Raw genomic sequence first — 57,671 nt, forward strand, 5'->3', positions numbered from 1 at the left:
CATAGCCTCCCCCATGGAAAAAAACGGCGAATACCGGGCCGGCGGCGCCTACCAGTACTACTACCGGGGCGCCCCCAACAGCTGGCTCGTCTACGCCCTCTACGCCCCCGACTACCTGACAAGCTACGCCGCCGCCGTCACCGGCGCCCAAAAACTCGGGCGGAGCGGCCTCGAAGACCTTGCCGCCCACTTCGGCGACCTGCGCCGCACCGCCCAAACCACGGCCGAGACCGGCCCGTGGCTCAGGTTCTACGGCGGCTACACCCGCCAGGACGGCGGCGACGGCGAATTCGGCCAAAAGGCCCGCGGCCTGCACGCCGGCTGGGAAAACCTCATCAAAGGCGGCGCACCCGGCGAGCGCGACCGCTGGCACATCGGGGCCTTCCTCGGCCAGGGCACGCTCAACCAGAGCGAAGTCGCCAGCGGCGTCAAAAACGACATCACCAACACCTACGCCGGCATCTACTCCCACTACCGGTCACAGCCCGACCGGCCCCGCTCGTGGTACGGCGCCGCCACCCTCATGTACGGCCGCATCAGAACCGCCAACCACGTTCCCGGCGAACTCGGCTACGGCCTCAACCAGAGCTACGGCGGCCACATCTTTGCCGCCGCCCTCGAAAACGGCCTCACCTTCCGGCGCGCAGACGGCTGGACCGTCGAACCGCAGCTCGCGCTCACCTACACCCGCATCATGCAAAACGACTTCGCCGACGACCTCGGCGCCACCGTTGCCGTCAGGCGCGGCCGGTCCGTCGTCGGCCGCCTGGGCGTGCTCGCCCGCCGGACAAGCGAAGACAAGGCCGGCCGAAAGAGCGGCTTCTGGGCCCAGGTGAGCTACCAGCGCGAATTCTGCGGCAAAAACCGCATCGACGCCGCCGGCGACATTGCCGTAAACGGCGGGGGCCGCAACACCGTCCTCCTCACCCTCGGCGGCGACCGGGAGATTGGCCGCCGCCTCAGCGTCCGCGGCGAAATCACCAAACTCCTCGGCGACGAGCACGGCTACCGCGGCAACCTCACCCTGCGCTGCCTCTTGTAAAAAATCCCCCCTCGCCGCCTGTCGAAACCTCTCGCCCGTATGCTACAACCTAAAATAGTGCATTAATATACATAAGCCGCTCGGAAAGCACCCCCGGTGCGGGGGCGTTTTCTTGGCGGCTTTAGTCATTAACTGTCATAAAAAGGGTGAAATCATGAACTTCGATGTCGAACTCATCGTCCGCTCCTTCCCGCTCCTCCTCGCCGGCGCCGCCGTCACCGTCCAGATCACCGCCCTCAGCGTCGGCTTCGGCCTCCTCATCGGCATGTTCGTCGGCATCGCCCGCATCTCCAGGCTCCTGCCCGTCCGGGCCGCCGCCGCCGTCTACGTCGACTTCATCCGCGGCACCCCGCTCCTCGTCCAGATATTCCTCATCTACTTCGCCCTGCCCATCCTCCTCGGCGCGCGCATCGACCCCTTCATCGCCGCCATCACCGCCTGCAGCATCAACAGCGGCGCCTATGTCGCCGAAATCTTCCGCGCCGGCATCCAATCCATCGACAAAGGCCAAATGGAAGCCGGCCGCTCCCTCGGCATGACCTGGTCCCAGACCATGCGCCACATCATATTGCCCCAGGCCTTCAAACGCATCATCCCGCCCCTCGGCAACGAATTCATCGCCATGCTCAAAGACTCCTCGCTCGTCTCCGTCATCGGCTTCGAAGAACTCACCCGGCGCGGCCAGCTCATCATCGCCCGCACCTACGGTTCCTTCGAAATCTGGCTTACCGTCGCCTTCATCTACCTCATCATGACCTTCGCCATCTCCCGCCTCGTCGCCTACCTCGAAAGGAGGTACAAAATCGATGATAAACATTGAGAACCTCCATAAACACTTCGGCAAACTCCACGTCCTCCGCGGCATCGACGCCCACGTCGCCGAGGGCGAAGTCGTCGTCATCATCGGCCCCAGCGGCTCGGGCAAAAGCACCCTCCTCCGCTGTATCAACTACCTCGAAGAACCAAGCTCCGGCCGCATCACCGTCGCCGGCATCCCCCTCAGCGGCCAGGCAAACATCAACAAAATCCGCGCCGAAGTCGGCATGGTCTTCCAGCGCTTCAACCTCTTCCCCCACATGACCGTCCTCGAAAACATCACCCTCGCCCCCGCCGTCGTCCGCAAAACCGCCCGCGCCCAAGCCGAAAAGACCGCCCTCGCCCTCCTCGCCAAAGTCGGCCTCGCCGACAAAGCCGCCGCCTACCCCGAACAGCTCTCCGGCGGCCAGCAGCAGCGCGTCGCCATCGCCCGGGCGCTCGCCATGCGCCCGAAAATAATGCTCTTCGACGAACCCACCTCCGCCCTCGACCCCGAAATGATCAAAGAAGTCCTCGACGTCATGAAAACCCTCGCCCGCGAAGGCATGACCATGGTCGTCGTCACCCACGAAATGGGCTTCGCCCGCGAAGTCGGCGACCGCGTCATCTTCATGGACGAAGGCCGCATAATCGAACAGGGCGCTCCCGAAGAATTCTTCGCCGGCGGCCGCGAACAACGCACCAAAGCCTTCCTCTCGAAAATTCTCTAGCGGCAATAACCACATATCGACAAGGCCATAAATGCACGTGATAAGCGGCCCCGCGGCTCGTTGACACATCTATCCAGGTGTGCTATAGTAGTGGCTGTGGCCATTATTTGGTCCGGTAACAACTGTTAGGAGGAATTCAGCAACATGATCGGCAAAGTCAAATGGTTCAGCGCGGAAAAAGGCTACGGCTTCCTTGAGAGGGAAGACGGCGGCGACGTATTCGTCCACTTCTCCGCCATCCAGACCGAAGGCTTCAAAACCCTCAACGAAGGCGAAAAAGTAGAGTTTGAAATCGTCGACGGCGCTCGCGGCCCGCAAGCCTCGAATGTTCTAAAACTGTAAATGCCTGTCCGACCCGGCCCTGGCGGCCGGGTTTTTGGTTTGTGGGCGTTATGTCGCATCCGGTAACCAAGGACAATTTCAGGCGCGGCAAATATTAGACAGGAATTTTTTGCTTTCTAGGGAATAATATTAGTAAGATTTCCGGAAGGGAGATGGGGTCTGTGGCAATAACTGTACGAGGCAAAAACATCGACATCACACCACCACTGAAGGACTACGTGGAAAAACGCGTAGGCAAGATCGCCAAATACTTCGAAACCCTTGGCGAGATTACCGTAGTCCTCACCGTCGCCAAAGGCCGTCACATCGTCGAAGTGACCGTGCCTTTGAACGGCATGCTGCTTCGGGGCGAAGAATCCACCACCGACATGTACACCTCGATCGACCTTGTCATTGAAAAGCTGGAAAGACAGATTGAAAAATACAAAACCAAGCTCGCCCGCAAACTCAAAACAGGCACCTTCAAGGGCGACCCCGGCACGGCCGTGCGCGACCTCGGCGACGACGAATTCCAGGTCGTCAGGACCAAGCGCTTCGCCGTCAAACCCATGACAACCGAAGAGGCCATCATGCAGATGAACCTCATCAACCACGACTTCTACGTCTTCACCAACGCCGACACCGAAGAGGTCAACGTCATCTACCGCCGCAAAGACGGCGGCTACGGGCTCATCGAGCCGGAATTCTAAACCAGGGGCGCCGACACCCAGGGTTCGCTCTGGGTGTCGGCTTTATCCACCGAAAAAAGGGAAGGGGAGGGGAGAGGAGAACCGTGACAGTCAATCGCAAATACTTCCGCATATTTCTCATATTCCTGATCCTCTTTGGCGGCTTCCAGATATACGAAATGCTTACAATCCAGCAGCCGGTCATCTCCAAAACCATGCTCACCGGCTTCGTCATGCTCATCGCCGTCATCATCGGCAGCGCCGTCTGGTTCCTTAGAAACACAAAAAAATAAGCTGTCTGCAACCAAAGCACCCGCCCCAGGGTGCTTTTCTCTTTGCCGCCCGAAAGTTGTACTAAACCAAAGCTTGGCCGAATAATCTGCTTGTAGGAAAACCTGCCGGCAAAGCTAAACCGGCAGGCGAAAAACAAGCGGGGAGAGTGACGAAATGCCCGATAAACCCATATTCACCGGAGTCCTCCAAGTCGCCGTCGTCGTCAGCGACTGCGACGCCGCCGTCAGAACCTACGCCGACAAATACGGCATCGGCCCCTGGAAAATCTACGACTTCAACCCCGACACCGTCCAGGACATGATCCTCCACGGCCAGCGCCAAGACTACGCTATGCGGCTCGCCCTCGCCGACATCGGCGGCGTCCAGTTCGAACTCATCGAACCCAAAGACGACAAAAGCATCTACGCCCAGTTCCTCCAAGAACACGGCGAAGGACTGCACCACGTCGCCTTCGGCGTCGAAAACTACGACAACGCCATGGCCTTCTTCCGCGGCCAGGGCCACGACATCCTCCAGGGCGGCACCTGGCACGGCTTCACCTACACCTACCTCACCACCCCACGGGACCTCGCCGTCATCGCCGAAATCTACGACGTGCCCAAGGACTTCATCTGGCCCGAACCACAAGCGGTTTATCCGTAACACCTGACGGTCGTTGATAAGCCCCCATCTGCGGCGTTGCTCCTCAGAGCGCTTGCTAGCGTACATCCGAGTACGCGTCGCGGCGCGCTCTTCCGGTGCGCCTTGCATCTGGGGGCTTCTGAACGACCGCGGCAATTCATCGCTTTCTAGGAACGTCACATGCGCGCTACACAGCCCCACATCAAAAGCCCGCGGCTCCCGCCGCGGGCTTTTTTGCCTACTTCGTCCTCACAACCTTCATCCGCCGGTTGGCCAGTATCTCCGCCAGGCTTGCCTGCTCCAGCTCCCGCGCCTTCAGCGCGAACTCCTCGCGCGTAAACACGCCCTTATCGATCAAAAGCTCCACAAGCACCGCCACCGCCAGCGTATTGCGATAATCGGTATCCTTAAGATCGGCGATATGGCCGGCGATCTCCAGCACACTCAGACTCATCGGCAACCCTCCCCGGGCACAAAACATCTCTCTCCACATTCATGCCCCAAACACGCACACTCTATACATATGCGCAAACCGGCGCCGCTTGCCGCATTTTTGCTCCTGCCGGCCATGTTGCGGCATGTGAAAAACTCATCGTATGAAACGGCGCCCGGAAGGCCTTCTTCCATTTCCAGGGAACAAATTAACCAGCGAACGCACCGGATTCCGGCGCCGACGCGCACTCTGTTCGCACGGAAAATAAAAATTGGAGGATTGTAATGAAAAAGAGTCTTCTTCTTACCCTGGCATGCCTGCTCATCATCGCCGGCTCCGCCTTCGCCGCCCCCGGTCCGGTCGCAGGCGACGCCAAACTCCTCGACACCTCCTTCGACAAAGGCATCGTTATAAATCTTGACACCTTCTTTGCCGAGCATCCCCTCAAAGCGGGCGAAGCCACCAGGGGCGACACCGTCTTCAAATCGCCGCGGGTCGAGATAGCCCTCGTCACCAACCGCGGCCCCCTCATCGACCTCCACTACCACGCCACCTGCGAAGAAACCGTCTTCGTCTACAAAGGCCAGGGCGAAATGTTCATCGACGGCCGATGGATACCCGTCAAAGCCGGCGACCTCCACATCAACCCGCGCGGCGTCATCCACGCCACCCGTGTAGTCGGCGACGAAGACATGAACGTCGTCTGCTTCTTCACCGCCCCGCAGGCTAGCGGCAACGACAAAGCCTTCGTTCCCAGCCCCGGCAAATATCAGGGCAGCGGCGTCGGCGCGCCCACCCTTCTCGACACCCAGTACAAAAAGAACTTCGTCATCAGCCTCGACCAATTCTACGCCGAGCATCCCCTCAAAAAAGGCGAAGCCACCCGCGGCGACACCGTCTTCAAATCGCCCCGCGCCGAAATCGTCCTCGTCACCAACCGCGGACCGCTCATCGGCAGGCACTACCACACCTCCGCCGAAGAAATCGTCTATGTCCATAAAGGCCAGGGCGAAATGTACATCGGCGGCCAATGGATCCCCGTCAAAGGCGGCGACCTCCACATCAACCCGCGCGGCGTCTACCACGCCACCCGCGTCACCGGCGAAGACCTCAACGTATACTGCATCTTCGCCCCCCCGCAGGCCGGCGGCAACGACAAAATCTTCCTCGACAAATAACCCCATCAGGCAGCGTGCGAACAGACAACAAGGCGGCCCGGCCGGGCCGCCTTGTTTCCTTATGCTTACTTGCCGGCCAAGCCGCATATACTAACAGCGATCACGATCGCCATCCTCGGTTGGCCCATCGCCGCATATTCGATTGCCGGACCAAACGGCGTTCCCCCCTGCCCGCAGAGTTTTGACTAAACATGGATATTCTGATAAAATTTTTAAGATAGGTAATAAAGGAGATGAGACCACTTGCTTAAATTCCTCAAGAGCCTTCTCGGCGACGACAACGAGCGGGAAATAAAGCGCTTGATGAAATACGTCGATCAGATCAACGCCTTCGAGCCCGAACTGCAAAAGCTCAGCGACACCTCGCTGACCGGCAGGACCGCCCAGTTCAAAAGCCGTCTCGCGGCCGGCGAAACCCTCGACGACCTCCTGCCCGAAGCCTTTGCCGTCGTGCGCGAAGCCTCGCGGCGGGCCACCGGCATGCGCCACTTCGACGAGCAACTCCTCGGCGGCATGGTCCTCCACGCCGGCAACATCGCCGAAATGCGCACCGGCGAAGGCAAAACCCTCGTCGCCACCCTCCCCGTCTACCTCAACGCCCTCGCCGGCCAGGGCGTCCACGTCGTCACCGTCAACGACTACCTCGCCAACCGCGACAGCGAATGGATGGGCAAAGTATACCGCTTCCTCGGGCTATCCGTCGGCCTCGTCGTCCACGGCCTCGACTTCGCCGAACGCCGCGCCGCCTACGCCGCCGACATCACCTACGGCACCAACAACGAATTCGGCTTCGACTACCTCCGCGACAACATGGTCGTCCACCACGACCAGATGGTCCAGCGGCCGCTCAACTACGCCATCGTCGACGAAGTAGACTCCATCCTCGTCGACGAAGCCCGCACCCCGCTCATCATCTCCGGGCCGGGCGAAAAATCCACCGACCTCTACTACGTCCTCGCCAAAGTCGTCCCCCGCCTCAAAGAAGGCGAAGACTACACCATCGACGAAAAAGCCCACGCCGTCGCCCCGGGCGAAAGTGGCATCGCCAAAGTCGAAAAAGCCCTCGGCGTCAAAAACCTCTACGAAAACGAAAACATGCAGCTCTCCCACCACTTCAACCAGGCCCTCAAAGCCCACGCCCTCATGAAACGCGACCGCGACTACGTCGTCAAAGACGGCGAAGTCATCATCGTCGACGAATTCACCGGCCGCCTCATGTTCGGCCGCCGCTACTCCGACGGCCTCCACCAGGCCATCGAAGCCAAAGAAGGCGTCAAAATCGAGCGCGAAAGCCAGACCCTCGCCTCCATCACCTTCCAGAACTACTTCCGCATGTACAAAAAACTCGCCGGCATGACCGGCACCGCCAAAACCGAAGAAGACGAATTCCGCAAAATCTACGGCCTCGACGTCATCGTCATCCCCACCCACCGGCCGATGATCCGCGAAGACATGCCCGACGTCATCTACAAAACCAAGCGCGCCAAATACAAAGCCGTAATAAACGACATCGTCAAATGCCACGGCCAGGGCCAGCCCGCCCTCGTCGGCACCACCTCCATCGCCCAGTCCGAAGAACTCAGCGCCCTCCTCAAACGCCAGGGCGTCGAGCACAACGTCCTCAACGCCAAATACCACGAAATGGAAGCCCAGATAATCGCCCAGGCCGGGCAGCGCGGCGCCGTCACCATCGCCACCAACATGGCCGGCCGCGGCACCGACATCGTCCTCGGCGAAGGCGTCCCCCAACTCGGCGGCCTCCACATCATCGGCACCGAACGGCACGAAAGCCGCCGCATCGACAACCAGCTCCGCGGCCGCAGCGGCCGTCAGGGCGACCCCGGCTCCTCGCGCTTCTACCTCTCCCTCGAAGACGACCTCATGCGTCTCTTCGGCTCGGAAAACATCTCCTCCATCATGGACAAACTCGGCATGGAAGAAGACGAACCCATCGAACACGCCCTCATCACCCGCTCCATCGAAACCGCCCAGAAAAAAGTCGAAGCCCGCAACTTCGAAATCCGCAAACACGTCCTCGAATACGACGACGTCATGAACCAGCAGCGCGAAATCATCTACGGCCAGCGCCGCCAGATCCTCATGGGCGAAAACCTCAAAGAAAACATCTTCCACATGATCGGAAAACTCGCCGACCGCGGCATGGAACTCTACGCCAACGAAAAGGTCTATCCCGAAGAATGGGACTTCGACGGCCTTATCGAATACTGCGACAACCTCTTCACCCCCGTCGGCCACCTCAAAAAAGACCAACTGGACAAACTCAGCCGCATCGAGCTCAAAGAAGCCCTCATGGACGCCGCCGGCGCCGGCTACGAAGCGCGCGAAGCCCTCTTCGGCGCCGACAACATGCGCGAACTCGAAAAAGTCGTCATGCTCAAAGTCGTCGACAACAAATGGATGGACCACCTCGACGCCATGGACATGCTCAGGGAAGGCATCGGCCTCAGAGCCTACGGCCAGAAAAACCCCCTCATCGAATACAAAATCGAAGCCTTTGACATGTTCCAGGCCATGATCGACGCCATCCAGGAAGACATCGTCCGCTACATGTACCGCGTCAGCATCGTCACCCAGCCCGAAGACCACCTCCAGAACGCCCACGCCGCCCACGGCGGCGAAGAAGCCGCCACCCGCCAGCCTGTCCACAACAAGGACCAGATCGGTCGCAATGACCAGTGCCCCTGTGGCTCAGGGAAAAAATATAAGAAATGCTGCGGAGTAGGAAAATAAACCGTGGACTATTCCGCCTAAAAGAACAATAAACATATTGGGAGAGATAAAATTGCTGCTAGAAGATCTGCGACGGGAACTGGACCAACTGGCCGTGAGGCTGGACGAAATGAGGGCTTCTCTTTGACGTTGCCGGCAAAGAGAGTCAGATAGCCGCCCTCGAATATAAAATCGCCGCCCCCGACTTCTGGGACGACCCGGCCGCCGCCCAGAAAACAATGCAAGAACTCACCCGCCTCAAGGACAGCGTCGGCCAGTACGCCGACCTGGCGAGCCGCTACAGCGACACCGCCACCTTGTGGCAGCTCGGCATGGACGAAAACGACGAAAGCGTCTACCCCGAAGTCGTCGAAGCCCTTGCCGCCATGCGCAAAGAACTCGATCACCTCGACCTCACCCTCATGCTCGCCGGCGAATACGACGCCGCGAACGCCATCCTCACCCTCCACGCCGGCGCTGGCGGCACCGAAGCCCAGGACTGGGTCCAGATGCTCCTCCGCATGTTCGTGCGCTGGGCCGAAAAAAACAACTACAAAATCGAAACCCTCGACTTCCTCGCCGGCGACGAAGCCGGCGTCAAAAGCGCCACCCTGCTCATATCCGGCCCCAACGCCTACGGCTACCTGCGGTCCGAAAAAGGCGTCCACCGCCTCGTCCGCATCTCGCCCTTCGACGCCTCCGGGCGGCGGCACACCTCCTTTGCCGCCGTCGACGTTATGCCCGAAGTCGACGACACCATCGAAATCAGCATCAACCCCGTCGACCTTAGAATCGACACCTTCCGGGCCGGCGGCGCCGGCGGCCAGCACATCAACAAAACCGACTCCGCCGTCCGCATGACTCACATCCCCACCGGCATCGTCGCCCAGTGCCAGAGCGAGCGCTCCCAGATCCAGAACCGCGAACAATGCATGCGCCTCCTGCGCGCCAAACTCTTCGAACTTGAGCGCCAAAAACGCGAAGAAAAGAAAGAAGAAATCGGCGGCGACTACCAGGCCATCGAATGGGGCAGCCAAATCCGCTCCTACGTATTCCACCCCTACAGCCTCGTCAAAGACCACCGCACCGGCGCCGAAACCGGCAACGTCCAGGCCGTTATGGACGGCGAAATAGACGCCTTTATCGAAGCCTACCTCAAGAGCGGCGGTAAAAGCGCCGCAGAATAGGAGGCGCCCCGCCGTGAACCGGATGAAAATAATCATCATCGCCATAATCGCCCTCATCGTCGTCGGCGAGCTCGCCATGCCCTCGCTCGTCGGCGTCCTCATCGCCCGCGGCATGGGCGGCGCCACCGGCAGCGACCTCGTCACCGCCGAAGTCGCCAAACGACCGGCCCTGCTCATGTTCGACGGCCGCTTCGACAGCGTCCGCATCCACGCCTACGACTCCAAAGTCGACAAAATCGTCTTCGCCGAACTCGACGCCACCCTCAAAGACGTCGCCCTCGACATGCCTATACTGATATCCCAGCGCAAAGTCGCCGTTAAAGGCGTGCGCGACATCGACCTCACCGCCGTCATCACCCAAGAAGAGCTCAGCCGCTTCCTCAACCAGAGCGTCAAAGGCGTCAAGAACGCCAAAGTCACCATCGAAAGCGGCAAAGTCAACGTCAGCGCCAGCTTCCTCCTCGGCCAGATCGCCAGCATCGCCATCGCCCTCGAAGGCAAAGTCGTCGGCGACGGCTACCGCATCAAATTCGTCACCGACCGCTTCCTCCTCAACAACAACGCCGTCGGCAACATCGGCGGCTCAGTCCTCACCGAAATCCCCCTCGTCGACCTCAGAAAACTGCCCTTCGGCGTCAAAGCCAGGAGCGTCGTCACGGACGCCGGCCGGATAACCATCGTCGCCGACAACAAAACCCCGTAAATGCCAGCCCGGCAACCCCGCCGGGTTTTCCATTATTTACGACTAGCATGATGCAGGACATTTTAAAATCATGGCAGAATAATGTAATGTTTCGCATCTTTGCCAACTTCTGCATAAACTCTGGTTAAATCAGGAAAAATATAGTGCCGCGATGCCTGCCGCAGCCGCACACCAATCACAAACAAGGTGGGAGAACTTTGACATATTTCAGATACAACCGGGTTCTGGTCGCCCTCATCATAGCCGGCCTGTTAGCCGCCCTGGCGATCGGCTGGCAGCGGCATACCGTAGAAGTCAACAACTCCCGGGTCGAAATGGTCATGGACTACGAGGAGGTCGTCGAACTCGCCCAAATGGAAGGCGTGCCTGTGCCCGAAATGATGCGCATGCTCAAAGAAACGGGCCTCACCTCCGTCGCCATCTATGAAATGACCCTCGAAAAACTCCAGAAAAGCGGCAAACTCACCGTCGTCCCCGGCGCCGAGCTGCTCGCCCATTACCGTTCCGGCGAAATCGACAAACCGCTCTTCAAGGAAAACGGCGGCCGCATCGACCCCGCCCAGGTATACATATTCGCCGACAGGCAAAACCCCGGCGACCAAAGCTTCTTCGAAGAACTCACCGCCGACCTTGCCCGCCGCCTCGGCGCGGGCCGCGTCCACCCCCTCACCCCCCTCGACCGCCGCATGGCCATCGCCGTCGACACCAGCTTCGACAAAACCCTCAAATGGAACCTCGGCCTGCCCAGCCACGAGATGAAAGACGCCGCCGACAACGGCTTCGCCATCGTCGCCCGGCCCAGCAACTACACCAAAGTCAAGCCCGACGACATCAACGCCGTCTTCGCCCGCCTCAGCCCCTTCGCCGCCCACATCAGCGGCCTCATGTTCGTCGGCGAAGAAGCCCTCGGCTTCCCCGACCTCCTGCCGCTAACCGCCCGCCTCATCGCCGACAGCGGCTACACCCTCTACATGATCGAACACCCCGTCCAGCTCCAGTTCATCAAGCAGGAAGGACTCACCGCCATCGCCGCGGCCTCCGGCTACCGGGCCGCCCGCGTCTACGTCATCCCCAAAGACGAACAGCCCAGGATCGCCGTCGACACCGCCATCAACCGCTGGGCGCTCTCCGACCGGGAACGCAACATCAGAGTCAACCTGTTGCGCAAATTCGAACGCACCGACCCCGGTCTCAACCTCACCGAAACAAACCTCCGCTACATCGGCGGCATCAAAAAAGCCGTCGAAGCCAAAGGCTTCACCCTCGGCCGGGCCGGCGTCTATCAGCCGTATTTTCCCGTTCCCTGGCTGCTCGCCCTCGTCATCCTCGGCGCCACCGCGGCCGGCGTCCTCTTCCTTACCCTCGTCTGGCCGTTCGCCCCCCGCTGGCAATACAGCCTCCTCATCCTCATAACCCTGGCCCTCATCATCCCCGTGCTCACCGGCGGCGGCGCCCTGGTCCGCCAGGCCACCGCCCTTGCCATAGCCATACTGTTCCCCACCCTCGCCATGACCTGGCAGCTCGACCGCTGGCGGAGCCGCCCCCCCCACGAAGGCTCCTCGCTCGGCCGCATCCTCGTCGACGGCGTCGGCGGCCTCATCGTCGCCACCGCCATGTCCCTCGCCGGCGGCCTCTTCCTCGGCGCCGTCCTCGGCGACATCCGCTTCCTGCTTGAAATCGAAATCTTCCGCGGCGTCAAACTCACCCTCCTCGCGCCGCTCATCCTCATCACCCTCATCTACATCGTGCGCTACAACCCATGGGAGGGCGAGCACATCGACAGCCCGCAGGCCGTCGTCGCCCAGATCAAACGCGTCCTCGACTACCCCGTATACGTTAAAACCCTGCTCCTCTTCGCCGCCGGCGCCGGGGTAGCCTGGGTATTCATCGGCCGCTCCGGCCACACCGCCGGTGTGCCCGTCCCCGCCTTCGAAATCAAGCTCCGGGCCTTCCTCGAACAGACCATGTACGCCCGGCCGCGCGAAAAAGAATTCCTCATCGGCCACCCCGCCTTCCTCCTCGCCGTCATGGCCCTCTACCGCCAGTGGCCGCGCCTCTTCCACTACGTCCTCATCGTCGCCGCCACCGTAGGGCAGGGCTCGATGGTCGAAACCTTCGCCCACCTGCGCACCCCCATCTTCATGTCCTTCGTCAGGGGCCTGGACGGCCTGTTGGTAGGAGCCCTTATCGGCATCCTCGCCGTCGTCGCCGTGCAGCTCCTGCACTATCTCTCGTTCTTGCTGGGAAGGAGACTAACCCCTCATGAGTGAGATCGTCATCTCCGGATACTACGGATTCGGCAACGCCGGCGACGAAGCAATGCTGACAGCCATGATCGAAGCCCTGACCGACGTCGACCCCGCGGTCAGGATCACCGTCATCTCCGGCTGCCCGGCCGACACCCGCCGCCGCCACGGCGTAGCCTCCGTATTCCGGCTCAACTACCCCGAAATCATCCGCATACTGAGGAAAAGCGACCTCCTCATCAGCGGCGGCGGCAGCCTCCTTCAGGACGTCACCAGCGACCGCAGCCTCTACTACTACCTCAGTATCATGATGCTCGCCAAAAAACTCGGCAAGCCCGTCATGCTTTACGCCCAGGGCATCGGCCCCGTGCGCGGCTCCTTAGCCAAAGGCGCCATGCGCCACATCGGCAACATGGTCGACCTCATCACCGTCCGTGACGAAGGCTCGCGCCTCGAGCTCAAATCCCTCGGCGTCGGCGCCCCCCCCATCCACGTCACCGCCGACCCCGTCCTCGCCCTCCACCAGGTCGACAAAGGCATCGGCCGGGCCGTCCTCAAACAGCGCGGCCTCGAAGGCAACGCCCCCCTCATCGGCATCTCCGTCCGCGAATGGAAAGACTGGACCTACTACAAAACCACCCTCGCCGAAGCATGCGACAGACTGGTCGCCGAATGCGGCGCCAGGCTCGTCTTCCTGCCCATGCAATGGCCCGACGACATGAACATCGCCCGCCGGATCGCCGGCCGGATGAAACAGCCGGCCGCCGTTCTTGAGGAAGAATATACCACCAGCGAACTGTTATCGCTGGTCGGCAACCTGGACATGCTTATCGGTATCAGGCTCCACGCCCTCATCTTCGCCGCCGTGATGCAAGTGCCGGTCATCGGCATCTCCTACGACCCGAAGATCGACCGCTTCCTCGAAACCGTCGGCGACACCCCGGTCGGCACCCTCCAGACCCTCAACGCCGACGCCCTGCTCGCCAAAGCCCGCGACCTTTTGCCGGAAATCAGGCGTCCCAGCAAAGAACGGGCCGAGCGGATCGGCGAACTCAGGCAAAAGGCGTTTCGTAACGCCGAACTGGCCGTGGCCCTGATCGAGAACCGGAAGCGGGGTTAGGCATGACGAAAGGATTCCGTATTTACGCCGGCATAACGCTCGGCGCGGTCCTCACCGCCGTCGCGCTCAATATGTTCCTCATCCCCAACAAGGTGGCCGCCGGCGGCGTAAGCGGCATGGCCACCGTTCTTCATTACCTCGTCGGCGCCCCCGTCGGCGTCACCATGCTCGCCCTCAACATCCCCCTCTTCCTCGCCAGCATCAAAATCCTCGGCGCCAAATTCGGCGTCAGGACCCTCTACGGCGCCGCCATCCTCTCCGCCGCCATCGACCTCTCCGCCCCCTTCATCCCCGTCCTCACCCACGACCTCCTTTTAAGCTCCCTCTACGGCGGCGTCCTCTCCGGCATCGGCATGGGCATCGTCTTCCGTTTCGGCGGCACCACCGCCGGCACCGACCTCGCCGCCGCCATCATCAACAAACTCACCCGCATCAGCGTCGGCCAGGCCCTCCTGGGCGTAGACTTCTTCGTCATCGCCTCCGCCGGCGTAGCCTTCGCCAGCGCCGAACTCTCCCTCTACGCCCTCATCTCCCTGTGGCTCACCAGCCACATCATCGACCTAGTCCAGGAAGGCCCCAGCACCGCCAAGGCCTTCCTCATCGTCAGCGCCGCCGCCGAAACCGTCGCCGACAAAATAATGGCCGAAATGGACCGCGGCGTCACCTTCCTCCAGGGCAAAGGCGGCTACACCCGCCAGGCGCGCGACGTCCTCTTCTGCGTCGTCACCGCCAGCGAAGTCGTCCGTCTCAAAGAACTAATCACCAGCGTCGATCCGGCCGCGTTTGTCATTGTAGCGGACGCCCACGAAGTAATGGGCGAAGGCTTTACTCGTCGCGAGTTATAGGGGGAGGCCGTTTAAACGCCCATCTGCGGCGTTGCTCCTCGGAGCGATTGCTTGCGTACATCCGAGTACGCGGCGCGGCTCGCTCCTCCGGTGCGCCTTGCATCTGGGCATTTTGAATAACTTCCGTCATTTCAAAGAAGAACGATAAACCCAGTCGACCGGCGGTTTCCGGCTGGGGGCGGACACGTTAGCGAGTAAGGCGGCCGCTACTTGGCGAGAGAGCCGGTAACGGCGACCGGCGCGAGCCAAGGACGGCGAGCGAGCCGCTATCTGTCAGGAGACAGTTAGCGGCGTACGGTCAGCCGTCGGCGACGAGCCTAGTAAGACCGCCGACGCAGCGTGTGGCCGCTCCCAGCCGGAAACATAGCCGGCTAGATAAAGCTAAAAACTACAAATGCATTTACATAGTTTAAGATGGTTTAAGTATCGTTCCAGAAGGAGGTACCTATGTCCACGCAGCTCACCACCGAAAAGACCGCCGAACTGGCCAGCCGGGCCACAGCAGTGCGCAAAAACATCCTCGAAATGGTCACCGCCGCCAAATCCGGCCACCCCGGCGGCTCGCTATCCGCGGCCGACATCCTCGTCACCCTCTACTTCGCCGTCATGCGCGTCGACCCTCACACCCCGGCCGACCCGGAGCGCGACCGCTTCGTCCTCAGCAAAGGCCACGCCGCCCCCGTCCTCTACGCGACGCTGGCCGAGCGCGGCTTCCTCCCCCACAGCGAACTCACCACCCTCCGGCAGGTCGACAGCCGCCTCCAGGGCCACCCCGACATGAAAGGCGTCCCCGGCGTCGACATGTCCACCGGCTCGCTCGGCCAGGGCCTCAGCGCCGCCAACGGCATGGCCCTCGCCGGCCGCGTCGACGGCAAAGACTGGCGCGTATACGCCCTCCTCGGCGACGGCGAACTCGAAGAAGGCCAGATCTGGGAAGCCGCCATGTTCGCCGCCCACTACAAACTCGACAACCTCACCGCCTTCGTCGACTACAACGGCCTCCAGATCGACGGCCCGGTCAGCGAAGTAATGTCGCCCCTGCCCATCCCCGAAAAATGGCGAGCCTTCGGCTGGCACGTCCTCGAAATCGACGGCCACGACTACAGCGCCATCTATAATGCCGTCGAAACCGCCAAAACCATCAAAGGCAAGCCCACCATGATCGTTGCCAAAACCGTCAAAGGCAAAGGCGTGTGCAGCATGGAAGGTGTCGCCGATTGGCATGGTAAAGCCCCCACGACTGACGAGTGTGCAAAGTTCTTGGCAGAACTTTGCCAATAGGGGTCAGGCCGTAAAACGCCCATCTGCGGCGTTGCTCCTCGGTTGCCATCCTCAGCGTACGTTCGTGTACGCTTCCGGTGTCAACCTCCGGTGCGCCTTGCATCTGAGCATTTTACGACCAGACCGGCAATTCAAATAAGAACGACAGTCCCGCTGAAAGAGGTGTCATACATATATGGGTAAAGCAACTAGAGAAGCCTACGGTGAAGCCCTCCGCGAGCTCGGCGGGCGCTACAAGGATATCATCGTCCTTGACGCCGACCTCTCCAAATCCACCAAAACCAACGTCTTCGCCAAAGCCTACCCCGACCGGTTCTTCAACGTCGGCATCGCCGAACAGAACCTCATCGGCACCGCCGCCGGCCTCGCCGCCGCCGGCAAAATCCCCTTCGTCTCCACCTTCGCCATGTTCGCCACCGGCCGGGCCTACGAGCAGGTCCGCAACTCCGTCGGCTACCCCCACCTCAACGTCAAAATCTGCGCCACCCACGCCGGCCTCACCGTCGGCGAAGACGGCGCCACTCACCAGGCCATCGAAGACATCGGCCTCATGCGGGCCATCCCCGGCATGACCGTCATCGTCCCCGCCGACGCCACCGAAACCCACCAGGCCGTCGCCTGGGCGGCCGAATACAAAGGCCCCGTCTACATTCGCCTCGGCCGCATGGCCGTCCCCGACGTCTTCGGCGAAAGCTATACCTTCGCCCCCGGCAAAGCCGCCCTCCTCGCCGAAGGCGCCGACCTCACCATCATCGCCTGCGGCGTCATGGTCGCCCCGGCGCGCCGGGCCGCCGACGAACTAACCCAGGCCGGCCTCAGCGCCCGCGTCCTCAACATGCCCACCATCAAACCCATCGACAGCGCCGCCATCATCAAAGCCGCCCGCGACACCGGCGCCGTCGTCACCTGCGAAGAGCACACCGTCATCGGCGGCCTCGGCAGCGCCGTCGCCGAAGTCCTCGGCGAAAACGCCCCCGTCCCCATGGAACGGGTCGGCATCCTCGACACCTTCGGCGAATCCGGCACCCCCGACGCCCTCCTCGCCAAATACAACCTCACCGCCGCCGACATTGTACGCGCCGCGAAGAGAGTCGTCGAACGCAAAAAATAATACAACTTATAAAAGGGTCCGCTTATTTCATATAAATAAGCGGACCCTTTTTTCATTGCTGTCGCCGCTAAACGCCCATCTGCGGCGTTGCTCCTCGTCTGCCATCCTCAGCGTACGTTCGTGTACGCTTCCGGTGTCAGCCTCCGGTGCGCCTTGCATCTGGGCATTTATCAGCGACAGCGGCTAATCAAAATAGCACGGGTTGCGAAACGACCGCGGGAGGTACCGCCATGGCCCTCTGGAAAGTCGTCCACCTCGGCAACAGCATCCTCCGCCGGATCGGCATCTGCCTCGTCATGGCCGCCGCCGCCCTTAACCTTGGCGAAGCCGCCGCCATGGCCGCCACCATGCTCATCTCCCTGGCCGTCTACGCCCTCGCCTTCGGCTGGAAATTCGCCGTCGGCTTCACCGTCCTCCTCCTCGCCCACGAACTCGGCCACCTTGCCGCCGCCCGCGTCGTCGGCCTGCGCTCGTCCACCCCCGTATTCGTCCCCTTCCTCGGCGCCGTCATCAGGCTGCGCCAGCCCCCCACCAACGCCAAAATGGAAGCAAACATCGCCGTCGGCGGCCCCGCCGCCGGCACCCTCAGCGCCCTCGTCTGTCTCGTCTTCTACCTCTGGACCGACAGCGCCCTAATGCTCGTCCTCGCCTACACCGCCTGCCTCCTCAACCTCTTCAACCTCATCCCCTGCGCCCCCCTCGACGGCGGCAAAATCGCCGCCGCCATCTCGCCCCGCATGTGGTGGCTCGGCAGCCTCGCCGCCGGGGCGCTGTTTTTTTACACCCACAACCTCTTCATCCTCTTCATCTTTGCCTTCTCCCTCGCCCAACTGTGGAGAGGGGAGGGGGCGGACCCCGGCACCCGTTACTACCACCTCGGCCTTGGCCAGCGGATCAAGGTCGCCCTCTGGTACTTCGGATTATTAGCCGTGCTGGGTGTAGCCACCGTATACCTCGTAGAATTGCTACGCTGATTATTTAGCGGCCGTTGATAAGCCCCCATCGGCGTTGCACCCGTGAAGGGCAGGCCGCCCCTCTAACTGCTAAAGCGCTAAGAGGGGCGCTCTTGTTCCTGCGGGCGCTTGCTAGCTTACGTCCGAGTACGCGGCCGGACGCTTACGTCATCCATGGCGCGTCCGGCACTAGGCCCGTCCGGGGCCGTCGTCGCTGTGCGTCCGCGGAGCCGCCTAGCATCCGGGGGCTTCTGAACGGCCGTGGCGCATTTCGGGGGAACGACTCTCCTCTCGCCCTCCCGACAAAAATCGACCAATCGGACAATTTTGCGCAAGAAAGAAGGTTTTTCGCTAAAAAAGTCGAAAAATAATAAGTTGGATGGACATGACTTAATAGTCCAAGCATTAGCTGCAGCACGACTCACGCAAAGGGGGAATGGTATCCGTGATTCATATGGCTGGAGTCTCGAAGATTTACAGCAACGGTTCTGTTGCCCTCTCCGACATCACTGTCGACATCGATAAAGGCGACTTCGTATTCATTGTCGGCCCCAGCGGCGCCGGCAAATCCACCTTCATAAAACTTCTCTTCCGCGAAGAGCTGCCCACCAGCGGCGAACTCTACGTCAACGGCCGCAACGTCGCCGAACTCGAGGCGGCCGAAGTCCCCTACCTCAGGCGCGGCCTCGGCATAGTCTTCCAGGACTTCCGGCTGCTCCCCAACAAAACCGTCTACGAAAACGTCGCCTTCGCCATGGAAGTCATCGAATCGCCGCGGCGCGAAATCCAAAAGCGGGTCTACCACGTTCTCGACCTCGTCGGCCTCCGCCACAAAGCCCGCAACTACCCCGGGCACCTCTCCGGCGGCGAACAGCAACGCGTCGCCATCGCCCGCGCCATCGTCAACAACCCCACCGTCGTCATCGCCGACGAGCCCACCGGCAACCTCGACCCCGACACCTCGTGGGAAATCATGAAAATCTTCGAACGCATCAACAAAGCCGGCACCACCATGGTCATGGCCACCCATGATAAAATGGTCGTCGACGGCATGAAAAGACGCGTCATCGCCATCGAGCAGGGCCGCATCGCCCGTGATCAGGAAGGTGGGCAATACGGCTATGAAAGTTAGGACCGTCGAATACTTCATCCGCGAAGCCTTCTCATCGCTTCGCCACAACGGCCTCATGAGCATCGCCTCCGTCAGCACCGTAGCCCTGTCCCTCCTCATCCTCGGCATGTTCCTCATCATGGTCCTCAACCTCAACCACATGGCCTCCACCCTCGAATCCCAGGTCCAGATCTCCGTCTACCTGCAGGACACCCTCAAAGACCAGGAAATCCGCGAAGTCGGCACCCGCATCACCAAACTCCCCGGCGTCGTCCAGGTCACCTTCGTCGACAAAGACCAGGCCCTGACCCGCTTCAAACAGCGCCTCGGCGAACAGCAGGGCCTCCTCGCCGTCCTCGGCGACACCAACCCCCTGCCCAACGCCTTCGAAGTCAAAGTGGACAAGCCCGAGAGAGTCAAACCCGTCGCCCAGGCCGTCGCCCAGCTCAAAGGCGTCGAAAACGCCCGCTTCGGCCAGGAAATCATCGAACAGCTCTTCACCCTCACCAAAATGGTCCGCATCATCGGCCTTGCCCTCATCGTCTTCCTGGCTTTGGCCGCCCTCTTCATAATCTCCAACACCATCCGCATCACCGTCTTCGCCCGCCGCAAGGAAATCGGCATCATGAAATACGTCGGCGCCACCGACTCCTTCATCCGCTGGCCCTTCCTCATCGAAGGCATGATCCTCGGCTTCAGCGGCGCCGTCATCGCCGTCTTCCTGCTCATCGAAGCCTACACCCTCCTCACCGGGCAGATCTACCAGAAACTCGTCTTCCTGCCCCTCGTCCCCAAATACCCCTTCCTCACCTACGTCAGCATCCTGCTGATCGTCGCCGGCACCGTCATCGGCGCCCTCGGCAGCACCATATCCCTCAAACGCTTCATGAAAGTATAAAAGGATAAAGGAGGTATTCGATGGAAAAAAGGCGCATCACAGCAATGGCACTGGCCCTGCTGCTAACAGCGGCCGCCGCGTTGCCCGCCCTTGCCAACGAAATCGAAGACCACCAGCGACAACTGCAGGACATCCAGCAGCAGATGCAGCAGCATCAGCAAAAAGCCGCCCAGGCCCAGCAAAAGGTCACCAGTGTCTCCGAACAGCTCCGGCTCATCCAGACCGACCTTGACGGCGCCCTCGGCGACTACAACGCCATCCAGTCACGGCGGGCCTACACCGAGCAGCAGATCGCCCTCAATAAAGATATCCTCGCCAAGGCCGAAAAAAGCCTTGCCGAGCGCACCAGAATACTCAACAAACGCATCCGCGACATCTACGAGAACGGCCAGGTAAGCTACCTCGACGTCCTCCTCGGCGCCACCGACTTCGGCGACTTCACCACCCGCGCCGACCTCCTCAAGCGCGTCCTCGCCCAGGACGCCACCCTCATCACCAAAGTGAAACTCGAGCGCGAACTCGTCACCCAGAAAAAAGCCGAACTCGAACGCGACCGCCTCGCCATCCTCGAGCTCGAAAAAGTGGCCGCAGCCAAGAAAAACGTCATCGAAAGCCGCCGCAACGAACGCGAGCAAGTCTTGAACTCTGCCGTCTACGAGCGCGACACCGCCGAGCGGGCCTACCAGGAGCTTCAGGACACCTCGCGCCGCATCGAGCAAATGATCCGCAACATCCAGTCCGGCAACCGCGACGCCACCGGCGCCACCGGCGTCCTCATCTGGCCGGCGTCCGGCCCCATCACCTCCCCCTACGGCTGGCGCACCCATCCCATCTTCGGCACCCAGCGCTACCACAGCGGCATCGACATCGGCGCCGACTACGGCGAACCAATCCGCGCGGCCGACGGCGGCGTCGTCATCTACGCCGACTGGATGGGCGGCTACGGCAAAGCCGTCATCGTCGACCACGGCGCCGGCATCTCCACCCTCTACGCCCACTCCTCCGAACTCTTGGTCGGCGAAGGCCAGCGCGTCTACAAAGGCCAGGTCGTAGCCCGCATCGGCTCCACCGGCTACTCCACCGGCCCCCATCTCCACTTCGAAGTCCGCCAGAACGGCTCGCCCGTCAACCCGCTCGGATATTTGCCCTAAGGGTGAATAGACGGGAGAGATTCTACATATAGTTAACGGGAGATTGCTTTAAAAAGTCCATCTGCGGCGCACACGTCACGCGGGCGCTTGCCGCCGTACCCCTCAGGGTGCGCGGCCGAGCGCTTGCGTCGTAAATGGCGCACCGCCCCAGAGCCCGGCAAAACCCGAATCGAGGTGTAAATATTGTTCAACCGGCGCTTGCTCATGGGAGCCGTCGTCCTCGTCGCGGCCACCTTCACGCTGACCGCGGGGGGCTTCTACTACCTGCTCCAGTCCTGGACCGGCGACGCCCTCGGCGCCGTCAAACTCTTCCGGGTCATCCAGCAGGTCAAAGCCCGCTACGTCGAAGACGTTTCCGTCGAGACGCTCATGAACGGCGCCATCAAAGGCGCTGTCGGCGCCCTCGGCGACCCCCACTCCGTCTACCTCGACAAACGCATGTACCGCGAATTCCTCATCGAAACCGAAGGCTCCTTCAGCGGCGTCGGCATCGTCATCGGCGTCAAGGACAAGATCCTCACCGTCGTATCCCCCATCGAAGGCACCCCCGGCGAGAAAGCCGGCATCAAAAGCGGCGACCAGATAATCAAAATCGACGGCAACGACACCAAAGACCTCGCCCTCGACGAAGCGGTCGGCAAAATCCGCGGACCCGAAGGCACCAAAGTCACCCTCACCATCCGCCGCGGACAGGACACAAAAGACTACGCCCTTACCCGTTCCAACATCCAGCTCAAAACCGTCACCGGCAAAATGCTTGAAGGCAAAATAGCCTACATACGCCTGTCGATGTTCAACGAACAGACCGGCGCCGACTTCGCCCGCAAATACCAGGAACTAGAGCAGGAAGGCATGAAAGCCATCGTCCTCGACCTCAGAGACAACCCCGGCGGCCTCCTCGGCGAAAGCGTCAAAGTCGCCGGCAAACTCGTCCCCAAAGGCCCCGTCGTCTCCGTCGTCGAGCGCAGCGGCAAGCGTGACACCCACTCCTCCCAGCTTCCCGCCGTCAAATACCCGCTCGTCGTCCTCGTCAACGGCGGCAGCGCCAGCGCCTCCGAAATCGTCGCCGGCGCCGTCCAGGACACCGGCTCAGGCACCCTCGTCGGCGTCAAAACCTTCGGCAAAGGCTCCGTCCAGACCGTCATGGGCCTCGGCGACAGCACCGCCGTCAAACTCACCATCGCCAAATACTACACCCCCAAAGACCGCTCCATCAACGGCATCGGCATCGAGCCCGACGTCAGGATCGAGCCCCCGTCCGACAAAGACACCAGCGGCAAAGACCCGCAGCTCGACAAAGCCGTCGAAATCCTCAAAACCAAGATCAAATAACGCAAAAACCCCCGCCGTTTGGCGGGGGTTTCATAATCTCCAGCGTTATCCTTCCACCCGGTGGCAGGCCACCCAGCGGTCGCCTATCTGCCGGAAAACCGGCTCCTCAACGCTGCACACCGGCAGCCTCTCCGGGCAGCGCGTGTGGAAGCGGCAGCCGGACGGCGGATTCGCCGGGCTCGGCACATCGCCCTCCAGGATAATGCGCGCCTTCTTGGCGTTCGGCTTCGGCACCGGAATGGCCGACAGCAGCGTCTTCGTATAAGGGTGGAGCGGCCGCTCTATCAGCTCGTTGCCGTCCGCCATCTCCACGATCTTGCCCAGATACATCACCCCGACGCGGTCGGAAATGTGCTTGATAACGTTCAGGCCGTGGGCGATGAACAGATACGTCAGCCCCAGCTCCCGCTGCAGCTCGACCAACAGATTGAGAATCTGCGACTGGATCGACACATCCAGCGCCGACACCGGCTCGTCGCACACCACCAGCTTCGGCTCCACCGCCAGGGCGCGGGCGATACCGATGCGCTGGCGCTGCCCCCCCGAAAACTCGTGCGGGTAGCGCCGCGCGTGCTGGGGACCCAGCCCCACCACCCGCAGCAGCTTCTCCACCCGCTTCGTCCGCTCGGCGCCGCTCGCGATATCGTGCAGCATCATCGGCTCGGCGATGATATCGCCCACCGACATGCGCGGGTTCAGCGAAGCGTACGGATCCTGGAAAACGATCTGCGCGTGGCGGCGGAACTGCCGCAGCTCCTGCTTCGAGAACGCCGTCACGTCCCGCCCCTCAAACAGCACCTCGCCGGCCGTCGGCTCGATCAGCCGCAGCACCGCCAGGCCGGTCGTCGACTTGCCGCAGCCCGACTCGCCCACCAGGCCGAGCGTCTCGCCGCGGCGCACATCGAAAGACACCCCGTCCACCGCCCGCACCTGGCCCACCGGCCGGCCGAGCAGCCCGCCCCTTATCGGGAAATACTTGCACAGACCGCGCACCGACAACAGCGTGCCGTTATCCCGGTCGCTCATAGCGGCATCCCTCCCAACGGATAATGGCAGGCCGCCAGCCGTCCGCCCGGCAGCGCGGTCAGCGGCGGGCGCTCGGCCCGGCACAGATCCCGCGCGTGCTCGCAGCGGCCGGCGAACGTGCAGCCCGGCGGCAATTGGGCAAGATCGGGCACCACGCCCTCGATCGCGTGCAGCTGCTGTTTGCGCTGTCCGTCCAGGCTGGGGATGGAATCCATCAGCCCCTGCGTATAGGGATGGCGCGGCGCTGCGAACACTTCCTCCACTGTGCCCAGTTCCACGATCCGCCCGGCGTACATCACCGCCATGCGCTGCGCCATCTCGGCCACAACCCCCAGATCGTGGGTTATCAGAATCAGCGACGTATTCAGCTCCCGCACCAGCTTGCGGATAAGATCGAGAATCTGCGCCTGGATGGTCACATCCAGCGCCGTCGTCGGCTCGTCGGCCAGCAGCAGCTTCGGGTTGCAGGCCAGCGCCATCGCGATCATCACCCGCTGGCGCATCCCGCCGCTCATCTGGTGGGGGTACTCGGTCGCGCGCTGCGCAGGCGACGGAATCCCCACCAGCCCCAGCATCTCCACCGCCCGGGCCCAGGCTTGCTTCTTCGCCACCTTGCCGTGCGCCTGCACCGCCTCGGCGATCTGGTCGCCCACCGTATACGCGGGGTTCAGCGACGTCATCGGCTCCTGGAAAATCATCGAAACTTCCTTGCCGCGCACAGCGCGCATCTCGGCCGGCGTCATCGCCAAGAGGTCGCGGCCGTCGAACACAATGCGGCCGCGGATGCGGGCGGGAGGCTCGGGCACCAGCCGCAGGATCGACATCGCCGTCACACTCTTGCCGCAGCCCGACTCGCCCACCAGCGCCAGCGTCTCCCCGGCCTTCACCGCGAAGCTCACGCCGTCGACCGCCTTAACCACCCGTTTGCCCACATGGAAATGGGTCTCGAGATTCTCTATCGTCAGCAATACGTTATCGTTCAAAATAATTCGCCCCCTACTTCAGCCGCGGGTCGAGCACGTCCCGGAGCCCGTCGCCCAAAAGATTGAAGGCCATAACCGTAATCGTGATCGCCACCCCCGGAAAAGTGACGATATGGGGCGCGTTGAAAATCGTCTGCCGGCCCGAGCCCAGCATCGTGCCCCACTCCGCGGTCGGCGGTTCCACCCCCAGGCCGAGGAAGCCGAGCGCCGCCGCCTCCAGGATCGCCACCGACACCCCGATCGTCGCCCGGACGATTATCGGCGCCAGCACATTCGGCAGAATATGGACGAAAATCAGGCGGCCGTCGCCGTTGCCGATCGAGCGGGCGGCCATCACATACACATTCTCCTTCACCGACAGCACGCTGCCGCGCACGATCCGCGCGTAATGGGGGATCGAAACAATACCGATCGCGATTACCGCCTTATCCAGGCCGCGGCCCAGCACCGTCATAAAAGCGATCGCCAGCAGGATGCTGGGGAACGACAGCATAATATCCATCACACTCATGATCGCCGTATCGATCTTGCGGCCGTAGAAACCGGCCACCGAGCCGAGAATGACGCCGCACACCAGCGCCAGCGCCACCGCCTCCACGCCCACCAGCAGCGAGATGCGCGCCCCGTATAACAGGCGCGACAGGATATCCCGCCCCAGCTCGTCCGTCCCCAGCAAATGCCCGGCGCCGGGCGGTTTCAGCGCGTTCGGCAGATTGCTGCTGTTCGGGTCGTACGGCGCCAGCGTCGGCGCGAACACCGCGCACAGCACCAGGACCACCAGCATGCACAGGCCGATCATCGCCGAGCTCGAACCGTAAAAGCGGGTCACAAACTCCCGCAGGGGGCTGTGGGCCGTCGTCGTCTCTGCCGCTAAAGCTGCGCTATTGTCTGTCATATCTCCTCACCCCCCTAAGAATGCTGGATCCGCGGGTCGAGATAGCAATACAGCACATCGACCGCGAGATTGACCAGCACGAAAATCGTTCCCACCAGCAGCACCGCCCCCTGCACACGGGGGTAATCGGACACCATGATCCCCTCGATCACATACGAACCGATCCCCGGCCAGGAAAACACCGTCTCCGTCAGCACCGCGCCGCCCAGCAGCGCCCCCATCTGGAGGCCGATGACCGTCACAATCGGGATGAGCGCGTTCCTGAGGGCATGCTTCACGATCACCACGCCCTCCCGCAGGCCCTTCGCGCGGGCGGTGCGGATATAATCCTGGCGGATGGTCTCCAGCATCGTCGCCCGCGTCATCCTGGCGATGATCGCCGTCGAATACGAGCCGAGGGCAATCGCCGGCATAATAAGATGGCGGAAAGCGTCCCAGAAAGACTCCATATTGCCGGTCAAAAGCGAATCAAGCAGATACAGGCCGGTCACATCGTCGGGCGTCAGGCCGATCGAAATCCGGCCGGACGCCGGCAGCCAGCCCAGCGTCACCGAGAAAAGGATAATCATCATCAGCCCCAGCCAGAAAATCGGCATACTCACCCCCAGCAGCGCGACCGTCATCGCCCCGTAGTCCCACGCCGAATTCTGCCTCACAGCCGAAATGACCCCCAGCACAAGGCCCAGCACCGCGGCGATGCACACCGCCGACACCGCCAGCTCCACCGTCGCCGGGAAGCGCTTCATCAGCTCGGCCGAAATCGACGTCTTCGTAATCACCGACTTGCCCAGGTCGCCGCGGACCGTATTCTTCATATAATCGTAAAACTGCACGTAAATCGGCTTGTTCAGCCCCAGCTCCTCGCGGAGCGCCTCCACGCGCTCCGTCGTGGCGTGCTCGCCGAGAATGATCGTCGCGGGATCGGTTGTGAAAGAATGCATTACCACGAACGTCGCCAGCGATACGCCGAACAGCACCGGAATCAGCAGCAGCAGCCGCCGAAAGATATATTTGCCCATATCCGACTCCCTCCGCAAGATTATCGTCCAATAACCAACCAAAAGATAATTAGCCAGTGAAGCGGCAAATCCTGCCCGCGAAACAACCGGCGTAAACAATATTTCACGCGAAGACAAAAAACCGCAAAAACAATTTCCCGGCTGAGCAGGGATTTACTGTTAGTCCGGATAATTGTACCTTATTACTCAACGGGAGGGAAAAACACTAATGGCGAAAAAACCATGGGCACTGCTCCTCATCCTCGTCTTCGCAAGCAGCATCCTGCTCGGCGGCTGCGGCGGCGGGGCCAAAAAAGAAGACGCGGCGAAAAACACGCTGATCTTCGCACAGGGCTCCGACCCGCGCGCCCTTGACCCCGCTTACACCGACGACAGCGAATCCTCCAAGATCACCTTCCAGATCTACGAAGGCCTCGTACGTTACAAGCCCGGCAAAACCGAGGTCGAACCCGCCCTGGCCACCGAATGGAGCGTCAGCGCGGACGGCAAGGAATGGACCTTCAAACTCCGCAAAGGCGTAAAATTCCACGACGGCACCCCCTTCAACGCCGAAGCCGTCAAATTCAGCGTCGACCGTCAGCTCGAACCCAACCGCAAAAACGACATGCCCTACGCCAAATTCGTCTACGAAGGCGTGAAATCCATCCAGGTAGTCGACGAATACACCGTCAAATTCATCCTCGACAAACCGCTGGCCGCCTTCCTGGCCAACCAGGCCATGAGCCACGCCGCCTTCATCGTCAGCCCGACCGCCGTCAAAAAGTACAACGGCATCCTCAACGAAAACCCGGTCGGCACCGGCCCGTACAAATTCGTCAAATGGGAGAAAGGCCAGTTCGTAGAACTGGCGGCCTTTGACGACTACTGGGGCGACAAAGCCAAAGTCAAAAAAGCCGTCTACAAATTCACCAAAGAAAACTCCGTCCGCGCCTCCGACCTGATCAGCGGCGCCACCGACATCATGGACGGCGTCGACACCAACGACGTCAAAAAACTCGAAAGCGCCGGCCTCAACGTCATCAAACAACCCGGCATGAACATCAACTACATGGGCTTCTACTGCGACAAAGGCCCCTTCAAAGATCCCGAAGTCCGCAAAGCCATCAGCATGGCCATCAACCGCCAGAACCTCGTAGACTACCTCTACCTCGGTCTGGCCAAGCTCCCCAACACCATGCTGCCCGACTTCATCCCCGGCTACTCCAAGGACGCCAAGCCCTACGGCTACAACCCCGAAGAAGCCAAGAAAATCCTCGCCGCCAAAGGCATGGCCAACTTCGAATTCAACGCCATCACCTACTCCAACCCCCGTCCCTACAACCCGGTGAACGGTGAAAAACTCGCCGCCGCCATCCAGGCCGAACTCGCCAAAATCGGCGTCAAAATGAACATCAAATCCTACGCCTGGACCGAATACCGCCAGGTTCTCAAGCAGGGCGAAGGCGACGCCTTCTTCTACGGCTGGACCGGCGACAACGGCGACGCCGACAACTTCCTCATGCTCCTCGACAGCGGCCAGATCAAATCCAGCCTCAACGCCGCCCGCTACGCCAACCCCGAATACGACAAACTCCTCGCCGAAGGCCGCGCCACCATGGACGTCGCCAAGCGGGCCGAAATCTACGCCAAAGCCCAGAACATCATCATGGCCGACGCCCCCTGGGTCTACATCAGCCACGGCGTAGTCCTCGGCGCCACCCGCGCCAACATCAAAGGCTTCGCCATCCACCCCGTCGGCAAGCACTGGCTCAACAGAGTCAGCAAAGAATAGTCTCCCGGTCACACTGTCGATAAAGGCCCATCTGCGGCGTTGCTCCTCAGAGCGTTTGCTTGCGTACGCCCCCAAGTACGCGGCGCGGCGCGCTCTTCCGGTGCGCCTTGCATCTGGACCTTTCTCGCCAGTCTGACGTTGTCTACAAGCTGACCGGCCTGGTACCGCTAGGTACCAGGCCGGTTTTATGTGCCTTATTCGCTCGCGAAATTATCGAAATACCCCTGGATCAGCACCACCGGCGTCCCCTTGTCGCCGCTGCCGCTCGTCAGATCGCACAGACTGCCCAAAAGGTCGGTCAGCTGTCGCGGCGTCGTCCCCAGCGAAGCGTCCTTGCCCAGCAGATCCGAATCCTTGGCCTTGATCTTCTCCTTCATCGCCGCCGTCGCCTCGTCCGTTCCCAGGCCGCGCAGCTCGGTGTCGGCGATGAACTTGATCTTCAGCTCGTTCGGCATCCCGCTCAAGCCGGCGGTATAGCCGGGCGACACCACCGGATCGGCCAGCTCCCAGATCTTGCCCTGCGGGTCCTTGAACGCGCCGTCCCCGTACACCATCACCTCGATATGGCGGCCGGTCGCCTGGCGCAGTTTCGCCTGGATAGCGGCGACCACCGCCTGGCAGTCGCGCGGGAACAGCTTCACCGTATCATCCGAAGCCTTATTCGAGCCCAGCAGCCCGAAATCGGGGTGATAGCCGCTGCCGGCCATCGACTTGTTCAGGATATCGTCCAGGCCGTACACCGTCTCGGCCCCGGCCTTCCTCAAGATGCCCTTGATGCGGTGCCGGTCGTGGATGCTCGCCACCAGCACCTCCTTCGTATATTCGAGCGCCGCCTTGGGCTGATTGGTCAGATGGACCGCGATCCGCCCCTCGGGCGCCAGGCTCTTATAAAGACTGACATAATCGATGCCGGTGAAAGGGTGGGGGACATGGGTGCCGAACAACTGCCGGTACTTCGCCTCGGAAAGCGTATCCAAATACGGATCGATCCCCAGCTCATCCATCCTGTCCACGTCGATAAGGTGGTTGCCCACCTCGTCGCCCGGGTAGCTCAGATAAAGGTGGATCTTCTTGCCGCTCATCGCCACCCCCTTGAGAATCAGCGAAAAACGGTTGCGGCTCAGGATCGGGAAAAGAACGGCGATATCGCCCTTGAACTTCAAATTGATATCGGCGGCGATATCGGCCACCGAAGCATAGTTGCCCTGAGAGCGCGCCACCAGCGACTCGGTCACGCCGATCACATCGTTGTCCCTGAGCTTGAAATTATCCTGCCCGGCCGCCTTCAGCACGGAATCAACAACCAGGCCGACGACATCGTCGCCCTTCTTCACGATCGGGGTCCGTATTCCCCGCACAGTGGTCCCCACCGTTCTAGACATCACGTTCCTCCTTCTGCTCAGCGCCGGCGGGGATTGCCCCGAAGCGCCAGGGAAAATCAATCAACGCTCTTAATATATCAGAAAAATTTACAAATATAAACATATATCAATATAATTTTCCCGAAAATCAGGCCAAAGTAGCAAACAATATACAGCGCAAAAAGTACAAACATCTGCCGGGCCGGGATAATCCGCGCGCGTGAGGCGATAACCGCCCCGGCCCGCTTTGCAGATCGCCGCCAATCGTATATAATTTTAGCAGCGCGGCCTTCGCGTCGCCGGCGCAAATCCTCGACCAACGGAGTATAACGACATGGGCTCTCTATACGCAGACCAGCTGAGCAAATCGTTCGGCATCGACACCATCTTCGACAACATCGGCTTCGAAATACAAAGCGGCGAAAAAGTCGGCCTCATCGGCGCCAACGGCGCCGGCAAAACCACCCTCATGCGCTGCCTCCTCGGCCTGGAGCCCCTCGACAAGGGCCAGGTCCGCCTCAGCCCCGGCGCCACAATCGGCTATGTCCGGCAGCAGACCGTCGCCAGCCGCGAAACCGTCTACGCCTACCTCGAAGACGCCTACGCCGACGTCCTCGAATGCCAGCGGCGCTTCCAGGACGTGGAGCGGCGGATGGCGGCCGAAAAAGACGAAAACGAACTCGCCCGCCTCATGAAAGCCTACGCCGCCGACATCGAATACTTCGAGCGCGCCGGCGGCTACCACTACGCCAGCGACATCCGCCGCGTCGCCTTCGGCCTCGGCTTCGCCGACGAAGACATGGCCCGCCCGGTCGCCACCCTCTCCGGCGGCCAGCAGACCCGCCTCAACCTCGCCAAAGCCCTGTGCCGCAAACCCGACTTCCTCTTTCTCGACGAACCCACCAACCACCTCGACATCGCCATGGTCGAATGGCTCGAGGAATTCCTCCAGGGCTACGCCGGCAGCGTCTTCATCATCTCCCACGACCGCTACTTCCTCGACAACACCGTCAGCCGCATCTTCGACCTCCAGAGCGAGCGGCTCGTCGCCTACAGCGGCAACTACAGCCGCTACCTCGAACAAAAAGCCATGAACGACGCCGCCCTCCTCAGCGCCTACGAAAAACAGCAGCGCCAGATCGCCAAAACCGAGGAATACATCCGCCGCTACAAAGCAGGCATAAAATCCAAGCAGGCCCGCGGCCGCCAGTCGCAGCTCAGCCGCCTGGAGCGCATCGAACTCATGCGCCAGGACAAAGTGCTCGCCTTCGACCTGCCCGCCCCGGCCGAATGCGCCGACCGCGTCGCCGAACTCATCGACGTCACCGCCGGCTACGGCGACAGGACAGTCTTCGCGCGTCAGTCGCTGCTCGTCAGAAGGGGAGAGGCCGTCGCCCTCGTCGGCCCCAACGGCGCCGGCAAAACCACCCTCCTCAAACTGCTCACCGGCGAACTCGACCCCCGCGAAGGCCGGGTCAAGAAAGGCAGCCGCGTCCACATCGGCTACTTCGCCCAGCAGCACGAAACTTTAAGCGGCCACAGCACCCTCCTCGACGAAATCGTCCACGGCTTCGGCATGGGGGAGGAGAGGGCCCGCGGTCTGCTCGGCCACTTCCTCTTCTGCGGCGACGACGTCTTCAAACAGGTCGGCGACCTCAGCGGCGGCGAAAAAGCCCGCCTCGCCCTCCTCAAGCTCATGCTCTCCGGAGCCAACGTCCTCCTCCTCGACGAACCCACCAACCACCTCGACATCGCCGCCAAAGAAGCCGTCGAAACCGCCCTCGCCGTCTTCCCCGGCACAATTGTCGCCGTCTCCCACGACCGCTACTTCCTCGACCGGGTCGCCGACCGCGTCGTCGAGCTCGACGACGGCCGCCTCACCGAATACCTCGGCAACTACAGCTTCTACCGCCAACAGAAACTGCTCGCCGCCCGCCAGGCCGCCGGCGAAAAACAGCGTGCGGCCGCCACCAAACCCGCCGCCTCCTCGCCTGCGCCGAAAAAGCGTCCCTCCGACGCCGCCAAAGCGGCCCGCAGGCTCGAAGAAGAAATCGCCGGCCTCGAAGTCGAGCTCGCCGCCTGCGAAGCAGCGCTCAACGACCCCGCCACCCATGGCGACCCCGCAACCTCCCGCCGGGCCGCCGAACGCTACGCCGCCTGCAAGGAAGCCCTCGACGCCAAATACGGCGAATGGCTCGTACTAACCGAACAACCGTAATGAGATTGGTCCAAAACGGCCGGCGGCCATCGCCCCGGCCGTTTTTCATCCCCTCATCTCCGCTTCGGCAGGAAAAGAATACGAAACACAGAAAATGGTATTAATAGCGATTATGCGCCACATAAAAGGAGAACCGCCATGCACAAGACAATCGCCGCCCTCGCCGCCAAGCACCACCCCGCCGTCGTCGCCCTGCGCCGTCACTTCCGGGCCCACCCCGAGCTGGGCGGCCAGGAATTCGCCACCCAGGCGAAAATCATCGAGACCCTCGCCGCTCTCGGCCTCGCGCCCGTCCCGATCGCCGGCACCGGCGTCATCGCCGACATAAAAGGCGCGACCGGCGGCAAAACCGTCGCCCTCCGCGCCGACATCGACGCCCTGCCGCTTAAAGACGAATGCGGCCAGCCGTACGCCTCCGCCGTCGCCGGCGTCGCCCACGCCTGCGGCCACGACGGCCACACCGCCGCCCTCCTCGGGGCGGCCATGGTCCTCGCCGCCCTCAGGGACGAATTCAGCGGCGCCGTCCGCCTGCTCTTCCAGCCCAGCGAGGAAGTGCTGCCCGGCGGCTCGCTCGCCATGATCGCGGGCGGAGCGCTTGACGGTGTCGACCACATCCTCGGCGCCCACCTGTGGCCGACCGCGCCCCTGGGCAAAATGCTCACCGCCCGCGGCCGGATGATGGCCTCGGCCGACGCCTTCCGCATCGCCATCCACGGCAAGGGCGGCCACGGCTCGATGCCCCACCGCGCCGTCAGCCCCATCCTCGTCGGCGCCGAAATCGTCGCCGCCCTAAGCGCCATCGTCGGCAGCGCCATCGACCCGGCGGAAACCGTCGTCCTTTCCGTCGGCTCCTTCCAGAGCGGCGAAGCGGAAAACATCATCCCCGACAAAGCCGCGATCAAAGGCACGCTCCGATGCTTCGACGGGCAGCTGCGGTACGACGTTCTGGGCCGCATCGAAAATATCTGCCGGTGCAGCGGCGAAGCCCACGGCGCCGCCGTCACGGTCGAAAAAGTCATCGGCTACCCGCCCCTCGTCAACGACCCTGCCGTCGCCGGGCAGGTCCTGGCGGCCGGCGGCGAAGTCCTCGGCGCGAACGGGGTGGAGGAGACGCCCCCCGTGCTGGCCAGCGAAGACTTTTCCCACTACCTCGCAAAAGTGCCGGGCGCGTTCATGTTCATCGGCGCCGCCCCGGCCGGTCGGGACGTCTATCCCCTTCACCACCCCAAATTCGACTTCGACGAAAAAGCCCTCGCCTACATGACCGAAATAATGGCCGGGGCCGCCCTCAGACTGCTCCGCCCGTAAACTGCACACGCCCGGAAGGGAGCTGGAATCATGCGCTACGCCAGATTGAAAAACGAATGGCTGTTGCGAGGCTGGGCGGACGAGCCCCATGCCCTGCTTAATTCCAAGAACGGTGACTGCCGCCACCTGTCGGCGCAGATGTTTCTCCTCGCCCAGGCCTGCGACGGGCGGACCGACCTCGACGCTGCCGGCGGCTTCATAGAGAGGGAAGTTTTCCTGGACAAGCTGATCGCGGCCGGCATGGCCGAAGAATGCGGCCAGGGGGAGGAAATACTGCCTCATCAGAAATTCCGCAAAGCGGACAATCCTTATCTGCGCACCGTCCACTGGCTGATAACCGGGTTGTGCAACCTCAAATGCCGGCATTGCTATTTGGAATCCCCCGCCGGAACCTATGGCGAACTCCCCTTGCCTGACATGCTCCGCATCATCGGCAAACTGGCCGAAGCCAACGTCCACCAAGTGCATCTGACGGGCGGCGAGCCCTTACTGCGCCCGGACCTGCCGGACATCCTGGCCGCATTGGCCGACAGGCAGATTACCGTAACCCATCTTTCCACCAACGGCGTGCTCGTCACCGACAAAGCGCTGCAAGGCATAAAAAAACTGGGCTTCCTGCCCAATGTGCAGATCAGCTTTGACGGCTGCGGCGCTCACGACGCCATGCGCGGCGTCCCTGGCGCCGAACGGGCCGCCGTACGGGCCATCCGGCGCCTGCGGCAGCACGGTTTCGCCGTCGCCGTCGCCACCGTCGTCGACCTGACCAACGCCGGATCGCTGCCGGAAACCTACGCCTTGATGACCCAGCTGGACATTCAGGCCTGGCGGGTCGGCCTGCCGGAAAGAATCGGCAACTGGCGGGACAGTGCGACGAACATCGGCTGGGAAGAAGTATCGGCAGCCTACGCGGCGGTCGCGGAGCGCTGGTCGGCCGACGGACGGCCTTTCGAACTGAAAATCGGCGGGTACGACTGCACCGGGGAACGCGAGGATTTCGCAGCCTACGAGCCGGAGAGCTACGACTGCATGTCCTGCCGGCTGACGCCGACGCTGCTGCCGGACGGTACGATGATACCCTGTCCGGGGTACATTGACATTATCGACAAAAAAAAGATGCCGAACATTCTGCGCCAATCATTCGCGGCGGCATTGTCGTCACCGGCTCTGCGGGCGATCACCGATATCAAGAAAAAGGATGTTCTTGCCCATAACGGCGAATGCGCCGCCTGCGCCGAATTCGCCCGCTGCGGCGGCGGCTGCCGCGCCAGCGCGGCCACGGCGACCGGCGATCTCATGGCCGTCAATCCGCAATTATGCCGGCAGTACAAAGCCGGCAAATAAAAACAAGACTGGCGCCGCTTCAAACGGCGCCAGTTCAGACTGCCGATAAAGGCCCATCTGCGGCGTTGCTCCTCAGAGCGCTTGCTTGCGTACGTCCAATGTACGCGGCGCGGCGCGCTCGCACCCTTCCGGGTATAAGCGACCACATCAACGCTAAAGCGTTGTGTGTCTACTTATCCGGTGCGCCTTGCATCTGGACCTTTCTCACCAGTCTGACTCTGCAAATAAACAAGACTGGCGCCGCTTCAAACGGCGCCAGTTGGCGTAACCTCACCGCAGCCCGCGGTTTACCAATTGGCGAACCACCAGCCGGAATGGCAGCAACGGATCGAATTGGCCCCGCCGGTCACCTTATCGAGGTCACCTTCCGCCAGATCGCCGCAGGCTGCTTTGAATTCCTCCTTAGTGAAACTAAACCCTGCGGCCTTGGCTGCTTCCGCCAGCTTGTCGAACTCTTTGTGCAGGAGAACCTCTTGGGCGAACTTTTCGTCGGTTTTCATTTTCGCCAGAAACGCTTTGGCTGATTCCGCGCTCATTTTTCTCCCTCCAATGACAATTAATTACAAAATAACCTATGTTTTTATCTTAATATTACCCAAGAGCAAAGTCAATGGGCAAAAATGAAAATAATATTAACCATGCGCAAAACACGGCAAACAGACCCTGTGCCCGAAACACAAAAGGCCCCGACCTCTGCATAAACGCAGAGGTCGGGGCCTTTTCACGGCAAAAAAATGCTTTTACAGCGCGCTGCCCAAGAACGCTCTCGTCCGTTCCAGCCGGGGGCGGCCGAAGACCTCCTCCGGCGTGCCCTCCTCGACGATCTCGCCCTCGTCCATAAAGATCACCCGGTGGGCCACCTCGCGGGCGAACGCCATCTCGTGGGTCACGACCACCATCGTCATATGCTCCTCCGCCAACTGGCGCATCGCCTTCAGCACCTCGCCGGTCAGCTCCGGGTCGAGGGCCGACGTCGGCTCGTCGAACAGCATGATATCAGGCTTCATCGCCAGAGCGCGGGCGATCGCCACCCGCTGCTTCTGGCCGCCCGACAGGCGGGAAGGGTAAGTGTCGCGCTTGTCCCACAGCCCCACCTTGCGGAGCAGCGCCTCCGCCTCGGGGAGGATAGCGGCCCGCGCCAGGCCCTTCACCGTCAGCGGCGCCTCCAGCAGGTTATCCAGCACCGTCAGATGCGGGAAAAGGTTGAAATGCTGGAACACCATCCCCATCTTGCGGCAGATGCGCCGCGCCTCTGCGTCGGCCGCATAGCGGCTGCGGCCGTCCGGCTCCTCGGTCGCCAGCGTCTCGCCCTCCACCGCGATGCTCCCGCGGTCGATCGCCTCCAGCCGGCACAGGCAGCGCAGCAGCGTGCTCTTCCCCGACCCCGACGGGCCGATGATAGCCACCACCTCGCCCCTCGCCACCGCCAGCGACACGCCCCTGAGCACCGCCAGCGCCCCGAAGCTCTTATGGATGCCGGTCATCTCGATCATATGCCCATCGTTACTCGTCATACACTGCATACCGCTTTTCCATTTTTTCGAACATCCAGGTCAGCGCGAACGTCATCGCCAGGTAGAAAACCGCCGCCACCGCGAACGGCGTCAGGTCGAAATCCCGCTGCACGATCGAGCGCGTCACCCGCAGCAGATCGTTCATCGCCAGCACATAAATAAGCGACGTATCCTTCACCAGCGTTATCGTCTCGTTGCTCACCGGCGGCAGCACCCTTTTGATCACCTGCGGCAGGATCACGCGCCGCATCGTCTGGGGGTACGTCATCCCCAGCACCTTCGCGCCCTCGTACTGCCCGCGCTCGATCGACTGGATGCCCGCCCGGAAAATCTCCGCGAAATACGCGGCGTAATTCAGCACGAAAGCGCAGGCCGCCGCCGGGAACTCGGGCAGCGTCACCCCGATATACGGGATAAACGGCAGGCCGTAGTACACGAACAGCAGCTGCAGCATCAGCGGCGTGCCGCGCATCAGCCAGATATACACGCCCACAGCGCCGGACAGCGCCGCAAAGCGCGAGATGCGCGCCATCGCCAGCCCCAGCCCTAGCGGCAGCGACAGCACGATCGTGACGAAAAACATCTGCAGCGTCACCGCCGTGCCGTCTACCATCGGCCCGATGAGGGAAAGGATATAATCCATGCCTTGCTCCTCACAAAGATGAGACTGCCGGCCGGCAATCTCATCCGTTTTTCGTCTATCAGAAAGTATAAACTTTCTGATAGACATAAGTGCAACTATGGCTCCGCCTGCGCCGGAGGCGTGGCGAAGCCAAGTTTTCTAATTGCATTTTGGTTACTTAACGATATTGGCCCCGAACCACTGCTGGGAGATCTTGGCCGAAGTGCCGTCCTTCTTCATATCGTCGAGAGCCTTCTGCAGCTTCGCCTGCAGGTCCTTGTCGTCCTTGCGCAGCCCCACGCCGTATTCCTCCGAGCCGAAGTTCTCGCTCAGCACGGCGTAATCGCCCGCCTTCTTGGCGATGTAGTAGCGGCCGACGATCTCGTCAACCACCAGGGCGTCGATGCGGCCCGCCTTAAGATCCATCAGCGCCGCCACATTGTCGGGATACTTCTTCAGCTCCTTGAAGGACTTGGCCACCGCCGCCTCCTTCTCCACCGCCTCGATGCTGCTGCTGCCGTCCTGCACGCCGACCACCTTGCCGGCCAGGCTGGCCTTCGTCTTCAGCGGCGAATTCGCGGCCACCACGATAATCTGCTTGTTCTCCATATAAGCGTTCGAGAACAGGATATTCTCCTTGCGCTTCTCGGTGATCGTCAGACCGTTCCACAGCATATCGATCCGTTTGCCGTTAAGCTCGGCCTCCTTGCTGTTCCAGTCGATCGGCTTGAACTCGACCTCCATGCCCAGCCGTTTGGCGGCTTCCTTGGCCATATCGACGTCGAAGCCCACGATATTGTTCTTGTCGTCGCGGAACCCCATCGGCGGGAAATGGTCGTCAAGGCCGACCACGATCTTCTTCTTCGCAGGCGCGCCGCAGCCGGCGAGCAGCGTTATCATCAGTACGGCGACGATTGCCAGGGCTATCCATTTTTTCATCTTTCATCACTCCTGTATGTATTGCTTCCTTGCCTATTTTACTTTACCGTAATAAAGCAATGAACCGCTGAAAAGAACGAATATCACGATTGTTCATTCTGCGTGGACCGCATGCTAACGCAATCGCCGCCAATCGCAGTATTTCGTTTTTTATTTTTCGCGTGCCGCCGCGGCGTTCGGCGAACCCGGCGGCCACATTTACCATACTCTCCGCAGCATCAGCGAAGCCGTCAGATTATCGCTTTTCCTGCCTATTTCGTCGGTTATCTGCCCATCGATGGTCACATTCTTCGATAATTTTCCCTGGATATTAAGACCGACCACCAAATACTCGCGATCTTGCTCGCTGCCGCTTATCTTAATTTTATCCGTCGGCGTGAGAGTGTAGGCGACAGTCATCTCGGGATTGCTGCCGCTCAGCACCCTTTTGTACCCGACGTTTATCGCATAATGCGCCTGCGGAAACTTGCGGGCGACTTTAATGCCGAATTCCCCGGTACTATAAGTATTGGTCAGCTTATCGGCTATCTGGTTGTAGCTGTCGCCTGCACCCGTCTCCGAATATCCGTCCTGGATATATCGGGTTATATGGATATCGACATACGGGCTTACCTGCCAAAGCTGCTCTTTATCATGGTGCAGGTTATAGCTCGCGCCGAGGCCGAAAGACAGGGTTTTGCTGCGATAATTGCTGTCGGCCTGCAGCCCCAGTTGCCGGATAAAGCGGGTCGCATGGTTGTTCTGGCGACCATAATCGATGTAAGTATGCAAATCCAAGGCGCCTTTGTCCGAACCGCCGTACAATCCCAGATAGTGGCCTTGATTCTTTGTATTGGCCATAGTTGACGACACCTGATTCCGGCCATAACCGAAGAGAATACCTGTGCGCCAATTATCGCCGGTCTTCCTGTCCACTCCCATCACAATACCGTAGCCTTGGTTATTGATCGCAGGCAAGTCCTGCTGGGCGTCGATCGAGCCCCAGTTTTTGCTTGCCTTCATCCACCAACTGCCCACGGCATCCAACTCCAGCGGGATAATGGCGTTATAGATATAATTGCCGGGCGCAAAACCGGCGAGCTGAAAAGAGACTTGCTGACCGGCCGGTTGCTTCAAATAATCCATCCTGGCGGCTATGGCGTTGCCGATAGTCGGATCGCTCTGGATGAAGGCCGCCTGGTTTAGCTGCGCCCCGCCGTAGATTTCCGTTAAGGCCTGAGTGGCCTGGTCGTCTTTCAGGTTGAGCAGCGGATACATGGCCTGCCGCTCCGGCGATCCGACCGGCAGCCTATTATAAATGGCCATCATTTTCTGATAGGTTTCCGACTGTCTGGTCGTAGGGTCGCTAAGATTATTTTCCTGCCGGTACTGCAGTGTGGCCGTTGTTCCGTCGTGGCTGCCCACGGCGGTCAGAAATCCCGTTACAGGCATATCTAAAAAGTTTCCGGTGATGCCCTGGCCGGCGGTCAGTATCCCGACATACCGCTCATCCGGCTTGTAGGCATCGGTGTAGGGGATTAAGAGGGAGTTTCCGATATTGGCGGTACCCGTTACCGCGATCTTGCCGAAATTATTCGGGCTATCTATCATAACGGAAATGAATCTATTGCTGACGAGATTGCCGTTCACTCTTAGTGTGCCGGGCGTGTTGCCGCCGCCGGCCCTGACATTGTAGCGGTTATACAAATTGCCGCCAATTGTGCCTGTGCCGGCAATCGTCCCTGCTTCTACGCTCCAGGCGTCACCAGCTACCGAGCCGTTGATCTCCAGGACGCCGCCGGCCGCGACCGTGCTGCCCTGATACGTGTTTGCTCCTGAAAGCGTCAGAGTGCCAAGGCCCGACTTGATCAATCCTACAGGCAGGTCTTTTAGGCCGTTCGCGGTCACCTTAGCGTTGTATTCCGAAATATACGTCCTGCCTTGCGCAAGGCTGTACGCATCGCCGCCTTGCGTATTGTAATAATTATAGATTTCCCGCAAATCCTGGTAAGGGCTGCCCGTTTCGAGCAAACCGGCCCGCCTTTCCCCGATATTGTTGCTCCAGGTGCTGTCGTAGCCGCCCGTATTCACCGCGTAAAGGGCCTGTGTCCTTCCGTAATCGCTATTTAGGCTGCTCCTGGCCAACCTTCTGGCATCCAATAGCCCGGGCCCTTTAACGGCCGCCCCGGCATCCAGCAGACCTTGGCCAAAGACAAGTTCCTGCGGGACGTTGTAAAAAACGGACCGGGTCGCCAGTAAAAAACTGTTCAGCGTATCATAACCATAATTCAGCAGAGCAGTCCGGTTGGCATTATAATAATTGGTCAGATCGGTTTGTACCGTGTTGGGGGAAGTCCGGAAATAGTGGAGGTTCACTTTGAATGTATAATTATTTTCGGTTATCTCGTCCATCTGGACCGTAACCGTGTAGTCTGGCAAGGTAAAATTACTGTTGGCCGTCGACAACACAGTATCGACAATCTGCTTGCCGCTCATATACGGAAAAGCCTGCTGCACCAAGCCTGCCACCCCGCTGACATGCGGCGCGGCCATCGACGTACCCGAATCGGGTTTATACAAATTATTTGCGGACAAGCCGGAAATGGACGAATAGATATTCGACCCCGGCGCGGCGATACTGTTCTCTTCCACATACTTCGTAAGATCGCTGAATTCGCTGACAAAGGCCGTGCCTGCGGTGTTGGTCGCCATATTGAAATTGGCCGCGTTAACCGAAATGACGTTAATAAAGTTGCTTGCCGTTTGGGGCCGCAGATAAGCAAGCGTGCTTTCCCCGCCCGGAGTGGGATGACCGTTGTTTCCGGCGGCAAAGACAAGAACCTTATCGCGGTTTGTGGCATTTTGCAGCACATCGAGCGACAGCTGAAAATCCGTATCCCGGAAAGCCGCCTTCCCGGCCACATCATAATACGTCGACGCACCCCAGCTGTTATTGATTATTTTTATATTATTATTGGCGATAAAAGCATTATAGGCTGTACGTAAATTATCGTACTGATTCGCGGAAAGCACGTCGCCGGAAAGCAGATTCGCCTCGAAAGCTACGCCGTGCATTCCCAGGTTATTCTTGGCCGCCGCCATAATGCCGCCCACATGGGTACCGTGAGCATTCGCCGCCCAGTCGTAATTCTGCGGAACCGTAATTGTTCCCGAATTGGCCTTGCTTGCGAACTCGATATGCGTCATCTGCGCGAAGTTATCCGCTATGCCCAGAGTGATGCCTCTGCCGGTATAACCGAGCGCATACGCTTCGGAAGCGTAGATCAGGCGTAAGCCTTGATTGGCCTTGTATTCCGGTGTTTCGAAATCTTCCGCATTAGCGCCATAGGCTGTACTGCTAACGAACGCCAGCAGAAGCAAGCCCAGAGGGATTCCCAATAGTCGATGCCGCTTTGTTATCATTCTTCACATGCCTTTGCCGCAAACTTAGAAAATTGCTGCCTGCCTATCAACTTGCCATCGAACCCCGGTTATAATGGTTTCGGTATTCTTTACAATTATAACTGATAGCAATAAAATAGCGAAAACATTATTTGTATTTTTTGGCTATTTTTTGGAATTTCGCCGGCAAAAAAAGGCCGTGTTTTCACACAGCCCCTTTTGGCGTTATCGCGATAGCGATCCTGTGGGAAAGGCATTGGCGGTCAAGGCCAAGCCCCCATAACACAACTTATGCCGAAAGCTTCTTATCGATATACTCGGCTACATCGCCCAGAGTCTTCATCTTGTACGCATCCGCGTCGAAGATTTTCAGATTGAAGGCATCCTCGGCCAGCACCAGCAGCTCGGTGCGGTCGATAGAATCGAGATCGAGATCGGAAACCAGGTTAGCTGTCGCTGTCAGAGCCTCCGGAGCGACCTTGTCCTTTTTGAATTTGAGGATAATCTGGCCTAACTTTTCCAATGTTGTCATGATGCTTTTCCTCCTTTAAATAATGATCATTAAATAAATTATCATTAAATAAATTATCATTCCGCCTTTTGACCACCGGCTTGTCCTTCTCCCGCATCAGTGCCATTTCAGCACACAGGAGGCCCAGGCCAGACCCGCGCCGAAGCCGACGAGGACCACGCGGTCGCCGCGCCGTATCCGGCCGGCGGCGGCAGCTTCACTGAGGGCGATCGGGACGGAGGCTGACGAAGTATTGCCATAACGATCGATATTGACGGCCGTTTTTTCAAGCGGCAAATCCACTCGCCTGGCCGCCGCCTCGATAATTCGGAGGTTGGCCTGATGCGGCACCATAAGGTCGATATCGCCCGGCCCCAATCCGGCCGCGGCCAGCGAACGTTTTACCGAGTCGCCCAGCACCCGCATAGCGAACATGGTCACGCTGGCGCCATCCATCTTCGTATAATGAAGCCTTTGGGCGATCGTTTCCGCCGACGTCGGCAGCCTGCTGCCCCCGGCCGGGACTTTGATTGTATCGAAGCCCGAACCGTCTGCGCCGAGATCGGTGCCCAAAAGGCCGTAGCCCGCCGGCGCTTCCCCCAGCACCGCCGCGCCGGCGCCATCCCCGAACAGGATTGCCGTATCGGGGTCCTGCGGGTCGGTTATCCTCGACAGCACCTCGCTGCCGACTACAAGCACCTTCCGGTATAGCCCCGCCCTGATCAGATTGCAGCCCACCACCAGGCCATAGATAAAACCGGAACAGGCCGCCGCCAAATCGAAGGCCGCCGCCCGCCGCGCCCCGAGCCGCTCTTGGACCGCCGCGGCGGTCGAGGGGCCGTAGCAGTCAGGCGAGCAAGTAGCGACAATTATCAGATCTATTTCATCCGGCTCGGCCTTGGCGTTTGCCAGGGCCAGCCTGGCGGCCACGGCGGCCAAGTCCGAGGCAGCTTCCTCGGGAGCGGCGACATGGCGCTCGTTGATGCCGGAAAGCCGCAAAATAGTCTCGGCCGGCAACCCCAAGGTTTTTTCCAGATCGGCGTTTGTTAGCGTTTTTTCCGGGGCGTAGTGGCCCAAGCCGATAATACCGGCACTCTTCATTTCGCGGCACCTCGTTTCCCGTCTTTTCAGCTGTTGGCATTCGGTATCCGACTCTTTGGTATAATTGGCTATACCTGTCTTGGCGAAATTCAATGCAATTTTACCATTTTACATGCTTTCCTGCCAGGAAAAATTACAATATTGGCGCAATATAAGGCGTAGCGACCTTGCGCCTCATGCCCCCTTTGCGGTGCCGCGAAACTCCGGCCTAAGCAGACACACGTCGCTTTAGCGACGCTGTGGCCGCTTAGGCCGGCAAGGCGAAACGCGCTACGGCGCGCGGTCTCGCACCGCTTACGTCCAGGCTGGGGAGGGCTTTGCTATTTTCTTTTTAAATACATTCAACAATTTGCAGGAAAAATATTGACATTTTGAGACGACCGGTCTATTATATAAATATGAAGACTAATACACGCGAAAAACTTATAAAAATAGGGGCCAGAGCTATGCTGGCGAAAAGCTATAATGCTGTCGGCATACAGGAAATTTTGGCTGAGGCCGATGTTCCCAAAGGCTCCTTCTATCATTACTTTGATTCAAAAGAAGCCTTCGGCGTAGCCATCATCGAATACTACGGCGAACAACTGGCAAACTCTATCAAAGGCAAGTTGTCTAAAGAGGACGTATCACCCAGACAAAGAATGCTGGATTATTTCTTGTCTATTCGTTCCTACTATGAGCAGAACGGATGCGGTCAAGGCTGTCTGGTTGCCAAATTGGCCACAGAGATAGCGGAGGCAAGCCCTCGCGTGAGGGTAGGCTTGAAAACGGAATTTGACAGATGGTCTAAGTTGTTTGCCGAGTGCATTGCTGAGGCGCAAGCGGAAGGAGAAATTCTAACTGATCATGATCCCGGAGCGTTGGCCGAATTTATCTATACGTCGTGGGAAGGCGCCCTTATCAGAATGCAGGTGAACCACAACCTTAATTCCCTTGACAATTTCCTGAAGTATATATTTGAGCGGGTTATTCCCCCGATTAAATAGCAGAGACGAATGGCGGACATTTACTGGTTCGCCATTCAAAAACAGCAATAGTAGTTGACTGGTCTATTCTTGCTGGATTAGTAACGCAACGCTCGAAGGGAGGTGACAATGATGAGTGTGAACTTTAATAATACTGCCTACTTCAAGGCTTGGTTTAGAATCGAAGTATCAAGTAACGATGCCGACGGGATTATGCGCATTTTTTACTCCTATGCCTGTTAGTTAACCAACGGGAAATACGATGATTCTGTTCTGACTGCCCGCGGGAACCAGGAAACCGCCGCCTGACGACGAACATAATAAGGAAAAACTCTCGGGAGGAATACAGACATGATCATCGTTATGGCCGCCCAGACGGTCAAAGAAGGCAAAAAGGCCGAAGTTCTCGCGCTCGCCCAGCCCCTGATGGCCGCCACCAGGCAGGAGGAGGGCTGCGTCAGCTACACGCTGTTCGACGACCCCGGCAACCCCCAGCGGATGGTGTTCGTCGAGGAATGGACAAGCAAAGAGGCCCTCAAGCGCCACATCGCCACCCCGCACATCGCCGAATGGCGGGCCAAGGTCAAAGACCTCCTCGCCGCGCCCACCGCCATCAAGCTCTACGAAGGCGAAGAAACACCCCTGTAACTCAAAGCCCGCAGCACCGGCCCGGTCCGTCGTCCCCGACGGCCCGGGCCATTTTTTTCCCCGTTGCCCGGCCGCGCGCCGCCGTGGTATCATAATCGTTGCATCTATTAACGCAGCACTAATCGCAAGCTATTCGCAGAAAGGAAAGCGGCATGAAAACAAGAGACACATTTTCCTCCGGCCTCGCCGTCTTCTTCGCCACCCTCGGCTCGGCCGTCGGCCTCGGCAACATCTGGAAATTCCCCTACCTCACCGGCCAGTACGGCGGCGGCGCCTTCCTGCTCGTATACCTCGCCTGCATCGTCTTCATCGGCCTGCCCGTCATGCTCGGCGAATTCTACATCGGCCGCCGCACCCGGCGCAACGCCGTCGGCGCCCTCGCCAAACTCGCCCCCGGCGCCCCCTGGAAACACATCGGCACAATGGGCGTCGGCGCGGCCTTCCTCATCATGTTCTTCTACAGCTCGGTCGCCGGCTGGGTGTACTTCTACCTCTTCAAAGCTATACGCGGCGACTTCGCCGTCGTCACCCTCGAAGGCGCCAAAGCCCAGTTTGGCGCCCTCGTCGTCAGCCCCGTCACGCCCGTCGTCTGGCAGGCCGTCGTCCTCGCCGTCGTCGCCGGCATCCTCATCATGGGCGTGAAAAAAGGCATTGAGCGTATCACCAAAACGCTCATGCCGCTGCTCTTCGTCCTCATCGTCGCCTGCGACCTCCGCGCCCTCACCCTGCCCGGCGCGGCCGACGGCGTCAGCTTCCTGTTCGCCGCCGACTTCGGCAAACTCTCCGCCGCCGCCGTCCTCACCGCCATGGGGCTGGCGTTCTTCAAACTGTCGCTCGGCATGGGCACCATGATAACCTACGGCAGCTACTTCACCGCCGACAACAACCTCTTCGGCACCGGCGCCAAGGTCGCCCTGTCCGACACCCTCGTCTCCCTGCTCGCCGGCCTCGCCATCTTCCCGACCGTCTTCTCCTTCGGCCTCGAGCCGGGGGCCGGCCCCGGCCTGCTGTTCATGACCATCCCGCTCGTCTTCTCCCAGATGCCCTTCGGCACGATCCTCCTCGTCGCCTTCTTCTTCCTCGCGGCCATCGCCGCCACCACCGCCATGCTCTCCCTCGTCGAAGTGCCGGTCGCCTACCTCGCCGAAGAGAAAGGCCTGCCGCGCTCCCGTGCCGTCCTGCTCACCAGCGCCGTCATCTTCGCCGTCGGCATCCTCGCCACCCTGTCGGTCGACAAAGGCAGCCTGCTCGGCGGCTACACCCTCATGGGCCGCGGCTTCTTCGACTGGTTCGACTACCTCTCCTCCAACATCCTGCTCCCCCTCGGCGGCCTGCTCATCGCCCTCTTCGTCGGCCGCTTCGCCGACAAAGCCGACGTCGCCCGCGAACTCGCCACCGGCGCCCCGCCGGCCGTCGCCCGTCTGCTGCCCGTCTACTTCTTCATCCTCCGCTACGTCACCCCAGCCCTCCTCGCCGTCATCTTCCTCAGCTCCGTCGGCGTCATCAAGCTCTAACCCAGGCGCGGGGCAGCGGCTCCGCGCCTCCTCTTTCCCCGGCCGGCCAAATCATGTATCATAAAGACAAACATACTACTTCCTCCGGGAGGCGCTTACCTTGGACAACGGCACCATCCTCCGCGCCATGACAATCGACGACTATCCGCAGGTATACGCCCTGTGGGCCGCCACCGCCGGCCTCAGCCTCAACGCCGCCGACTCGCGCGACAACATCGGCAGAGTCCTCGCCCGCAACCAAGGCTTCAGCTTTGTCGCCGAGCAGGCAGGGGGGGAACTCGTCGGCGCCCTTCTCTGCGGCCACGACGGCCGCCGCGGCTGCCTCTACCACCTCGCCGTAGCCTCCGCCTGCCGGCGGGCCGGCCTCGGCCGCGCCCTCGTCGCCGCCAGCTTCGCCATGCTCAAACAGGCCGGCATCGAGCGCTGCCACCTGTTCGTCAACCCCGACAACCCCGACGGAGCGGCGTTCTGGCAGGGACTGGGCTTCATCAGGCAAGACGAGGTGGATTTTTATGCCAAGTACACCTAGAAAGCCTTATCGCCAAAAACACCTTGTATAAAAATACCGTAGAATCTATAATAAGGACAGACTGACAACGGAGGGGTACATATGAAAAACCTGGTTAAGAAAATTGCGGCTGTCGTGGCCGTCGGCGTCCTGGCGCTGGCCGTGGCCGGCTGCGGCGGCGGCGAAAAGAAAGACCCGGCGGCCGACGCCATCAAGAAGAAAGGCAAACTGGTCGTCGGCACCGCCACCGGTTACTATCCGTTCGAAATGGCCGACAAAAACGGCCAGCTCGTCGGCTTCGATATCGATGTCGCCAAAGCGCTCGGCAAAGAACTCGGCGTGGAAATCGAATTCCAGAATTACGCCTTCAGCGGCCTCATCCCGGCCCTCCAGGCCAACAAAGTCGACCTCGTCATCGCCGGCATGACCATCACCGACAAACGCAAAGAAGTCGTCGACTTCTCCGAAACCTACTTCAAATCCGGGCAGGCCATGCTTGTCAGCAAAAAGTACCCCAATGTCAAGAAATGGGAAGACCTCGATAAAAAAGGCAACGTGATCGCCGTCTCGATGGGCACCACCGCCGACCAGACGGCCTCCAAAATGTTCAAAAACGCCGAAGTCAAGAAATTCGAAGGCTCGGCCCTCGCCGGCCTCGAAGTCCTGAACGGCAAGGCGGTCGCCGTCATCCACGAAGTTCCCTGGGTAGCCATCTACAACAAGATGAACAGCGAAACCACCTACGCCGTCCTTGAGCCCTTCACCACCGAGGAACTCGGCATCGCCGTCCCCAAAGGCAACGCCGCCCTGCTCGCCGAAGTCAACAAATTCGTCAAAAAATACAAGGCCGGCGAAGACTACAAGAAAGCCTACACCTACTGGTTCGTCGACATGAAATGGTGGGACTCGGTACCGCAGAAGAAATAGGCTTTAGCTAGGAGAATAAGACCGTGTATCAACTGCATTTCGGCGTCCTCGCCGAATACATGCCGTCCATTTTGGACGGCTTACTTGTCACCATCAAAATATCGGCGCTGTCGATCGTCTTCGGCACCGTCATGGGGATAGCCGGGGCGCTCTGCCGCATCTCCCGCTCCTTTGCCATACAGACCATCGGCAACATCTACGTCGAGTGGATACGCAACACGCCGCTCCTCATCCAGATCCTCTTCATCTACTTCGGCCTCGGCGTCTTCTTCAGCCTGTCGCCCGTCACGGCGTCCGTCTTCGCCCTGGCCTTCTTCTCCGGCGCCTACATCACCGAAATAATCCGCGCCGGCATCCAGTCCATCCACCGCGGCCAGCGCGAGGCCGCCCTGTCCATCGGCATGACCGAGTGGCAGGCCATGCGGCTTATCATCCTGCCGCAGGCCGTCAAGCGGATACTGCCGCCTCTGGCCGGCCAGTTCATCACCCTCGTCAAGGACTCCTCCCTCGTATCCGTCATCGCCGTGGCCGACCTCACCTATGTCGCCAAAAATATCGTCACAACCACCTTCCGGGCGTTTGAAGTCTGGCTGGCGATCGCCGCCTTCTACTTCATCCTCTCCTTCGGCCTGTCGCTCGCGGTGAGAAAACTGGAAAAGAGGCTGGCGGAAAGTGATTGAGCTCAAAAGGGTATCGAAAAACTTCGGACCGCTGGCCGTCCTCAAAAACGTCTCGCTGACCGTCGCCGCCGGCGAAGTCGTCGTCGTCATCGGCCCCAGCGGCTCGGGCAAAAGCACGCTCCTCAGGACGATCAACGGCCTGGAAACGATCAGGGAAGGGGAGATAACCGTCGACGGCATCTCCGTCCACTCCGGCCCCCAAAACCTCCACAAAGCACGCCAGCTCACCGGCATGGTCTTCCAGCAGTTCAACCTCTTCAACCACAAAAACGTCCTCGACAACATCACCATGGGGCCCATCCACGTCCAGGGCAAGACGCGCTCCGAAGCCGAGGACATCGCGCTCAAGCTGCTGAGCAGGGTCGGCCTCCCGGAAAAGGCCCGCACCTACCCCTCGCGCCTGTCGGGCGGGCAGCAGCAGCGCGTGGCCATCGCCCGGGCTTTAGCGATGCGGCCCAAAGTCATGCTCTTCGACGAGCCCACCTCCGCCCTCGACCCCGAAATGATCGCCGAAGTGCTCGACGTCATGAAAGGGCTGGTCAAGGACGGCATGACAATGATTGTCGTCACCCACGAAATGGGCTTCGCCCGCGAGGTCGCCGACCGCGTCATCTTCATGGACGAAGGGGCGATCGTCGAGCAGTCCCCCCCGGCCGAATTCTTCGCCGCTCCCAAGAACGAACGCACCAAACTGTTCCTCAGCAAAGTGCTGAATCACTGAAAAAATCCCGGCCCTCTCCAGGGCCGGGATTTTCGCTTCGCCGGGTTCTTGTTCTTTTTCCGTTCGCCCTCGGCAGGCGTTAGGAGGCAACCGGTTTACGGTATAAAAACCATTGTTGAACAATCTGGACAAGATTGCTTACCACCCAGTACAGACCCAGCCCGGCCGGAAAGCGTAAGGCCATAAAGCCGATAACGAGAGGCATGGTCAGCAGCATCATTCTGTTCTGAGCGGTGGATTGGACCATCGTCTGCTGCGACGAAACGAAAGTGGTAATTGCCGCGAGAACCGGAAGGATATAGAACGGGTCGCTGGCGGCCAAATTATTTATCCACAGGAAACCCGGCTGGCCGACATAGCTGATATCCCTTATCGTGAAAAAAATGCCGGTCAGAAAAGGCATCTGAATCAGCAGCGGCAGGCATCCGGCCAGAGGATTGACACCTGCCTTCTTATAAAGGCCGGCGACTTCCTGCTGTAACTTCGTCTTGTCACCCTTGTATTTCTCCTGCAGGTCCTTCAGCTTCGGCCCCAGCTCCTTCATCGCCTGCATCGATTTTACCTGCTTGATCGTCAAGGGGAAAAGCAGCACCTTGATAGATACTGTCAGCAGGATAATAGCCACTCCGTAGTTCGGAAATCCCAGCCTGAGGGTAAGATGATAAAAAAAAGTCAACGCCGTATGCATCACTCCACTGAAAAAACCGAACAAAAAATACACTTCCTTTACGCTGACAAAATTATGCTGGCGCCGGCCGCCAACATGCAGGCGACGACGCAAAAGCAGCATAGAATAGTATATTCAATAGCCGGCGGACAATTCCTGTCAACATCGGCTTGTCATATACTACTAACGCCGTTGTCCTATTCCCTCACCTTTATATCCTTCAGCCCGTAGTAGCGGATCAGCCCGCCCTTCGACACCGAATTGTTCAGCTCCACGAAATACACGTGCCGCAGCACCCGGTTCTTCGCCGTCAGCGGCTCCAGCTCCACATACGTCGCCCCCGCGGCGACCTTCCGCTCCAGGTACGCCATCCGCGCCCCGTCCTCCCGGTGGATGACGCTATACTGGTGCAGCGTGGCTTCGGCCATGGGAAAAAACAGCAGCGCCAGCACCGCAGCCAAATACTTCTTCCGCGCTCCGCTCCCCAACACTGTCTCTTTCACCTCGAGGACGGTGAACAGGCTCATCGCGCCGATTATCAGGAAAACCGCCGAGCCGTAGCCCGCCCGTCCGGGAAAGGTCGGCGCCGGGAGCATCGCCAGATTGTTGATCACCGCCAGCGCCACGCAAGCCGCTGCGAACCAGCTTACCGGAAAAGCGTCCATCACCTCCCGCCGTTTCACCTGGGCGCGTACGGCGGCTACGGCATTCTTGCCCAGCCCCAGTTTCTTGAAAGCGATCAGATATATCTGCGTGATGAGGAGCAAAAACAAGACCACCTCCTCAAGACCGGACAGAGCCTTGAAAAGCTTTGCCTTCAAAGCCGCGCTCGCTACCCCCAGCGGCACGGCCGCATTATTATACACCAGATTGGACACCCACAGCGAAACAAACGTCCCGTTAAACACCGAAAACACCATCAGCAGGGCGAGCGATATGCGGAGATAGTCCCAGAGATTCGAACGGCCGTTTCCAGTGCTTTCCGGTATTGTGACGCCCTGCCGCCGGGCATGGGCTGTTACCAGGATGCGCCACGCCAGCACCAGGAAAATCACCGTCGGGATGACGCCGAGGAAAATCTCTAGGCCGGCCGCCAGCTGATTGGTGAAATGAATGAACAGCTTCGGCCCCTTGCCGTAGCGCACGAAATTGCCCGGCGCCGCCACCAGCAGCGCGAACCCCAGCAGCGACCCCGCCAGGCCGGGCGCCATCCACAGCCGCAGCGCGCCCCGCCGCCAGGCGAGCCAGGTCAGGCCCGCCGCCGCCAGAATCATCGTCGCCGCCGTATTCTCGATCGTCCAGCTCGCCGCCACGCCGCCCAGGAACATCCCCGCGGCGGCCGGCCAGCTGTCCCCGAGCAGCGGCTTGCCGATATAATCGAAATGGTACGGCAGCAGGAAAGCGAAAATCAGCACCGCCGTCAAAAGATACACGCACGCCCCCGTCATCCACACATTCGTCAACGCCCAGTCCGGCAGACCGAACCAGCAGAAAACCATTATCAGTCCCAGAATGTAAGGATTGAAGCGCAGCGTGACCTCCCGCTGCGAATGCCAGTATATCAGCATCATCAGCGCCACGTACAGCATAGCGTTGAACGGGTTGAACCACTGCTTGCCGATCAGCAGGAAGCCGTCCAACACCAGGAAATCCACCATCCGGCCGCCGTGCTGGAAATAGTGGAGATACAGCGACCGGAAAACATCCGGCCACGACGCCAGCCGCTCCAGCGTGTTCCACACCAGCGCGTACTCGTAGTCGTCGCGGTGCAGCGGCATCAGATAATTGAGCGCGTACATATAAAAGAACAGCAGCGCCAGCATCGCCAGCGACACCATGTTCCCCCTCGTCATCTTGCCTGTTTCCTCCGCCGCCAAAGCCGTCATCCTTTCTTAGCAAACCGCATCTTTCCCCATATTTCCATCTTTTTGACTAAAATCCTTGTTGTTCTCGCATTATCTTCCCCAAATCCGTCGCCATCAGCCCAAGCTGACCGACAGGAATAAACCCACGCGCCTAGAATACCTACGCAAAAGCCCAAACAACGAGGGAGGATATGCCCGTGAGGGAAGAAATCATCGCCAAAAGCTGCTGAACGTCCCCTGAGGACGACCGTGCCGGTCGGCACGGCGAACAGCGACACCTGGAAAACTGCATGGTCTGCGGCGCCAAGCTCGTCTACCGGACCCACGCCGCCGAAATAGCCTGCAGCTACTGCCGGCGTACCTTCGCCGCCTCCGTCCTCTGCCCCGCGGGCCACTACGTCTGCGAAGACTGCCACGGCGCAGGCTTCCACGCCTTCCTCGAAAAAACCGTCCTCGCCGCCGAAGGCACAGACCCGATGGCTATCGCCGAAACGCTCCTGCGCGGCCCCTTCCTGCCGTCGCTCGGCGCCGAGCACCACGCCATCGTAGTCGCCGCGCTGCTGGCCGCCGTCAAAAACCACGGCCCCATCCCCCTGCCCGGCGGCGCCGCGCGCGCCGTCACCGACGCCGACATCCTCGAAGGCATCCGCCGCATGCGCCAGATACCCGCCTGCACCTGCGCCAACCATGGGGCCTGCGGCGCCGGCCTCGGCGCCGGCGCCTTCATAAGCATCCTCCTTGACGCCACCTGCGCCAAAGACGTCGAGCGCACCCTCGCCATGCGGGCCGCCAACGCCGCCCTGGCCGCCATCGCCGACTGCGGCGGGCCAGGCTGCTGCAAGCAGAGCGTGCGCACCGCGGTGCTCTCCGGCGCGGAAGCCCTCAAGGAACTCTGCCGGGTGCGGCTGCCGCTCAGTCACACGCGCTGCTTCCATATCAAAGACACCACCCACGGCTGCAAAGGCGTAGCCTGCCGCTTCAGCCGCTGAAAAATCCGCCGGAAAAAACGAAGCGTCCCGCCCCAAACAGGGGAGGGGACGCTCGTTTTTTTGCGAATCATTTCCCGCCTAGCCTTGTACCGACTCTCCCAGCACCTTCTCCACGAAAATCTCGACAAGCGCGGGGTCGAACTGGCGGCCTGCGCCCAGCCGCAGCTCCGCGACCGCCTCCTCGTCCGTCATCGCGCCGCGAAAGCTGCGGTAGCTCGTCATGGCGTCATAGGCGTCGGCGATGTGGATGATCCTGGCCGGCAAAGGAATCTCCGCCCCTGTGGACCCCTTGGGATAGCCGCCGCCGTCCCATCGCTCGTGGTGGGCGAGCACGTAATCCGCCATCTCCGACAAATGGTTGACCGTCCTGAGAATGCGGTAGCCGATTTCCGGGTGGCGCCTGATCTCCGCCCACTCGACCTCCGTAAGCTTGCCCGGCTTATTCAGGATCTCGTCCGCGATGGCGATCTTGCCGATATCGTGGAGCAGCCCGGCGTTGGCGAGCGCGTCCACGTCGCCGTCAGGCAGTCCGAGGGCCTCGCCCGTCCGCCGGCACAGCTCGGCGACCCTGCGCGAGTGCGCCTCCTCGATGTCGTTCTTTTCGTACAGCGCGGCGATGATCGTCGTGATCGTCTGACCGAGCATATCCGGGCTCTCGAACAGCTTTGTGCGGTACATCTGATCGTCCGCCTTCTTGACGACCTCCTCGATCGCCTCCTCGGCGGCCGTCTTCGTACAATACCCGAAGGAAAGCGACACCGCGACCGAACCCACCGTTTCCCCGGCGGCGATAGCCTTGATGCTCCTGATGACCTGCTCGGCCGCAGCGGCACCCGTGCGCGGCATGATGATCACGAACTCGTCGCCGCCCAGCCTGGCGATAACGTCGCTGTCGCGGCAGCCCCCCGTCAGCGCTGCGGCCGCCTTCACCAGCAGCTTGTCGCCCACGGCATGGCCCAGAGAATCGTTGACCAGTTTAAGGCCGTTGATATCGGCCACCGCCACCGTCATCGGCAGGTTGCCCGGCGTATCGAGCCGCAGCAGTTCGCTCTCGTAAAACCGGCGGTTATAAAGCCCGGTAAGCTGATCGTGGTTGCTCAGGTACACGATCTCGGCCTGCGTCTTCTTCCGCTCGGAGATATCGAAAAACGTCACAACCGCGCCGACGATCATGCCGTCGCGGTACTGGGGGTAAGAGAAATATTCCACCGGGAAAACCGTCCCGTCGGCCCGCCGGAAAACCTCGTCGTCGGCATGCACCCTATCGCCGTCGCGCAGCGTCTGAAAGATCCGGCAGTCCTCCTCCGCAATGTCGCTGCCGTCGCTGCGCCTGGCATGCAGCTTGCGGTGCATATTTTCCCCGATCAGCTCCCTCGACCTGCCGTACCCGAGCATCCGCAGGCAGCTGGCGTTGCAGAACGTGAAGTTGCCGTACGTATCGATACCGTAAATAGCCTCGGCGGTCGAATCCAGCAGTTGGCGGATATTATCCTCGCTGTCCCTTAGCTGCCGCACAGTCTGCTCCAGCCGCTTCGTCCGCTCGCGGATACGCTCCTCCAGCGTATGGATCAGGGCGTCGATCTGGTCGGCCATCCTGTTGAAGGCGACCGACAGCTTGCCGATCTCGTCCGGCCGCACCACCTGGGCGCGCTCGCCGAAATCGCCCCCCGAAAACTTCTCCGTCGTCCTTATCAGGTCATAAACCGGCCTGAAGGCGATCTCCGTGCTCTTCGCATAAATCAGAATAGCCAGCACGATGGCGAGCATCGCGATAAGCAGCGAAAACTGGAGGCTCTTCATGAACCCCGCCATAAACGGGCCTTTCGGGATAGCCGTGATTATCAGCCAGTTAAGGCCGTCCCGGTTGTACTCGGTCACCTTGACAAACAGCCCGTCCTTATCCGCCATCGTCGGCGCGGCGGTTCCTGACGCTTCCAGGTACCGCCGCCAGGCATCCACGACCGCCGCGTTCTCGGTCTCCGCGAGCGCGAGCCTCCTGATGCCGCCGGCGCCCTGCGGCGCAAAGTTCGGCCAGCCCTGCGAATTCGCCACCAGATAGCCGCTGTCCTTCTCGACGATATACGCCATCGCCTCCTGGCTCTTCACGACCTCGCGCAGGTAGCCGTTCATCTTCGACAGCGTTATGTGCGTTCCCAGCACACCCATGAGAGCGCCGTTCCCGTCATATATCGGCCAGGCCGCCGAAATCGCCAGATCGTCGATCAAAAAATGTTTATAGATAGGGGAAAACACCGGTCTGCCGGCCGTCTTGGCGATTATATACCAATCCCTTGTCCGGGGGTCGAATTTCTCCGTCTCGTGCACCAGCTTCCCGGCCGCAAGCTCGGACGTCACGGCGTAATAGCGGGTTCTGCCGCCGGTCAGCGCGTTGTTCTCGTACACCTCGATCTCGTCCCGCGCGTTGCGGCGCGCCCCGTAGAATTCGCCGCTCTCCGCGCCGTACGTGAAGCTGTAAACCTCGTCGCCCGTCGCCTGGAGCACACTGGCGAAAAACAGCTCGCGTTCGCGTTTATTCTCCAGAGCGATCGCCTTCCGGCCGATCAGGTTGCGGTTGGCCTCGTTGACATGGCGGGTGGCGCCGATCAGGCCGTCGACACGGCCGATAATCACGCTGTCCGTGCTGGCCTGGATCTCGGCCACCATCCGCTCGGTGGAAGATTGCCAGTTGGCGAACGCGAAATAGCCGATGATGCCGAACGTCGCCACCATCAGCGCAACGAAAGATATCACCATCAGAGACCGTAGCGAACTTCCTGTCGGCGTCAAATCGTCCCACCCGCAAAACAGTAATTTTTCCCCGAATTATGACAAAAGTTATAGCGATTCTACAATAATTATAATCTATAGCATATTTCTTTTCCAGAAATACTTCCCGCACCCGTCGCGGGACACTCTTCTCAACGCGGCAGGATTTCCGTCCCCGGCATAGTACATATAAACAGTAACAAATTTTGTCAGGGGGTTAGACCATGAAACTGTGTCTGCTGGCTGTCGCGTTCGCCGCGCTGCTGACGGTGCAGGCGGCTCACGTCTCCGCCGGCGCGGCGGATAACGACGGCGCCTATATGAGAGTCGCGATAGCAGAAGCGGTCCACGGGGTCGAACAAGGGGAGGGGGGACCGTTCGGGGCGGTAATCGTCAAGGACGGCCGGATAATCGCCCGCGCCCACAACCAGGTGCTCGTCACCCACGACCCCACCGCCCACGCCGAAGTCCAGGCCATCCGCAAAGCCTCGTCCCTGCTCGGACGCTTCGACCTGTCCGACTGCGTGCTGTACGCCTCCTGCGAGCCGTGCCCGATGTGCCTGGGCGCCGTCCACTGGGCCAAGCTGCGCAAAGTCGTCTACGGCGCCACCCGATACGACGCCGCTGCGGCGGGCTTCGACGACAGCTACATCTACGAAGTCATCCAGGGCAAAGCCAGGGTCCTCCAGGTCGCCATGGAACGGCGGCCCGACGACGCCAACGCCACGCCTTTCGACCTCTGGAAACAGAAAAACGACAAAACGCAGTACTGAAAAAAAGGCATAAAAGAGTATAATACGATAGGCATTCTCGAATCGCAGCACGGGAAATAATAAGGCTTAGACGCAGCTAAAGCGCAGCCATCAGGAGGATTGACCAATGAACAAGACCCTCACGACCATCCTCGCCCTCATCGCCTGCCTGGCGCTCATCCTGCCCGGGTGCGCCACCAAAGCCCCGCAGCAACCGGCCCAGCCTGAGAAAAAGGCGACCCCCGCCCCCGCCGCGGTCAACGTCGGCTCCCCCGCCAACAGCAAAGCCACCTTCGAAACCTCGCTGGGCACCTTCAAAGTCGAACTCTTCGAAGACAAAGCGCCCGTCACCGCCAAAAACTTCATCACCCTCGCCGACAAAGGCTTCTTCAACGGCCTCATCTTCCACCGCGTCATCGACGGCTTCATGATCCAGGGCGGCGACCCCAAAGGCAACGGCACCGGCGGCCCCGGCTACACCATCGCCGACGAATTCGCCAAAGACCTGCGCCACGCCTCCGAAGGCGTCCTGTCGATGGCCAACGCCGGCCCCAACACCGGCGGCTCGCAATTCTTCATCACCCTCAAGGCCACCCCGTGGCTCGACGACAAGCACGCCGTCTTCGGCAAAGTCGTCGAAGGCATGGACGTCGTCCGCGCCATCGGCAAAGTCAAGACCGGCCCCAACGACAAACCCGCCACCGACGTCGTCATCAAAAAAATAACCGTCGCCAAACCGCAGTAAAGCGCCCCCTGGCGATATTCTCCTTTACACCTCCCGGACGCTGGCCTATAATTAAACCTTGTGAGACACTACATCCAAACCGCGATCAGGCCGGCGGCCGGCGTATACCTCGCCGGCTTCGCCGCCCTGGGAATACTATACGTATACGGCTACGGCATCGAACGGTTCAGGCCCGAGACGATCGGCGAAACGATGATCTCCCTGGGATACTGGGGCCCCTGCCTCTACATCCTCGGCAACATCGTCCGGCCGTTCTTCTTTTTCCCCGCCATCGTCCTCGGCATCGCCGGCGGCCTGGCCTTCGGCCCGCTGTGGGGCGCCGTCTACCTCGTCGTCGGCACCGTCCTAGGGGCGGCCCTCTGCTTCGCCGCCGCCCGCCTGCTCGGCCGCGACGGACTAAAACGGGCCTTGCCGCCCTGGCTGCCGCTCGCCGCCCTCGACGACAAAGTCGCGCGCCACGGCTTCAGAGCCATCCTGCTGCTGCGCTTCGCCCCCGTCCTGCCGTGGGACGCCGTCAGCTTCCTTGCCGGCCTGTCGGGCGTACGGTTCTGGCCCTACCTCTGGGCCACGCTGCTCGCCAGCATCCCCGGCGCGGTCGCCTTCAGCTGCTTCGGCAGCGCCCTTATGGGCCCCCTGTCCGCCGCCCTGGCCGTCGCCGCCCTCATCGCCGCCGCCTGCCTATACCCGCGTTTCCGCAGCCGCCGCGGCTGACCCCTTCACTTGCGCCAAAAGTCTCCGCCCGACGGGCCGGAGCTTTTCTTTTTTGCCCGCCGCCGCCCTCCCCGTTCGTGCCCCCCTGGCATTCCCCATCCTCCGCCCGTATCGTCCGCTCATCGCCTCCCCCGCAAAAAAATCCTGAAAGCATGGGTAAAATTTTCTTTTTATGGACTCATCGCGAAGGATTATGAGGTCATAAAGGTGAATTCTTACTGTGGTGTATTCGTGTATACACTTGTTATCCTGGTGCCCGCACGTGGCGTCAATGCTGCGTCCAACTGGTCTGGCCACCATTCCGGCCGCTCCGGTCCTGGCCGTTCCGCCAGCTGGCCCAGGTGCAATAGTACCGTTAGAAAGGATGAGAAAAATTATGGCCAAAATGAAAACCATGGACGGAAACTGCGCAGCTGCGCATGTGGCGTACGCCTTCACCGAAGTCGCCACA

General features: G+C 60.6%; 53 protein-coding genes (2 of these 53 cut by a window edge). 37 read left to right on the plus strand and 16 right to left on the minus strand.

Annotation, left to right across the window (positions count from 1 at the left end):
• From RIN56_05955 to RIN56_05985, 7 genes are all read left to right on the plus strand, one after another.
• Positions 1–1,042 carry the 3' portion of an autotransporter outer membrane beta-barrel domain-containing protein gene (locus tag RIN56_05955; GenBank protein ID MDR7866345.1) on the plus strand. Its footprint begins 554 nt before the window's first position, so 1,042 of the gene's 1,596 nt are visible here — the last part of the coding sequence; its start codon lies beyond the left edge, outside the window; it ends in the stop codon at positions 1,040–1,042.
• Positions 1,043–1,196: 154 nt separating this feature from the next.
• On the plus strand, positions 1,197–1,862 hold the full coding sequence (locus RIN56_05960; GenBank protein MDR7866346.1) for an amino acid ABC transporter permease: 666 nt from the start codon (positions 1,197–1,199) through the stop codon (positions 1,860–1,862).
• Positions 1,849–2,568, plus strand: coding sequence for an amino acid ABC transporter ATP-binding protein (locus tag RIN56_05965; GenBank protein ID MDR7866347.1), 720 nt, complete (start codon positions 1,849–1,851; stop codon positions 2,566–2,568). The genes RIN56_05960 and RIN56_05965 overlap by 14 nt, the downstream gene beginning before the upstream one ends.
• 144 nt (positions 2,569–2,712) lie before the next feature.
• A complete protein-coding gene (locus RIN56_05970) occupies positions 2,713–2,910 on the plus strand; it encodes a cold shock domain-containing protein (GenBank protein ID MDR7866348.1) in 198 nt (65 codons plus the stop codon).
• Between the two features lie 161 nt (positions 2,911–3,071).
• Positions 3,072–3,599, plus strand: coding sequence for a ribosome-associated translation inhibitor RaiA (raiA, locus tag RIN56_05975; protein ID MDR7866349.1), 528 nt, complete (start codon positions 3,072–3,074; stop codon positions 3,597–3,599).
• Between the two features lie 83 nt (positions 3,600–3,682).
• Positions 3,683–3,871 carry a hypothetical protein gene (locus RIN56_05980; GenBank protein ID MDR7866350.1) on the plus strand — a complete coding sequence of 63 codons (189 nt, stop codon included), beginning with the start codon at positions 3,683–3,685 and terminating at the stop codon, positions 3,869–3,871.
• A 154-nt stretch (positions 3,872–4,025) separates the two neighbouring features.
• Positions 4,026–4,514 (plus strand): VOC family protein, encoded by a 489-nt coding sequence (locus RIN56_05985; protein ID MDR7866351.1) that lies wholly within the window; start codon positions 4,026–4,028, stop codon positions 4,512–4,514.
• 217 nt (positions 4,515–4,731) lie between these two features.
• Here the strand turns inward: RIN56_05985 and RIN56_05990 are convergent, their stop codons facing one another.
• Positions 4,732–4,947 (minus strand): hypothetical protein, encoded by a 216-nt coding sequence (locus RIN56_05990; protein ID MDR7866352.1) that lies wholly within the window; start codon positions 4,945–4,947, stop codon positions 4,732–4,734.
• Between the two features lie 263 nt (positions 4,948–5,210).
• Between RIN56_05990 and RIN56_05995 the strand changes: the two genes are divergently transcribed.
• From RIN56_05995 to RIN56_06060, 14 genes are all read left to right on the plus strand, one after another.
• Positions 5,211–6,104, plus strand: a complete 894-nt coding sequence (locus RIN56_05995; GenBank protein ID MDR7866353.1) for a cupin domain-containing protein — start codon at positions 5,211–5,213, stop codon at positions 6,102–6,104.
• 243 nt (positions 6,105–6,347) lie between these two features.
• Complete coding sequence (secA, locus tag RIN56_06000; protein ID MDR7866354.1) at positions 6,348–8,855, plus strand: preprotein translocase subunit SecA; 2,508 nt, start codon at positions 6,348–6,350, stop codon at positions 8,853–8,855.
• 52 nt (positions 8,856–8,907) lie between these two features.
• Positions 8,908–10,021, plus strand: a protein-coding gene (gene prfB / locus RIN56_06005) for a peptide chain release factor 2 (protein ID MDR7866355.1) whose coding sequence is annotated in 2 segments (ribosomal slippage) — positions 8,908–8,979 and positions 8,981–10,021 — 1,113 coding nt in all. Because the reading frame shifts where the segments join, the coding sequence is not laid out codon by codon here.
• Between the two features lie 22 nt (positions 10,022–10,043).
• Positions 10,044–10,724 carry a DUF2993 domain-containing protein gene (locus RIN56_06010; protein MDR7866356.1) on the plus strand — a complete coding sequence of 227 codons (681 nt, stop codon included), beginning with the start codon at positions 10,044–10,046 and terminating at the stop codon, positions 10,722–10,724.
• A 197-nt stretch (positions 10,725–10,921) separates the two neighbouring features.
• Positions 10,922–12,994 (plus strand): DUF5693 family protein, encoded by a 2,073-nt coding sequence (locus RIN56_06015; protein ID MDR7866357.1) that lies wholly within the window; start codon positions 10,922–10,924, stop codon positions 12,992–12,994.
• Entirely contained in the window at positions 12,987–14,090 is a 1,104-nt protein-coding gene (gene csaB / locus RIN56_06020; protein MDR7866358.1) for a polysaccharide pyruvyl transferase CsaB, read from the plus strand. Before RIN56_06015 ends, csaB begins: the two co-directional genes overlap by 8 nt.
• 2 nt (positions 14,091–14,092) lie before the next feature.
• The gene (locus RIN56_06025; GenBank protein ID MDR7866359.1) at positions 14,093–14,935 is read left to right on the plus strand and encodes a YitT family protein; all 843 of its coding nucleotides are present in this window, start codon (positions 14,093–14,095) and stop codon (positions 14,933–14,935) included.
• A 447-nt stretch (positions 14,936–15,382) separates the two neighbouring features.
• Entirely contained in the window at positions 15,383–16,216 is an 834-nt protein-coding gene (locus RIN56_06030) for a transketolase (protein ID MDR7866360.1), read from the plus strand.
• A 175-nt stretch (positions 16,217–16,391) separates the two neighbouring features.
• Complete coding sequence (locus tag RIN56_06035) at positions 16,392–17,327, plus strand: transketolase family protein (GenBank protein ID MDR7866361.1); 936 nt, start codon at positions 16,392–16,394, stop codon at positions 17,325–17,327.
• Between the two features lie 230 nt (positions 17,328–17,557).
• Positions 17,558–18,301 carry a site-2 protease family protein gene (locus tag RIN56_06040; protein MDR7866362.1) on the plus strand — a complete coding sequence of 248 codons (744 nt, stop codon included), beginning with the start codon at positions 17,558–17,560 and terminating at the stop codon, positions 18,299–18,301.
• Between the two features lie 424 nt (positions 18,302–18,725).
• Positions 18,726–19,412, plus strand: coding sequence for a cell division ATP-binding protein FtsE (ftsE, locus tag RIN56_06045; GenBank protein MDR7866363.1), 687 nt, complete (start codon positions 18,726–18,728; stop codon positions 19,410–19,412).
• Positions 19,402–20,289, plus strand: coding sequence for a permease-like cell division protein FtsX (ftsX, locus tag RIN56_06050; GenBank protein ID MDR7866364.1), 888 nt, complete (start codon positions 19,402–19,404; stop codon positions 20,287–20,289). Before ftsE ends, ftsX begins: the two co-directional genes overlap by 11 nt.
• A gap of 20 nt (positions 20,290–20,309) precedes the next feature.
• On the plus strand, positions 20,310–21,440 hold the full coding sequence (locus RIN56_06055; protein ID MDR7866365.1) for a peptidoglycan DD-metalloendopeptidase family protein: 1,131 nt from the start codon (positions 20,310–20,312) through the stop codon (positions 21,438–21,440).
• A 183-nt stretch (positions 21,441–21,623) separates the two neighbouring features.
• Positions 21,624–22,772, plus strand: a complete 1,149-nt coding sequence (locus RIN56_06060) for a S41 family peptidase (protein ID MDR7866366.1) — start codon at positions 21,624–21,626, stop codon at positions 22,770–22,772.
• A 45-nt stretch (positions 22,773–22,817) separates the two neighbouring features.
• Here RIN56_06060 and RIN56_06065 read toward each other — a convergent pair whose 3' ends face one another.
• The 4 genes from RIN56_06065 to RIN56_06080 are packed head-to-tail and all read right to left on the minus strand — an operon-like array spanning position 22,818 to position 26,695.
• A complete protein-coding gene (locus RIN56_06065) occupies positions 22,818–23,798 on the minus strand; it encodes a dipeptide ABC transporter ATP-binding protein (protein MDR7866367.1) in 981 nt (326 codons plus the stop codon).
• The gene (locus RIN56_06070) at positions 23,795–24,781 is read right to left on the minus strand and encodes an ABC transporter ATP-binding protein (GenBank protein ID MDR7866368.1); all 987 of its coding nucleotides are present in this window, start codon (positions 24,779–24,781) and stop codon (positions 23,795–23,797) included. The genes RIN56_06065 and RIN56_06070 overlap by 4 nt, the downstream gene beginning before the upstream one ends.
• 13 nt (positions 24,782–24,794) lie before the next feature.
• On the minus strand, positions 24,795–25,676 hold the full coding sequence (locus RIN56_06075; protein MDR7866369.1) for an ABC transporter permease: 882 nt from the start codon (positions 25,674–25,676) through the stop codon (positions 24,795–24,797).
• Between the two features lie 14 nt (positions 25,677–25,690).
• Positions 25,691–26,695, minus strand: a complete 1,005-nt coding sequence (locus RIN56_06080; protein MDR7866370.1) for an ABC transporter permease — start codon at positions 26,693–26,695, stop codon at positions 25,691–25,693.
• 208 nt (positions 26,696–26,903) lie between these two features.
• Between RIN56_06080 and RIN56_06085 the strand changes: the two genes are divergently transcribed.
• Positions 26,904–28,466, plus strand: coding sequence for an ABC transporter substrate-binding protein (locus RIN56_06085; protein MDR7866371.1), 1,563 nt, complete (start codon positions 26,904–26,906; stop codon positions 28,464–28,466).
• Between the two features lie 194 nt (positions 28,467–28,660).
• Here RIN56_06085 and RIN56_06090 read toward each other — a convergent pair whose 3' ends face one another.
• Entirely contained in the window at positions 28,661–29,848 is a 1,188-nt protein-coding gene (locus RIN56_06090; GenBank protein ID MDR7866372.1) for a coenzyme F420-0:L-glutamate ligase, read from the minus strand.
• A gap of 313 nt (positions 29,849–30,161) precedes the next feature.
• Between RIN56_06090 and RIN56_06095 the strand changes: the two genes are divergently transcribed.
• From RIN56_06095 to RIN56_06105, 3 genes are all read left to right on the plus strand, one after another.
• Positions 30,162–32,045 (plus strand): ABC-F family ATP-binding cassette domain-containing protein, encoded by a 1,884-nt coding sequence (locus tag RIN56_06095; protein MDR7866373.1) that lies wholly within the window; start codon positions 30,162–30,164, stop codon positions 32,043–32,045.
• A gap of 138 nt (positions 32,046–32,183) precedes the next feature.
• Entirely contained in the window at positions 32,184–33,353 is a 1,170-nt protein-coding gene (locus RIN56_06100; GenBank protein MDR7866374.1) for an amidohydrolase, read from the plus strand.
• 30 nt (positions 33,354–33,383) lie between these two features.
• Positions 33,384–34,694, plus strand: a complete 1,311-nt coding sequence (locus RIN56_06105) for a radical SAM protein (GenBank protein ID MDR7866375.1) — start codon at positions 33,384–33,386, stop codon at positions 34,692–34,694.
• A 287-nt stretch (positions 34,695–34,981) separates the two neighbouring features.
• Here the strand turns inward: RIN56_06105 and RIN56_06110 are convergent, their stop codons facing one another.
• The 7 genes from RIN56_06110 to RIN56_06140 all read right to left on the minus strand — a co-directional run bounded on the left by RIN56_06110 (position 34,982) and on the right by RIN56_06140 (position 42,762).
• Positions 34,982–35,230, minus strand: a complete 249-nt coding sequence (locus RIN56_06110) for a Nif11-like leader peptide family RiPP precursor (GenBank protein MDR7866376.1) — start codon at positions 35,228–35,230, stop codon at positions 34,982–34,984.
• 204 nt (positions 35,231–35,434) lie between these two features.
• Positions 35,435–36,217 carry an amino acid ABC transporter ATP-binding protein gene (locus tag RIN56_06115; protein MDR7866377.1) on the minus strand — a complete coding sequence of 261 codons (783 nt, stop codon included), beginning with the start codon at positions 36,215–36,217 and terminating at the stop codon, positions 35,435–35,437.
• Positions 36,198–36,851, minus strand: a complete 654-nt coding sequence (locus RIN56_06120; protein ID MDR7866378.1) for an amino acid ABC transporter permease — start codon at positions 36,849–36,851, stop codon at positions 36,198–36,200. The genes RIN56_06115 and RIN56_06120 overlap by 20 nt, the downstream gene beginning before the upstream one ends.
• Positions 36,852–37,004: 153 nt before the next feature.
• Positions 37,005–37,769: an amino acid ABC transporter substrate-binding protein gene (locus RIN56_06125; protein ID MDR7866379.1), complete on the minus strand. Its 765-nt coding sequence runs from the start codon at positions 37,767–37,769 to the stop codon at positions 37,005–37,007.
• Positions 37,770–37,967: 198 nt separating this feature from the next.
• Entirely contained in the window at positions 37,968–41,171 is a 3,204-nt protein-coding gene (locus tag RIN56_06130; GenBank protein MDR7866380.1) for a S8 family serine peptidase, read from the minus strand.
• Positions 41,172–41,439: 268 nt separating this feature from the next.
• Positions 41,440–41,682, minus strand: coding sequence for an acyl carrier protein (locus RIN56_06135; protein ID MDR7866381.1), 243 nt, complete (start codon positions 41,680–41,682; stop codon positions 41,440–41,442).
• A gap of 96 nt (positions 41,683–41,778) precedes the next feature.
• Entirely contained in the window at positions 41,779–42,762 is a 984-nt protein-coding gene (locus tag RIN56_06140; GenBank protein MDR7866382.1) for a beta-ketoacyl-ACP synthase III, read from the minus strand.
• Between the two features lie 446 nt (positions 42,763–43,208).
• Here RIN56_06140 and RIN56_06145 point away from each other — a divergent pair, with 446 nt between their 5' ends.
• The 7 genes from RIN56_06145 (at position 43,209) to RIN56_06175 (ending at position 48,725) form a co-directional block, all read left to right on the plus strand.
• Entirely contained in the window at positions 43,209–43,748 is a 540-nt protein-coding gene (locus RIN56_06145; protein MDR7866383.1) for a TetR family transcriptional regulator C-terminal domain-containing protein, read from the plus strand.
• A 330-nt stretch (positions 43,749–44,078) separates the two neighbouring features.
• The gene (locus tag RIN56_06150) at positions 44,079–44,375 is read left to right on the plus strand and encodes a putative quinol monooxygenase (protein MDR7866384.1); all 297 of its coding nucleotides are present in this window, start codon (positions 44,079–44,081) and stop codon (positions 44,373–44,375) included.
• A gap of 152 nt (positions 44,376–44,527) precedes the next feature.
• Positions 44,528–45,889 carry a sodium-dependent transporter gene (locus tag RIN56_06155; GenBank protein MDR7866385.1) on the plus strand — a complete coding sequence of 454 codons (1,362 nt, stop codon included), beginning with the start codon at positions 44,528–44,530 and terminating at the stop codon, positions 45,887–45,889.
• Between the two features lie 100 nt (positions 45,890–45,989).
• Positions 45,990–46,418, plus strand: a complete 429-nt coding sequence (locus tag RIN56_06160; GenBank protein MDR7866386.1) for a GNAT family N-acetyltransferase — start codon at positions 45,990–45,992, stop codon at positions 46,416–46,418.
• Between the two features lie 81 nt (positions 46,419–46,499).
• Positions 46,500–47,324 carry a transporter substrate-binding domain-containing protein gene (locus RIN56_06165; protein ID MDR7866387.1) on the plus strand — a complete coding sequence of 275 codons (825 nt, stop codon included), beginning with the start codon at positions 46,500–46,502 and terminating at the stop codon, positions 47,322–47,324.
• Positions 47,325–47,347: 23 nt separating this feature from the next.
• On the plus strand, positions 47,348–48,004 hold the full coding sequence (locus RIN56_06170; protein MDR7866388.1) for an amino acid ABC transporter permease: 657 nt from the start codon (positions 47,348–47,350) through the stop codon (positions 48,002–48,004).
• Entirely contained in the window at positions 47,997–48,725 is a 729-nt protein-coding gene (locus tag RIN56_06175) for an amino acid ABC transporter ATP-binding protein (GenBank protein ID MDR7866389.1), read from the plus strand. The genes RIN56_06170 and RIN56_06175 overlap by 8 nt, the downstream gene beginning before the upstream one ends.
• Positions 48,726–48,804: 79 nt before the next feature.
• Here RIN56_06175 and RIN56_06180 read toward each other — a convergent pair whose 3' ends face one another.
• Positions 48,805–49,413 (minus strand): YidC/Oxa1 family membrane protein insertase, encoded by a 609-nt coding sequence (locus RIN56_06180; GenBank protein ID MDR7866390.1) that lies wholly within the window; start codon positions 49,411–49,413, stop codon positions 48,805–48,807.
• 176 nt (positions 49,414–49,589) lie between these two features.
• Positions 49,590–51,278 (minus strand): DUF6056 family protein, encoded by a 1,689-nt coding sequence (locus tag RIN56_06185; protein ID MDR7866391.1) that lies wholly within the window; start codon positions 51,276–51,278, stop codon positions 49,590–49,592.
• Between the two features lie 269 nt (positions 51,279–51,547).
• Here RIN56_06185 and RIN56_06190 point away from each other — a divergent pair, with 269 nt between their 5' ends.
• Positions 51,548–52,246 (plus strand): DUF5714 domain-containing protein, encoded by a 699-nt coding sequence (locus RIN56_06190; protein MDR7866392.1) that lies wholly within the window; start codon positions 51,548–51,550, stop codon positions 52,244–52,246.
• 78 nt (positions 52,247–52,324) lie between these two features.
• Here RIN56_06190 and RIN56_06195 read toward each other — a convergent pair whose 3' ends face one another.
• Positions 52,325–55,000 carry a diguanylate cyclase gene (locus RIN56_06195; protein ID MDR7866393.1) on the minus strand — a complete coding sequence of 892 codons (2,676 nt, stop codon included), beginning with the start codon at positions 54,998–55,000 and terminating at the stop codon, positions 52,325–52,327.
• A gap of 236 nt (positions 55,001–55,236) precedes the next feature.
• On the opposite strand from RIN56_06195, the gene RIN56_06200 reads away from it, so the two are divergent.
• The 4 genes from RIN56_06200 to nifJ all read left to right on the plus strand — a co-directional run.
• Positions 55,237–55,785 (plus strand): nucleoside deaminase, encoded by a 549-nt coding sequence (locus RIN56_06200; protein MDR7866394.1) that lies wholly within the window; start codon positions 55,237–55,239, stop codon positions 55,783–55,785.
• Between the two features lie 106 nt (positions 55,786–55,891).
• A complete protein-coding gene (locus RIN56_06205; GenBank protein ID MDR7866395.1) occupies positions 55,892–56,509 on the plus strand; it encodes a peptidylprolyl isomerase in 618 nt (205 codons plus the stop codon).
• 60 nt (positions 56,510–56,569) lie between these two features.
• Positions 56,570–57,220, plus strand: a complete 651-nt coding sequence (locus tag RIN56_06210) for a TVP38/TMEM64 family protein (protein ID MDR7866396.1) — start codon at positions 56,570–56,572, stop codon at positions 57,218–57,220.
• 376 nt (positions 57,221–57,596) lie between these two features.
• Positions 57,597–57,671, plus strand: the 5' end (the start) of a protein-coding gene (nifJ, locus tag RIN56_06215) for a pyruvate:ferredoxin (flavodoxin) oxidoreductase (GenBank protein ID MDR7866397.1). Its footprint extends 3,477 nt past the window's final position; 75 of the gene's 3,552 nt are visible here — the first part of the coding sequence; the start codon lies at positions 57,597–57,599; the stop codon falls past the right edge of the window.

This window comes from Sporomusaceae bacterium (assembly GCA_031460455.1).
Taxonomy (GTDB): Bacteria; Bacillota; Negativicutes; order Sporomusales; family UBA7701; genus Anaeroselena.

What these genes read in the sequence shown, in the direction of transcription:
- RIN56_06155 (MDR7866385.1), top strand. Translation starts at nt 44,528, where the DNA reads ATGAAAACAAGAGACACATTTTCCTCCGGCCTCGCCGTCTTCTTCGCC.
- RIN56_06145 (MDR7866383.1), top strand. Translation starts at nt 43,209, where the DNA reads ATGCTGGCGAAAAGCTATAATGCTGTCGGCATACAGGAAATTTTGGCT.
- RIN56_05970 (MDR7866348.1), top strand. Translation starts at nt 2,713, where the DNA reads ATGATCGGCAAAGTCAAATGGTTCAGCGCGGAAAAAGGCTACGGCTTC.
- RIN56_06180 (MDR7866390.1), bottom strand. Translation starts at nt 49,413, where the DNA reads ATGCATACGGCGTTGACTTTTTTTTATCATCTTACCCTCAGGCTGGGA.
- RIN56_06040 (MDR7866362.1), top strand. Translation starts at nt 17,558, where the DNA reads ATGGCCCTCTGGAAAGTCGTCCACCTCGGCAACAGCATCCTCCGCCGG.
- RIN56_06195 (MDR7866393.1), bottom strand. Translation starts at nt 55,000, where the DNA reads ATGGTGATATCTTTCGTTGCGCTGATGGTGGCGACGTTCGGCATCATC.
- RIN56_06100 (MDR7866374.1), top strand. Translation starts at nt 32,184, where the DNA reads ATGCACAAGACAATCGCCGCCCTCGCCGCCAAGCACCACCCCGCCGTC.
- RIN56_06065 (MDR7866367.1), bottom strand. Translation starts at nt 23,798, where the DNA reads ATGAGCGACCGGGATAACGGCACGCTGTTGTCGGTGCGCGGTCTGTGC.
- RIN56_06090 (MDR7866372.1), bottom strand. Translation starts at nt 29,848, where the DNA reads ATGTCTAGAACGGTGGGGACCACTGTGCGGGGAATACGGACCCCGATC.
- RIN56_06185 (MDR7866391.1), bottom strand. Translation starts at nt 51,278, where the DNA reads ATGACGGCTTTGGCGGCGGAGGAAACAGGCAAGATGACGAGGGGGAAC.
- RIN56_06075 (MDR7866369.1), bottom strand. Translation starts at nt 25,676, where the DNA reads ATGACAGACAATAGCGCAGCTTTAGCGGCAGAGACGACGACGGCCCAC.
- RIN56_05990 (MDR7866352.1), bottom strand. Translation starts at nt 4,947, where the DNA reads ATGAGTCTGAGTGTGCTGGAGATCGCCGGCCATATCGCCGATCTTAAG.
- RIN56_06205 (MDR7866395.1), top strand. Translation starts at nt 55,892, where the DNA reads ATGAACAAGACCCTCACGACCATCCTCGCCCTCATCGCCTGCCTGGCG.
- RIN56_06030 (MDR7866360.1), top strand. Translation starts at nt 15,383, where the DNA reads ATGTCCACGCAGCTCACCACCGAAAAGACCGCCGAACTGGCCAGCCGG.
- RIN56_06010 (MDR7866356.1), top strand. Translation starts at nt 10,044, where the DNA reads ATGAAAATAATCATCATCGCCATAATCGCCCTCATCGTCGTCGGCGAG.
- RIN56_05960 (MDR7866346.1), top strand. Translation starts at nt 1,197, where the DNA reads ATGAACTTCGATGTCGAACTCATCGTCCGCTCCTTCCCGCTCCTCCTC.
- RIN56_06120 (MDR7866378.1), bottom strand. Translation starts at nt 36,851, where the DNA reads ATGGATTATATCCTTTCCCTCATCGGGCCGATGGTAGACGGCACGGCG.
- RIN56_05965 (MDR7866347.1), top strand. Translation starts at nt 1,849, where the DNA reads ATGATAAACATTGAGAACCTCCATAAACACTTCGGCAAACTCCACGTC.
- ftsX (MDR7866364.1), top strand. Translation starts at nt 19,402, where the DNA reads ATGAAAGTTAGGACCGTCGAATACTTCATCCGCGAAGCCTTCTCATCG.
- RIN56_06135 (MDR7866381.1), bottom strand. Translation starts at nt 41,682, where the DNA reads ATGACAACATTGGAAAAGTTAGGCCAGATTATCCTCAAATTCAAAAAG.
- RIN56_06085 (MDR7866371.1), top strand. Translation starts at nt 26,904, where the DNA reads ATGGCGAAAAAACCATGGGCACTGCTCCTCATCCTCGTCTTCGCAAGC.
- RIN56_06150 (MDR7866384.1), top strand. Translation starts at nt 44,079, where the DNA reads ATGATCATCGTTATGGCCGCCCAGACGGTCAAAGAAGGCAAAAAGGCC.
- RIN56_06110 (MDR7866376.1), bottom strand. Translation starts at nt 35,230, where the DNA reads ATGAGCGCGGAATCAGCCAAAGCGTTTCTGGCGAAAATGAAAACCGAC.
- RIN56_06130 (MDR7866380.1), bottom strand. Translation starts at nt 41,171, where the DNA reads ATGATAACAAAGCGGCATCGACTATTGGGAATCCCTCTGGGCTTGCTT.
- RIN56_06025 (MDR7866359.1), top strand. Translation starts at nt 14,093, where the DNA reads ATGACGAAAGGATTCCGTATTTACGCCGGCATAACGCTCGGCGCGGTC.
- RIN56_05985 (MDR7866351.1), top strand. Translation starts at nt 4,026, where the DNA reads ATGCCCGATAAACCCATATTCACCGGAGTCCTCCAAGTCGCCGTCGTC.
- RIN56_06125 (MDR7866379.1), bottom strand. Translation starts at nt 37,769, where the DNA reads ATGAAAAAATGGATAGCCCTGGCAATCGTCGCCGTACTGATGATAACG.
- RIN56_06140 (MDR7866382.1), bottom strand. Translation starts at nt 42,762, where the DNA reads ATGAAGAGTGCCGGTATTATCGGCTTGGGCCACTACGCCCCGGAAAAA.
- RIN56_06035 (MDR7866361.1), top strand. Translation starts at nt 16,392, where the DNA reads ATGGGTAAAGCAACTAGAGAAGCCTACGGTGAAGCCCTCCGCGAGCTC.
- RIN56_06165 (MDR7866387.1), top strand. Translation starts at nt 46,500, where the DNA reads ATGAAAAACCTGGTTAAGAAAATTGCGGCTGTCGTGGCCGTCGGCGTC.
- RIN56_06095 (MDR7866373.1), top strand. Translation starts at nt 30,162, where the DNA reads ATGGGCTCTCTATACGCAGACCAGCTGAGCAAATCGTTCGGCATCGAC.
- RIN56_06055 (MDR7866365.1), top strand. Translation starts at nt 20,310, where the DNA reads ATGGAAAAAAGGCGCATCACAGCAATGGCACTGGCCCTGCTGCTAACA.
- csaB (MDR7866358.1), top strand. Translation starts at nt 12,987, where the DNA reads ATGAGTGAGATCGTCATCTCCGGATACTACGGATTCGGCAACGCCGGC.
- RIN56_06080 (MDR7866370.1), bottom strand. Translation starts at nt 26,695, where the DNA reads ATGGGCAAATATATCTTTCGGCGGCTGCTGCTGCTGATTCCGGTGCTG.
- RIN56_06105 (MDR7866375.1), top strand. Translation starts at nt 33,384, where the DNA reads ATGCGCTACGCCAGATTGAAAAACGAATGGCTGTTGCGAGGCTGGGCG.
- RIN56_06115 (MDR7866377.1), bottom strand. Translation starts at nt 36,217, where the DNA reads ATGCAGTGTATGACGAGTAACGATGGGCATATGATCGAGATGACCGGC.
- RIN56_06200 (MDR7866394.1), top strand. Translation starts at nt 55,237, where the DNA reads ATGAAACTGTGTCTGCTGGCTGTCGCGTTCGCCGCGCTGCTGACGGTG.
- RIN56_05995 (MDR7866353.1), top strand. Translation starts at nt 5,211, where the DNA reads ATGAAAAAGAGTCTTCTTCTTACCCTGGCATGCCTGCTCATCATCGCC.
- RIN56_06190 (MDR7866392.1), top strand. Translation starts at nt 51,548, where the DNA reads ATGGTCTGCGGCGCCAAGCTCGTCTACCGGACCCACGCCGCCGAAATA.